The sequence below is a fragment of the Cellulomonas cellasea genome, from assembly GCF_030372105.1.
GTDB classification, from domain to species: Bacteria; Actinomycetota; Actinomycetes; order Actinomycetales; family Cellulomonadaceae; genus Cellulomonas_A; species Cellulomonas_A cellasea_A.
Map to the genome: position 1 here is coordinate 1 of NZ_JAUDBQ010000005.1, position 56041 is coordinate 56041.

A 56041-nucleotide genomic window follows, 5' to 3' on the forward strand; every position below is an offset into this window, starting at 1 on the left:
GTCGGGGGTGAGCGAGTCCTCGGGGTCCGTGCCCTCGTCGGGCGCGGGGGCGCCCAGCGGCGTGCCGCCGAACCCGTGGGCGGGGTTGTTGAGCCCGGTGACGAACTCGGCCAGGGAGTTGCGGCGCGAGTCCACCCGCCAGTCGTTGGTGATGAGCTGGCCCTCGGAGTACGTCGAGACGGCCATGTTGAACCAGGCGAAGCCGATGATGTCCGCGTTCTCCGGGCGGGCGAACGCCTGGAAGAACGAGCGCACCCACGTCGGCTTCTTGCCGCCGATCTCCGACGCGCCGACCTCGGAGAGCAGGATCGGCTTGTCCGTCAGGGACCTGACCTGGTTCAGCGTCCGGTCGTAGGTGTACTGGAACGTGTGGTTGTTCTCGACCTTGTACGGGGGCCGGTAGTAGCCCGAGATGCCGACCCAGTCGACGTACGCGTCGCCCGGGTAGAGGCCCGCGAGGTTCTCGACGCTCTGCAGCGCGGCGGGCAGGTTGTTGACGATGTTCGGCGACCACACCCAGATGACGTGCTCGTTGGCGCCCTCGGCCTCGAAGATGTCATGCACGTGGCGCCACATCGCGACGTAGTCGCCGGGACGGTTCCCGTTGATCGAGGCGCCGGATCCGGTCTGCTCGGACCACGGGTACCAGACGCCGTTCATCTCGTGGTCGAGCCGGATGGCCATCGGCAGCCCGAGGGCGGCGACGTCGCGGGCGTACTGCCGCAGGTAGTCGTCGTAGCGGCCCGGGGTCCCCGTCGCGGGGTCGCCGATGATGATCGGCAGCGTGTGGTCCGGCTCCTCGATGACGTCGTTGCCCGACGTGCTGGGCCGTGACTCCCACGTGAGCATCGGCAGCATCCCGCGCTCCCAGGCGCGGACCACGGCGTCGGAGCGGAACGGCTTGTCCCAGCCGCTGAACCAGCCGACCAGGCTCGGCGTGCGGGCCACCTTGGCCGCCGCGTCGTCGAGCGTCGACCAGCTGAACGGCGCCTGCGCGGTGTACATCCCGAAGTAGCGCTGCCCGGGGTCGAGCAGCTCGCCCTTGGACGGCGCCGACGGGCGGGTGTCGACGGGCACGGCCGGGCCGGCGGGCTGAGTCGGGTTCGACGGGTTCGCCGGGTTCGACGGGTTCGCCGAGCCGGACGACCCGGTGCGGCCGGTGGTGCGACCGCTACCGCTCGAGGTGGACTTCTTCGCGGTGGACGTGGAGCCCGAGGCGGCAGCGGCCTCCTCCGCGGCGGCGCGCTCCTGCTCGCCCTTGACCCGGGCGGCCTGCTCCTTGCCGAGCGCCTCGCGCAGCGATCCGGCCTGGGCGCGGCTGCTCTGCAGCTCGTCGCGCATCGCCGCGTTCTCCCGGGCGAGCCGCTGCTCCTCCGCCGTCGGGGCCTCGGCGGCCTCGGCGACGCCGCGCAGCGACTCCACAGCGGGGGTGCTCCACACAAGACCGGTGACCAGGGCCAGCGACCCGGCCAGGGCCACTGTGGAGAGGGTGGCGCGGCGCGTCATGCGCCCACCGCGCGGCGCCCACCAGGCGCGGCCCGTGGAGGGCGGGGGGGAAGGGCGGTCAGACATAGAGCAGTGCCTCCAGGCTGAGCACGATCACGGCGATCGCATACGGGATGGCGGCCTTGGGGTTCCGCCGTGGACGGGCGCGGCCAGCCGCGGGGAGCGCCTGCACCGGCGCGGCGGCCGGGACGTGCTGGACGGTGGTGCGGGCGACTCGGCGCTCGCGGACGGCCACCCGGGTGGGGCCGTGCAGGCCGTTGTCGTGGCCGGCCTCCAGCAGCGCGAGCTCGGCCATCAGGTCGTCGTCGTCATGCGCGGGGCGCTGGTCGGGCACCAGTGGCTCCGGCCGATCGGGGCGGGGTGCGTCGGGCGCCGGGGCCGGGTCGCCGCCGGCGTAAGCCCCGGCACGGGTGCCCCAGCCGCTCGCGTGGGCCATCCGCAGGAACCCGAGCAGGCGCACCGGCATCAGGAAGAACGTGGACACGATGATGAACATCGGCAGCCGGAAGAAGTCGGACGGCACCTCCTGCAGGTGCCGGATCTGCCGCACGGCCATCGACAGCACCGTGGACACGAGCATCAGCGCCACCACCCACAGCCAGCCGCCGCGGGCGCCGTACGTCTCGAGGATCGCCTGGTAGAGGTTGACGCCGGTGCCGCTGATGGCGCGGTAGGCCCAGCCGAGCAGCGTCCCGATGAGCAGGAACGGCAGCAGGATGTCGGCGAGGAAGAAGATCGCCAGGATGGGCGCGTGGCCCAGCATCCAGGGCAGCATGCGCAGGGTGTTGTACTGGCTGCCGCGGGCCCAGCGGAGCTGCTGCTTGAACAGCTTCTTGATCTCCAGCGGGGCGTCCGTGTAGACGAGGCTGGTGTGCTGGTAGACGGTGCGGTAGCCCTGCTTGAGGGTGAGGTTCGTCAGGGTCCGGTCGTCGGAGACCTCGAGGAACACGCCCATGAACTTCTGGTTCATGAAGTCGTCCATGGCCCGGATGAGGATCTCCCGGCGGAACGCGATGGTGCGGCCGGGCAGGCAGCCCACCTGGCCCAGCACCGACTGCGCGGGCATCGAGTACAGCGACCGGGAGTTCTCCAGCCAGTCCGCCCAGCGCGTGATCCAGGACCGGGTGGGCTCCAGGATCCGCTGCCGGGTGGTGACGCCGCCGATGCTGGAGTCGGCGAACGGCTTGACGAGCTCGCGCAGCGTCCCGTCGGTCCAGATGGTGTCGGAGTCGAGCAGCACGGTGATCTCGTGGCGCGACATCTCGGTGCCGATCTTCACCGCGTTCCGCTTTCCGGGTATGGGCGTGTGCACCCATTGGACGAGCGGCGCGAACTCCTCGCAAACAGCCACCAGGCCGGGGTTGGGGGCGCCATTGATGACGACGATCACCTCGTCGGGAGATTGCTCGGTGACGCGGCCCAGCACTTCTCGAAAGAGGTCGAGAGGCTCGTCCACGACGGGCACGATGACGCTGGTGCCCACCTGGTGCTCGGCGGTGAAGGGACGGTAGCGGCGCGAGAGCACCACCTTGAGGAGCCACAGCGCCCACACCAGGCCCGAGAACACGGCGAAGAGGTAGAGCTCAGCGTTGTCGTCGAGCATGTGGCGGACCTGGAGCAGGAAGATGAACATCGCGCTGACCTCGAGTGACGTCGTCGTTCAGGCTGGGATTGCACTCGGCGTCGTTGGCGAGGCGGGTGGACGGGGATCGTCGGACCAGGCGCACCGACGCGGGCGTCGGGCATGCTCGACCGACGCTCGGGGTGGTCTCCCCGAGCGCCTGACCGGTCGGTGCGGCTGAGGCGACGCCGACCGGTTGGTCCGATTCGGCGTGATCCACACACTGGACGCTCGCACCCGAAGAATGCAACCTCCGTCTATTCGACGTGTGCGATTCCGGGCCATTTCTGGGGGTCAGTCTGGGCCGAATGTCCACTATTGCAATGTCTTGGCGCGCGCCTCAGGGTGTCACGTATGAGAACATTCTCATTGACGGACGGATGTCCAGTACAGGCGTCCTGAACGTGCGTCCATGAATGCCGCCACGATAATTTGCGAGAATGCAATACGTGTGCTGGGGCGTCGCGGTGTACCTTCTGCCGGATGCATGGCATCGAAGGCGGCGACGACCTCGGCCTGACGTTCACGGGCCTGACGTTCACGGGTATGGCGGAGTCGCTCGCGCGCATCGACGCGGGCCTGAGGGAGCTGCGACGCGACGCGCTGCTCGAGCTGCTCATGCCGGCGGTGGAGCCGAGCAGGACCAGGGCGGTGCTCACGGCGCACGGGTTGCCGTCCCGCGCCGCAGTCGAGGCGCTGTACGGCTGGCGCGGCGGCACGGGGCCAGGCGATGCGCGCCTGGGCGACATCTCGATGCTCCCCGGCTTCTACCTGCTCACCCTGGACGACGCCCTCGCGAACTACGAGGCGTTCCTCCCGGACGCCCGGTGGGCGCCCGGTTGGCTCCCCCTGTTCGCGAACGGTGGCGGCGACTTCTACGTCGCCGACCTCGGCGGGGAGATGGCCGGCTCGGTGCGCCACTTCCGGATCGACGAGTCGGAGCATCCCGTCGATTTCCTGACGTTGGCCGACATGGCGCGCACGATGGCCGCCGCCTTCGACCGCGGCGTCTTCTTCGTCGACTCCCACGGCCACCTCGAGATGAACGACCTCGACTTCGCCGCCGTGGCCGCCGAGCTCAACCCGCGCGTCCCGTGGTGGGTGGACTGAGCGACCACTCCGCTCAGCGGGGTAGCCGGGCGTCCAGCCAGTCGAGCACCTCGCGCAGGTACTGGGCGCGTGCCGTGCCGGCCGAGAGCGCGAGGTCGTGCGTCCCTCCCGGCACCTCGACCAAGGTCACGTCCGCCCCCAGCCGCGTCGATCGCGCCGCGATCTGGGCGACGTCCAGCACCGAGTCCGTCGACAGCAGCGCGTCATGCCACCGGTCGTCGGGTCCCGAGGCGTCAGAGGCCAGCACCAGCACCGGGCACGAGATCGCCAGGCCGCGCGCGACCCGCGCATGGCCCCGCCGCACCGTCCGCAACCAGCCCGCCCGCACGGGGAACCCGCCATGCGGCTTCCACGCCAGGTTGTAGTCCCACTCGCCACCCGTGCCCACGTGCAGCGCGGGGCCGTAGAAGCCGCCGAGCCGGCCCACCTTCAACCGTGGCGCGAACCGGCCGACCACGTCGATCACCCGCGTGGCCACAACCCGCTCGAGCCACGAGCCCCGCAGGTCCAGCCACGGGCTGTTCAGCACCACGGCGTCGATGACGCCCGCGTCGCGCCGGGCTTCGACCCACAGCGCCGCGATCAACCCACCCGTCGAGTGGCCCACCAGCACGATCTCGTCATGGTCGGCCAGCAGCACCCGCGCCGCGGCGTCCAGCTCCTCGCTGTACACCGAGAGGTCCGTCACGTAGTTGGGCTCCTGCCAGGGCAGGAGCGAGCGGCCGTAGCCGCGCAGGTCCAGGGCGTAGAAGTCCTCGCCGTGCGCCGCGAACGCGTCACCGACGTGGCGTTGGAAGAAGTAGTCGACGAAGCCGTGCACGTACAGCACCGCGCGCCGTGACGGCGGGGCGCCCGGATCCGGGACGCGGCGCACCAGAGTCGCCACGGGTGTGCCGCCGGGCTCGGGGCGCAACGGCAGCGTCTGCGCGGTCCAGCCCTCGCCGAGCACATCGGGCACGGCCGCGGGGACGGCCGCGGGGGCGGTGGCGGTCGAGCCGGTGGCGGGCGCGTCGTCAGGCAGGGCGTGGTCGGGCAGGGCCTGGTCGGACATGCCGTGATCGTGTCACGGGGCTGGCGCGGCGTCTCGCCCGCGGCTGATGAGTCGCGCTGGCATTGCGGTCCGCCCTGCCCGGGCTGAGGCTGGACGGTGAGTCCGCTGAGCTCGGGGGGTGGCGTCAGGTGGCGGCAGTGTGGCCGGAACGAGAGGCGTCGCGAGGAGCTTGGCCGCCCGACGGGCCGCCGGGACGGCGGGTGCGGGCCGCGACGAGGGCCGCGAGCATCGCCAGGACGGCGACTCCGCCGGCCAGCCAGATCCACTGCGGGGTGGACTCCGGGGCGGCGGCCCCCGCGATGGCCGAGCCCTGCGCGGAGAGGGTCAGCCGGTCGCCGCGGGAGGCGTGCCAGGTGACGGTGCGCCCGTCGAGCTCGCCGTTGTGGTCGGCGACGGCGCCGGGGAACGTGATGCGCACCCGCACGTCCAGGTCGTCGAGGGCGGCGTCGTCGGCCTGCCCGGTGGACGCGCCGATCATCTCCTCGGAGACGTCGATCGCCCCCGAGACGACGAAGGAGTCGCCGTCGCGGGTGATCTCCACCGACGAGCCGTCGCTGCCGAAGGTGTCCAGCGGCGCGTTCTCGACGGTGACGCGTTTGCCCGCGTACCCGTCCTCAGTGAAGGACTCGACGGTCGCGCCGGGCAGCTCGCCGGACAGCGCGGGGAGCTGGAGTGACTCCACCAGGTCCTCGGCGGCGACGCCGGATCGCTCGGCGAAGGCCTCCGAGACGGCGAAGGTCAGCGACCCGCTCTGGGTGTCGTCGGGGTGCAGCGTGGTCGCGAGGTCGACCCGCACGCACCCGGCCAGGCCGAGTGTCACGAGGGCCACGAGCGCGACGGCAGTGGTGCGTCGAGGCATGGGGGACACCCTGGCGCCCGGACGACTCGTGCGGAAGGGGCAAAGCGGACCTCGCCCAGCCATGCAGTGTTGAGCCGAGTAGGCTCAACTCCAGTTGAAAGACCCGCGGGGAAGCCCCGTGGGCCGACCGCACCAGCTCTTGTGGCACCGGAGGAACGATGGACGCGAAGTTCACGACCAAGGCGCAGGAGGCGCTGGGCGACGCCATCCAGCAGGCGTCCGCCGCAGGCAACCCGCAGCTCGAGCCCGCCCACCTGCTCAACGCGCTGCTCACCCAGGAGGGCGGCGTCGCCAACGCGCTGCTCGACGCCGTGGGCGCCGATCGCACCGCCCTCGGCCGCGCCGTGCGGGCCACCCTCGTCGGGCTGCCCGCCGCCACCGGCTCCGCCGTCGCGCAGCCCACCGCGTCTCGCGCCACCGCCACAGCCCTCGAGGCCGCCCAGGCCGAGGCGCGCGCCCTCGGCGACGAGTACGTCTCCACCGAGCACCTGCTCATCGGCGTCGCCGCCGGCCAGAGCGGCGTCGCCGACGCCCTGCGGTCCCAGGGGGCCTCGCGTGAGGCGCTCGTCGCGACGCTGCCCACGGTGCGCGGCACCGGGCGGGTCACGAGCCCCAACCCGGAGGGCACGTTCAAGGCGCTGGAGCAGTACGGCAATGACCTCACGCAGGCGGCGCGCGACGGCAAGCTCGACCCGGTGATCGGCCGCGACTCCGAGATCCGCCGCGTCGTGCAGGTGCTGTCCCGGCGCACCAAGAACAACCCCGTGCTGATCGGGGAGCCCGGCGTCGGCAAGACGGCAGTGGTCGAGGGCCTCGCCCAGCGCATTGTCGCGGGGGACGTGCCCGAGTCGCTGCGCGGCAAGCGGCTCATCGCGCTGGACCTCGGGGCCATGGTCGCGGGCGCCAAGTACCGCGGCGAGTTCGAGGAGCGGCTCAAGGCCGTCCTGGAGGAGATCAAGAACTCCGACGGCGAGGTCATCACCTTCATCGACGAGCTGCACACCGTCGTCGGCGCGGGGGCCTCCGAGGGCTCGATGGACGCCGGCAACATGCTCAAGCCGATGCTGGCGCGCGGCGAGCTGCGCATGGTCGGCGCCACCACCCTCGACGAGTACCGCGAGCACATCGAGAAGGACCCCGCGCTGGAGCGCCGCTTCCAGCAGGTCTTCGTCGGCGAGCCCAGCGTCGAGGACGCCGTCGCGATCCTGCGCGGGCTCAAGGAGCGCTACGAGGCGCACCACAAGGTCACGATCTCCGACGCCGCCCTGGTCGCCGCCGCGACCCTCTCCGACCGGTACATCCCCGGCCGCCAGCTCCCCGACAAGGCCATCGACCTGGTCGACGAGGCCGCGAGCCGCCTGCGGATGGAGCTCGACTCGTCCCCGATCGAGATCGACGAGCTCCAGCGTGCCGTCGCGCGGCTGACCATGGAGGAGATCACCCTCGAGAACGCCGACGACGACGCGTCGCGCGAGCGCCTGGAGAAGATCCGCGCCGACCTCGCCGACCGCCGCGAGGAGCTCGCGGGGCTGACGGCGCGGTGGGAGAAGGAGAAGGCCGGCCACAACATGGTCGGCGACCTCAAGGCGCGGCTCGACGAGCTGCGCGGCGCCGCCGAGCGGGCTGAGCGCGAGGGCGACCTCGCCGCCGCCGGCCGCATCCTCTACGGCGAGATCCCGGCCGTGCAGAAGGAGATCGAGGAGGCCGAGCGCCACGAGCAGGAGGTCGGCGACGAGGACGCGGCAGGCCCGGCGCCCGCGCCGATGATCGCCGAGAAGGTCGGGCCCGACGAGGTCGCCGAGGTCGTCTCGGCCTGGACGGGCATCCCCGCCGGGCGGCTGCTCGAGGGCGAGAGCGCCAAGCTCATGCGGATGGAGGACGTGCTGGGCGGCCGGATCATCGGGCAGAAGCAGGCCGTCGCCGCGGTGTCCGACGCGGTGCGCCGCGCCCGGGCCGGCGTCTCCGACCCCGACCGGCCCACCGGCTCGTTCCTGTTCCTGGGCCCCACGGGCGTCGGCAAGACCGAGCTCGCGAAGGCGCTCGCGGACTTCCTGTTCGACGACGAGCGCGCGATGGTGCGCATCGACATGTCGGAGTACTCCGAGAAGCACTCGGTGGCCCGGCTCGTCGGGGCGCCCCCCGGCTACGTCGGCTACGAGGAGGGCGGCCAGCTCACCGAGGCGATCCGCCGCCGCCCGTACTCGGTGGTGCTGCTCGACGAGGTGGAGAAGGCCAACCCGGAGATCTTCGACATCCTGCTGCAGGTGCTCGACGACGGCCGGCTGACCGACGGCCAGGGCCGCACTGTCGACTTCCGCAACGTCATCCTCATCCTCACGTCGAACCTCGGCTCGCAGTTCCTCGCCGACCAGACCCTCGACGACGCCGCCAAGCAGGAGGCCGTGATGACGGCCGTGCGTGCCGCGTTCAAGCCCGAGTTCCTCAACCGGCTCGACGACGTGGTGCTGTTCCACACGCTGGGCCTGGAGGACATCGGGCAGATCGTGGACCTGCAGGTCGCGAACCTGGCCAAGCGGCTCTCCGACCGCCGCCTGGTGCTCGACGTGACACCCGCCGCGAAGGAGTGGCTCGCGATCGAGGGCTACGACCCGGCCTACGGCGCCCGGCCGCTGCGCCGGCTCGTGCAGAAGGAGATCGGCGACCAGCTCGCACGGCTGCTGCTGTCCGGGCAGGCCCATGACGGCGACACGATCGTCGTCGACCATCCCTCGGCCGAGGATCGAGGGTTGACGCTCACATCGCGGGGCTCCTGACCTGCGGGTAAGCCCCGGGCGCCACGCGCCCGGGGCGCCTGTCTGCCAGAGTTCCGCCATGACGACGACGACCGTCCTGCCCACGCCCCGGCACGCCGACCCGCGCGACGCGCCGCCGCTGCGCTGGGGGATCATCGCGCCTGGCTGGATCGCGGGGCAGCTCACGTCGGCGATGCATGCGCACACGGGCCAGCGGGTCGTCGCGGTCGGCTCCCGCTCGGCTGAGCGGGGCGCCGAGTTCGCGCGGCGGCACGGCGTGGACCGTGCCTACCCGGGGTATGAGCGCCTGGTCGAGGACCCGGACGTCGACGTCGTGTACGTCGCGAGCCCGCACAGCCACCACCGCGAGCAGGCGCTGGCCGCGATCGCCGCGGGCAAGCACGTCCTCGTGGAGAAGGCCTTCACCCGCAACGCGGCCGAGGCCCGCGAGGTGGTCGACGCCGCCCGCGCCGCCGGGGTGCTGTGCATGGAGGCGATGTGGAGCCGGTACCTGCCGCAGACGGATGTGGTGCGCCAGCTCCTGGACGACGGCGCGCTGGGTGACGTGCGCCTGGTGACCGGCGACTATGGCGTGCGCACCGACCCGCCGCCGGGGCACCGGCTGCTGGACCCGGCCCTCGCGGGCGGGGTGCTGCTGGACCTGGGCGTCTACCCGCTGTCCTTCGCGTCGTTCGTCGCGACGCACTCGGGCTGGGGCGCCCCGGTGGCCGTGCACGCCGCGGGCGTGCTCGCGTCCACGGGGGTGGACGCCCAGGCGACGGTGCTGCTGGACCACGCGGGCGGCGGGCAGGCGCAGGTCTTCACGTCGATGCTGGCCGCGACGGGCCGCACCGCCACGGTGACGGGCTCGCGCGGGCGGCTCGAGATGGGCGAGGACTTCTTCGCGCCGTCGAGCGTGGCCCTGTGCGTGGGCGACGAGCGGGTGGTGTGGGACGACGACCCGCTGCGCGGCCACGACGGCCTCTGCTATCAGACGGCGGCCCTCGCTCGGTACGTCGCAGAGGGGCGCACCGAGTCCCCGTGGCTGCCGCTCGAGGAGACGGTGCGGGTGCTCGAGACCGCCGATGAGGTCCGTCGGCAGCTCGGTGTCGTCTTCCCGGGCGAATGAACACGATTTCATATCCCCTCTGTCACTCGTACGAGTGACAGAGGGGATCAAACAGCCGCGAATGGGGGCGTACTCTCGATCTGCCAACGGCCGGGGGGCAACGAGGGGGCGCAGTGACCAGCCAGATCGAGCGTGGCTATGCCAAGGGACGGGCGCGGCGCCAGCAGATCCTCGACGAGGCGATGGCGCTCTTCGGCGACGTGGGCTACCGGGCGGCCTCCCTGCGTGAGATCGCAGCCCGCGCCGGCATCTCGCACCCCGGGCTACTGCACCACTTCACCAGCAAGGAGTCCCTCCTACTCGCCGTGCTGGAGCGCCGCGACGAGACGGACTCCGCGCAGTTCGACCTCACCGCGTCGACCGGCACCGAGGTGCTGCGGCACATGCTCGACCTCGCCGACTACAACGCCACCCGGCCCGGCATCGTCGAGCTGTCCTGCGTGCTCGCCGCCGAGGCGACGTCACCCGACCACCCGGCCCACGAGTTCTTCACCGACCGCTACGAGCGCGCCGTGCGGCTGTGCATCGACGCGTTCGAGGAGGCCCGCGACGCCGGGCAGCTCAACCCCGACGTGGACCCCGAGCACGCCGCCCGCAGCTTCATCGCCCTGATGGACGGGCTGCAGGTGCAGTGGCTGCTCGACCGCGAGGGCGTCGACATGGCCGGGACCCTCCGCGAGCACCTCTCCCGGCAGCTCAAGGCCGGCTTCTAGCCCTCGCCCGCCTCGCCCAGCCCGGCAGCGCCGCGACAGGCCAGCCGTGGTAGGCATGAAGTCGGACATTCCCCGACGAGCGAGGTCGACGATGACCACCACCCTGGACGACGCAGACCTCGACCGGCTCCTCGCGCGCCTGAGCCTGGCCCAGAAGGTCCGCCTGCTCACCGGCGCCGACTTCTGGTCCCTGCACGCCGAGCCGGCGATCGGGCTGCGCGCCCTCGTGATGTCGGATGGGCCCGCCGGGGTGCGCGGCGCCGTCTGGGACGAGCGCGACCCGTCGCTCAACCTGCCCAGCGGCACCGCGCTGGCCGCCTCCTGGGACCCAGGGCTCGCGTACCGGTACGGCGCCGCGATGGCGCAGGAGGCCCGCCGCAAGGGTGTGGACGTGGTGCTCGGCCCCACCATCAACCTGCACCGCAGCCCGCTGGGCGGCCGCCACTTCGAGGCGTTCTCCGAGGATCCGCTGCTCACCGGGGTGATCGCCGCCGCCGTGGTGCGCGGCCTGCAGGACAACGGCGTCGCCGCCTGCCCCAAGCACTACGTGGCCAACGACTTCGAGACCGAGCGGTTCACCGCCTCCGTCGACGTCTCCGCCAAAGCGCTGCACGAGGTGTACCTGCAACCCTTCGAGCAGATCGTCACCGGCGCCGGCTCCTGGGCGGTGATGAGCGCCTACAACGCCGTCGACGGCGTGACCATGAGCGAGCACGACCTGCTGCGCTCCCCGCTCAAGTCGGGGTGGGGGTTCGACGGGGTGGTCGTCTCCGACTGGATGGCCGTGCGCTCCCTCGACGCGGCGCGAGCAGCCCAAGACGTGGTGATGCCCGGCCCCGACGGGCCCTGGGGTGACGCGCTGGTCGACGCGGTGGAGGCGGGCGAGATCTCCGCCGATGCCGTCGACGACAAGGTGCGACGGCTGCTCCTGCTCGCCGCCCGGGTGGGCGCCCTCGAGCTCGCGCAGGGCTCGCGGGCCACCGCCGACGCCCCCCGCGACGTGCGGCCCGACGTCGACCCGGACACGGTGCTGCTGGCCCGCGAGGTGGAGGCGCGCGGCATCGTGCTGGCGAGCAACGACGGCGTGCTGCCGCTGCAGCCCCCCGACACGCCGGGCCCGCGCCGGATCGCGGTGCTGGGCCAGGCCGCCGTCCTGCCGCGCACCCAGGGCGGCGGGTCCGCCACCGTCGTCCCCTCCCGCGTCGTGACACCGGTGGACGGCCTGCGCGCCGCGCTCCCCGACGTGGAGGTCGCACACGCCACCGGGGCGCTCGTCCACCAGGGCCTGCTGCCGTTCGACCTGGACACGGTGCGCGATCCCGAGACGGGCGAGCCGGGCGTGCGCACCCGGTTCCTGGCCGCCGACGGCGCCGTGGTGCTCGACGAGGCACGCCGTGCCAGCACGCTGATGTGGCTCGGCGACGCGCCCGACGCCGACGTCTTCGAAGTCGTTGCCGACTTCACCCCACCCGCCTCCGGGCCGATCGAGCTCGGCTTCGCCGTCGTCGGCGACACGACGCTCGAGGTCGACGGGGAGCAGGTGCTGCAGGCCGCCCTCGCCTCCGAGTCGACGGACCTCGCCGCCGCGCTGATGTCCCCGCCCGCCGCCACGACACGCCTCACCGTGGAGGCGGGCCGGACGTACCGCCTGCGGTGGCGGCATCCGCTGACGGGGCTCGCGGCCATGTCCGGCGGGCCCACGACCGTCGGCGCCCTCGGATTCACCGCCGGATGGCGCCCCGTGGTCGACTCGCCGGCCGAGCTCATCGCCGAGGCCGCCGCCCTGGCCCGCGAGGCCGATGTCGCAGTGGTGGTGGTCGGCACCAACGAGGACGTCGAGTCCGAGGGGTTCGACCGCCGCGACCTGCGGCTGCCCGGCGCCCAGGACGACCTGGTGCGGGCCGTGGCGGCCGCGCAGCCCCACACCGTGGTGGTGGTGAACTCCGGGTCGCCGGTGCTCATGCCGTGGCGTGACGAGGTCGGCGCGGTGCTGCTCACCTGGTTCGGCGGGCAGGAGTACGGCAACGCGCTCGCCGAGGTGCTCGTCGGGCATCGGGAGCCCAGCGGGCGCCTGCCGACCACCTGGCCCGCCGCCGAGGAGGACGTGCCAGTGCTCGACGTGACACCGCGCGACGGGGTGCTGCGCTACGCCGAGGGCATCCACGTCGGCTACCGGGCCTGGCTCCGCTCCGGGGCCACACCCGCCTACCCGTTCGGGCATGGGCTCGGCTACACCAGCTGGTCCTACGACGCGGTGCGGCTGACGGCCGACGGGCATGACGTGGTGGCGCGCGTGACGATCACGAACACGGGCCTGCGGCGTGGGCGGGAGGTGGTGCAGGCCTACCTCGAGCGGTCCGACTCCGTGGTCGAGCGGCCCGCGCTGTGGCTCGCCGGGTGGGCGGTCGTCGAGGCGGACCCCGGCGAGCACGTCACCGCCGAGGTGCGGGTGGCCGCGCGGGCCTTCCAGCACTGGGACGTGCCGAGCGAGTCGTGGGCCGCCGAGCCGGGGGAGTTCACCCTGCGGGTGGGCCGCGATGTCACGGCCGACCGGCTGGCCGTCACCATCGTGCGCTGACCTGCCGCCCTGCGCTCAGGGCAGGATGACGCTGCCGTCGAGGAACGACCCCGTCAGGCCGCCGCCGTCGACAGTGGCCAGGCACAGCCCGGTGCGGTCGCCACGCTTCCAGGACTGCTCAGTGGGCGCCCAGGCCACCGCGCGCACCCCGGCGGCGACCTCGTCCGGCGTCAACGTGCACGCCGCCCAGACCCGTCGATCCGCCGCCTGCTGCCCGGGCCACACCGCCGCCCGGTCGAACCGGTACTCGGTGACGACCTGCGCCGCATGCGGCTGGTCGCACGGCGTCACCGTCACGTCGTCCACGTCGCCGCCTGCCGGCAGCGGGTCGACGCAGTGCCCGGTGACGAGCTGCACCGCCTGCGCGTCGCGTGGGGCGTCGACGTCGAGGGGCAGGGGGCGTGTGGCCGCCGCGGTGAGCTGCACGCCGACGGCCACGGCGGCGATCGCGAGCGACCCCACCACGCCGAGCCCGATGCCGACGAGCGCGAGCCGCCCGCCACGGCTGCCGTGCGCTCGAGTGCGCCGCAGCCCGATGACGCCGAGGGCGATCGCGACGGGGCCGGTCATCAGCGCCCCTGCGACGACCGACGCGACCGACCAGCGGTCGAGCGGCGCGCGCGGCGGGTGCCAGCCCGGCGCGTAGTACGGCTCGGGCTGCACCGGGTCGAAGGCCACGCTCAGCTCAGCACCCCGTCGCCCGCCATGAGGGTCTGCGCCACCGCGGAGCCGGTCACGCTTCCGCCGGAGATGGCCACGCAGTACCCGGTGGTCTCGCCGTCCGCCCAGTACGACGGGTGCGGGTAGTACACGTCCATTGACTCCCACTCGTCCGCGTAGGGCGACCCCAGCGCGTCGAGCTCAGCCCAGCAGTCCTCCCAGGCCACGTCGACGGCGGGGTCCACGCCCATGTCCCAGGGGGCTGCCGAGAGCTCGAAGGTGCCGATCACCTCGGCGCTGTGCGGCACAGCGCAGTCGACCAGGAGGGCGTCGCTCATGTCGTACATCTCCGGCCACGCGTCGAGGCACTGCCCGGCCCCGAACGGCCCGGCGAGCTCGTAGACCTGCACGTCCGCGCCGAAGGCGTCCTCATCCCAGGGCCACGAGTCCGAGCCGAGGCTCTCGTCGTCCCAGGTCGTCTCCCACCCCGCGCTGCTGCTCGGCTGCGAGGCGGCGTAGGCCATCAGCGCGATGAATCCCGCCAGCATCAGCGTCATGAGCCCGCCGGTGACGATCCCCCCGATGGCCAGGCCGCGACCGCGGGCGCCTGAGCGGCGGATCCGCACCAGGGCGGCGATGCCGAGCCCCAGCCCGATCGGCCCCGTGGCCCCGACGCTGAACAGGCCCACGCCGCTGGTCACGAGCGAGGCGATGGCCAGCCCGTCCACCGGTGGCTGCGGCGGGCCCCAGGCGCCGGGGGGCGGGTAGTAGCCGCCGGGCCCGTACGGCTGCCCGGGTGTCGTGGGGCCGCCGTACGGCGGCTGGGTCGGAGGCCCGCCATAGGGCGGGGCCGTGTTGTACGGGGACGCCGCGCCGTACGGAGGCGCCGCGTTGTACGGCGACGCCGGGGCCTGCGACGCCGGCCCCTGCGACGTCGGGGCCCCGAAGGTGGCGGGGGCGCCGTACGCGGGGGCGCCGTATGTGGGGGCGCCGCCGTATCCGGGCCGGTCGCCGCCGGGCGCGACGGGGTAGGGCGCGGAGGCAGGAGCTCCCGCCGGGGGGCCGTACGGCGACGACTGCTCAGCCGCCGCCGGGGGGCCGTACGGCGAGGGCTGCGAGGCCGCCGCATCCGCAGGGGCCTCGAAGGGCGCGGGCCCTGCGGTGGGCGCGGGAACCGCGAACGGGTCGGGACGGTCCTGGTCGGGGGCGGGCCAGGTCGGGGGCGTGCTCATGGGCAGGAACGTATCGGAGCGCGTGAGCCCGGCGCGGGCGCTTCCACAGATGCCGGCTCGGAAGTCGCCCGGCTGGCGGTGTGGATCAGTCCGCCAGGTCCAAGATCACGGGCACGTGGTCGGAGGGCGCCTTGCCCTTGCGCTCGTTCCGCTCGATCGTCGCGCCCGTGACCCGGGCCGCGAGGGCGGGCGAGGCGTAGGTGAAGTCGATGCGCATGCCCTCGTTGCGGGGGAAGCGGAGCTGCTGGTAGTCCCAGTAGGTGAAGGTGCGCGCGGGGATGTGCTCGCGGGAGACCTCGGTGTACCCGGCGTCGGCGAAGGCGGTGAAGGCCTCGCGCTCGGCGGGGGTGACGTGGGTGCGGCCGGCGAACTTCTCGATGTCCCACACGTCCTCGTCGAGCGGGGCGATGTTCCAGTCGCCCACCAGCGCGATCTGCGCGTTCGGGTCGCCCGTCCCGGGGCTGATCCAGGCCTCCGCCTGGGCGCGCAGGTGCTTGAGCCACTCGAGCTTGTAGGCGTAGTGCGGGTCGTCGATCTCCCGGCCGTTGGGGATGTACAGGCTCCACACCTTCACCCCGCCGCAGGTGGCGCCCAGCGCCCGCGCCTCGGTGACCGGCTCCACGCCGAACCCGGGCTGCCCGGCGAATGTCGTCTCGACGTCCTCCAGGCCCACGCGCGAGATGATCGCGACGCCGTTCCACTGGCTGAAGCCGAGCGTGGCGACCTCGTAGCCCGCGGCCTCGAAGGCCTCGCGGGGGAACTGCTCGTCCTTGCACTTCGTCTCCTGCAACGCCAGCACGTCGGTGCCGGTGCGCTCCAGGAAGGCCAGGGCCCGGTCGGTGCGGGCACGGATCGAGTTGATGTTCCAGGTGGCGAGGCGCATGAGCGCCAGGCTAGCCGCCGGCGCCCACGGGGCTGCCCTCGCATCGGGTCGATGTGACGCAGATCCGCCGCGCGAGGTTCTGAGACAACAGGCCCGACGGCTCCGTAGGGTGGCGGCATGGGAACCGCACTCATCACCGGCGCCAGCGCCGGACTCGGGCTCGAGTTCGCCTGGCAGCTCGCGACGGCCAAACATGACGTGGTGCTCGTCGCGCGCGACACCGAGCGCCTGGAACGCCTCGCCTCGCAGTTGCGCGCCGCGGCGGGCATCCACGCCGAGGTCCTCACCGCCGACCTGACCGATCGGGCCGACCTGGAGCGGGTCGCCGCGCGACTGCGCGACGAGTCCCGCCCGGTGGGCCTGCTGGTGAACAACGCCGGCATCGGGCTGCACCAGCCGTTCGTCGGCGGGGACTTCGAGCGTGAGGAGAAGGCCTTCGACCTGATGGTGCGCTCGGTCATGGTGCTGTCCCACGCGGCAGCGGAGGCCATGGTCGAGCGGGGTCGTGGGGCGATCCTCAACGTGGCGTCGGTGGCGGCGCTGCTCGCGTCGGGCACCTACTCGGCGCACAAGGCCTGGGTGCGGACGTTCACCGAGGGCCTGGCCGTGGAGCTGCGGGGCACGGGGGTGACGGCCACGGTGCTGTGCCCGGGGTTCGTGCACACCGAGTTCCACGACCGCGCGGGCATCGACAAGAACGTGCTGCCCGAGATCGCGTGGCTCAACGCCGATGACGTGGTCGCGGCCGCGCTCGCGGATGTGCGGCGCGGGGTGGTCATCTCGACGCCGAGCCTGCGCTACCGGCTGGCTGCGGGGGTGGCCCGCCTGCTGCCACGCTCGGCCATCCGGGCGTTCGGGTCCTACCGGCGGGCCGCGCCGGAGCGGGAGGCCTGGACGGCTGCGGGCTCCTCGTCGTCGGGCGACGATCGGTAGCCTGTGCACCGTGAACAACGCGCCTGACGCCTCGTCGATGTCCCTCACTCCCCGCGAGCAGCTCCTCGCCCTGATCATGGAGCTCGCGGTGGTCCGGGGGAAGGTCACGCTGTCCTCGGGGCGCGAGGCCGACTACTACGTGGACCTGCGGCGCGTCACGCTGCACCACCGCGCGGCGCCGCTGATCGGCCACCTGCTGCTGGACCGGCTCGAGGAGGTCGGGCTGGGCACCGCGGAGATCGACGCGGTGGGCGGCCTGACGCTCGGCGCGGACCCCGTCGCCACCGCGTTGCTGCACGCCGCGGCCTCGCGCGGCCAGGACCTCGACGCGTTCGTGGTCCGCAAGGAGATCAAGGCGCACGGCATGCAGCGCCGGATCGAGGGCCCCGACATCGCCGGGCGGCGCGTCGTCGTCCTGGAGGACACGTCCACCACCGGCGGCTCGCCGATCGCCGCCGTGGAGGCCGCGCGCGAGGCCGGCGCCGAGGTCATGGGCGTCGCGGTGATCGTGGACCGCGCGACGGGCGCCGCCGAGAAGATCGAGGCGATGGGCGTCCCTTACCACTACCTGTTCAGCCTGGCCGACCTCGGCCTGGCCTGACCCATGCGCCGCCGCCCGGGCATCGCGGCCGCGGTGCTCGGCGTGCTCGTGGTCGGCTCGATCGCCTGGAGCGCGCTGGCCGCGGACGGCACGCTGCTGGCCCCGGTGGTCATCGGGTGGCTGGTGGTCGGGGGCGTGGCGCTGGCGTGGTGGCTCGACGAGAAGCGGCATGAGCGCCTGGCCCAGTGGGCCGTCGCGCGCGGCTGGTCGTATCAGCGCCAGGACCAGTCGCTCGTGTCGACGTGGAGTGGCGAGCCGTTCGGCGAGGGCCACAGCCGGCGGGCAACCGAGGTGCTGCGCGGCGCCGTGGACGGCCACGGGGTCGTGTCCTTCACCTACCGCTGGACCGTCGGCTCGGGCAAGGAGAAGACGACGCACACCCGCCAGGTGGTGGCGTTGGGCCTGCCGACGGCGCTGCCCACCCTCGAGCTCACGCCCGAGTGGCTCGGCACCCGGGTGCTCCGGGCCTTCGGCGGTCAGGACATCCAGTTCGAGTCCGAGGACTTCAACCGGGCCTGGCGGGTGCGGGCGCGGAACCTGAAGTTCGCGCACGACGTGGTGAACCCCCGCCTGATGGCCCGGCTGCTGCTGCCGGACGCCCGGGGGGAGAGCCTGCGGATCGAGGGGGCGACGGTGCTGACCTGGATGCCCGGCCGCACGGACCCCGCGCGGGTCGACGCCGCACTCACGCTGCTGCGGGCGGTTTCCACCGCAGTCCCGCAGCACGTCTGGGAAGACATGGGACGCCCGACGCCCCGCTGACCTGCGGTGATGGCCGGGGTCATGTGACGGTCGCCCGCTACCATCCTGTTCCACCCCGACTCTGGAGGTCCCCCATGGAGGTCGCACTCGTCGTCCTCGCCGTGCTGGTCGTGATCGTGCTCATCTGGGCGATCGCGCAGTACAACGGCTTCATCCGGCTGCGGAACCTGGTGCAGGAGTCGTGGCGGCAGATCGACGTCGAGCTGCACCGTCGCCATGACCTGATCCCGAACCTCGTCGAGTCCGTGAAGGGCTACGCGGCCCATGAGCGGGGCGTGTTCGACGAGGTCACGCAGGCGCGCTCCGCGGCGTCGGCCGGGGGCTCCACGCCTGGAGCCCAGGCCGCCCAGGAGAACGTCCTGACGCAGGCCCTGGGCCGGCTCTTCGCCGTCGCGGAGGCCTACCCGGTGCTGCGCGCGAGCGAGAACTTCCAGCAGCTCCAGCTCGAGCTGACGTCCACCGAGGACCGCATCGCGGCTGGCCGCCGGTTCTACAACGCGAACGTGCGGACGCTGAACACGAAGGTCGAGTCGTTCCCCTCGAACGTCATCGCGAACATGTTCCACTTCACGCGCGCCGAGTACTTCGAGACGGACGACCCGGCAGTTCGCGCCGTCCCGCGGGTCGGCTTCGGCGACGCCCAGGGGTAGACGGCCCGATGACATGACGAAGGGCGCCGACCGTGACGGTCGGCGCCCTTCGTTCGTCTGTCAGACCAGGTCGACCAGGTTCGCGATGGAGTCGACGACGTGGCTGGGCCGGAACGGGAACTTCTCCACGTCGGCGGCGCTGGTGGAGCCGGTGAGCACCAGGAATGTCTGCAGCCCGGCCTCGATGCCCGCGACCACGTCGGTGTCCATCCGGTCGCCGATCATCGCCGTCGTCTCGGAGTGCGCGTCGATGCGGTTGAGCGCGGAGCGGAACATCATGGGGTTGGGTTTTCCCACAAAGTATGGCTGTCGGCCGGTGGCGGCGGTGATCATCGCGGCGACGGCGCCCGTGGCGGGCAGGTCGCCCTCGAGGCTCGGGCCGGTGACGTCCGGGTTGGTGGCGAGGAACCGGGCGCCGCCCTTGATGAGGCGGATGGCGCGGGTGATGGCCTCGAACGAGTAGGTGCGGGTCTCGCCGAGCACCACGTAGTCCGGGTCGCTCTCGGTGAGCGTGTAGCCGATCTCGTAGAGCGCCGTCGTCAGCCCGGCCTCCCCGATGGTGTACGCGCTGCCGTTGGGGGCCTGGTCGGCGAGGAACTGGGCGGTGGCGAGGGCCGACGTCCAGATCGCCTGTTCGGGCACGTCGATGCCGGTGGCGACGAGGCGGGCGCGCAGGTCGCGCGGGGTGTAGATCGAGTTGTTGGTGAGGATGAGGAACGGGCGGTCCGCGTCGCGCAGTGCCCGGACGAACTCAGCGGCGCCGGGGAGGGCGGTGCCCTCGTGGACGAGCACGCCGTCCATGTCGGTGAGCCAGCTGTGGATCTGTCGTGTGGTCATGCCGTCTTCTCGCTTCTGCTGCAGGTCACTCGGTGGGGCCGAATGCGTCCCGGGCCGTGGCGTCGCGCTCCTGCGGCTCGTCGTACCGGGGGTCGCGCTTCTTGCTGCGGGCGCGCAGCAGCTCGACGGCCACGGGGATGACGGAGACGCCGACGATGCCGACGAGGATCAGCTCGATGTTGTCCTTGATGAACGCGACGTTCCCGAGCAGGTAGCCGAGGACCGTGACTCCGACGCCCCAGACGAACGCGCCGATCACGTTGTAGGCGACGAAGTGCCGGTAGCTCATGTTGCCGACGCCCGCGGCGACGGGGGCGTAGGTGCGCACGAAGGGCACGAAGCGGGCCACGATGATCGTCCGGCCGCCGTACTTGTCGAAGTAGGCGTAGGTCTGGTCGATGTACTGCTGCTTGAAGAAGCGCGAGTCGGGCTTGTTGAAGATCTTGGGCCCGGCCTTGCGCCCGATGAGGAAGCCGACCTGGTCGCCGGCGAACGCCGCGACGAACAGCAGCAGGCACAGCGCCCACAGCGGCACGTTCATCTGGTCCTGTGCCACGAGCATGCCTGCCGTGAAGAGCAGCGAGTCGCCCGGCAGCAGCGGGAACAGCAGGCCCGTCTCGATGAACACGACGATCGCGACGCCGATCAGCGCATAGGTGCCGAACGACTCGATCAGGTGTTCCGCGTTGAGGAAGTCCGGCCCGAGTGCTGGCACGGATCCGAGAGCGGGCAGGGCTGCCGCAAGGGCGCTCATGGTGGACACCGGGCAAGCCTACGTGCCGAGTGGGAACGCGGATGGAAGACGAGGTGAAGAACTCGCGTCCACGCAGATGCTGACGATCCGGATGGATTGCGCTTTCCCGACAAAGGCGCCAGCGTGTCACCCGCAGCCCGCGCCACCGACGCCGTGGACTGCGCCGGAGGATCTGGCTATGCCGGTGGAACCTCGCCAGTGGCGCGTCGGGCACACCGAAACGGAGACCTGGCATGGCACGCATCCACGCACGCATGCTCGCCACCTGCACGGCGGCGGCGCTGCTCGTCGGCACGGTGGCCCTCCCACCCGCCACAGCCGGCCCCGGCCAGCCCGCGGGGGCAGGGCACGGATCGGGCGGCAACGGCCACGGCAGCCCCGGCAAGGGCGCCCGCGACCTCGGCCGCGAGGTGCTCCCCGCCGACGACGGCTGGGCGGCGGCCAACGGCGGCACCACCGGCGGCGCCGCGGCGGATGACGCGCACGTCTTCACCGTCCGCACCTGGGATGAGCTCCGCGCCGCGCTCGGCGGGTCCGCGGCACGCGGCGACACCACCCCGCGGGTCATCTACGTCCAGGGCGCCATCGACGCGTTCGCGGGGGCCGACGGCGCCCGCCTCACCTGCGACGACTTCGCCGGGCAGGTCGCGGTGGGCAGCGACCCCGCGGCGCCGTTCAGCATGGACGACTACATCGCCGCGTACGACCCGGCGGTCTGGGGCCGGGTCGACCCGTCGGGCCCGCTCGAGGACGCGCGCGTGGCCGCCGCCGCCGTGCAGGCCAAGCAGACGCAGCAGCACGTGGGCTCCCACGTCACGATCGTCGGGCTCGGCAAGGACGCGCGCATCGTCGGCGCGAACCTGCGCATCCGCGACTCCGCCAACGTGATCCTGCGGAACCTGACCTTCAGCGACGCGTACGACTGCTTCCCGCAGTGGGACCCGGGCGACACCGACCAGGGCAACTGGAACTCCGCCTACGACAACGTCTCGGTGTGGACCTCGACCAACGTGTGGGTGGCCAACTCCACCTTCGACGACGGCGACCACCCGGCGTCCAGCCTGCCGACTGTCTACGGGCGCCCCTACGAGGTGCACGACGGGCTGCTCGACATCACGCACAGCTCGAACTACGTGACCGTCTCCTATAACCGGTTCACCGGCCATGACAAGACGATGCTCATCGGCTCGTCGAACAACCGCCCGGCGGATGTCGGCACCCTCAAGGTGACGATCCACCACAACCTCTGGGAGGGCATCGGGCAGCGGGCCCCGCGGGTGCGTTACGGCCAGGTGCACGTCTACGACAACCTGTACGTGGTCACGGGCGACGACCTGTACCAGTACCAGTGGGGCCCGGGCACCCAGTCCCAGCTCTACCTGGAGGACAACGTGCTGCGGCTCGGACGCGGCGTGGAGCTGTCGTCAGTGCTGACCAACTGGGGCGCCACGCAGCTCACCGAGAAGGGCACCCTCGTCAACGGCCGCCCGGCCAGCGCGCTCGACGCGTTCCTCGCCGCCGGCGGCGCCCCGTTCGCCGGGCCCGCCGGGTGGGAGCCGGTCCACGTCGCCGACAAGGACCCGGTGCGCAGCGTCGAGCGGATCGTCCAGAAGGAGGCGGGCGCCGGGCGCGTCGTCTCGAAGGCGCCAGCCAGCCCGAAGCCGGGACACCCCGGGCGCGGCTGACCGCCTGGCGCGATCGCACGCCCACATCCTCGCCGCGCTCGGCGAGGATGTGGGCGTGAGCGACGACAGCGTGACCACCGGCAGCGACGACCGGGAGGCCGACCTGGGCGTCGGCGTGGGCCCCTGGCCCGGGGGCCGTGCCGCCTGGCCGCCGCTCGACGGCCCCGACGGCCGGCAGCGGTACGACCCGGAGTTGCTCGAGCACGGCGACCGCCGCAACGTCGTCGACAGGTACCGCTACTGGAAGGTCGAGGCGATCGTCGCCGACCTCGACACCCGGCGGCACCCGTTCCACGTGGCCATCGAGAACTGGGCGCATGACATGAACATCGGCTCGGTGGTGCGCACGGCCAACGCGTTCGCCGCCGCCGAGGTGCACATCGTCGGGCGGCGCCGCTGGAACCGCCGCGGCGCGATGGTCACCGACCGGTACCAGCACCTGCGCCACCATCCCGACGTCGCCGAACTGATCGCCTGGGCGCGGACCGCGGGTCCCGGCGGCGGGCCGCTGCCGGTGATCGGCGTCGACAACCTGCCCGGCTCCGTGCCCCTCGAGGGGTACCCGCTGCCGCGCGAGTGCGTGCTCCTGTTCGGGCAGGAGAGCGCCGGGCTGTCACCGGAGGCGCAGGCCGCAGCAGTGGACGTGCTGCACATCGCCCAGTTCGGATCGACGCGGTCCATCAACGCGGGCGCCGCGGCGGCCATCGCGATGCACGCGTGGATCTCGCAGCATGTGGCCCCACGGTCCGATGGGTAGGACGTCCTGATCGCGCCATGCCCAGGACGTGGAAGACTCAGGTGGAAAACCACTCCCACTAGCACCAGGAGAATCCTCGATGCCGATCGCAACCCCTGAGGTCTACAACGAGATGATCGACCGGGCGAAGGCTGGCAAGTTCGCCTACCCCGCGGTCAACGTCACCTCCTCGCAGGGCGTCACCGCTGCCCTGCAGGGCTTCGCCGAGGCGGAGAGCGACGGCATCATCCAGGTCTCCGTCGGTGGCGCCGAGTACGCGTCCGGCTCGACGGTCAAGGACCGCATCGCCGGCTCGCTCGCCCTCGCCGCCTACGCGGCCGAGGTCGCCAAGAACTACCCGATCACCGTCGCGCTGCACACGGACCACTGCACCAAGCAGAACCTCGACTCCTGGGTGCGTCCGCTGCTGGCCCTCGAGGCCGAGCAGGTCAAGGCCGGCAAGAACCCGACGTTCCAGTCGCACATGTTCGACGGCTCCAACATCCCGCTCGACGAGAACCTCGTCATCGCGGAGGAGCTCCTCGCCCTGTCGCAGGCCGCTCGCACGATCCTCGAGATCGAGGTGGGCGTCGTCGGTGGTGAGGAGGACGGCCACATGGCCGAGATCAACGACAAGCTGTACACGACGATCGAGGACGGCCTGGCAACGGTCGCCGCGCTCGGCTCCGGCGAGAAGGGCCGCTACCTGACGGCCCTGACCTTCGGCAACGTGCACGGCGTCTACAAGCCCGGCGCCGTCAAGCTGCGCCCGGCGATCCTCAAGGAGATCCAGGACGCCGTCGGCGCCTCGCTCGGCAAGGACAGCCCGTTCGACCTGGTCTTCCACGGCGGGTCGGGCTCCACCGAGGCCGAGATCAGCGAGGCCGTGGACAACGGCGTCATCAAGATGAACATCGACACCGACACCCAGTACGCGTTCACGCGCCCGGTCGCCGGCCACATGTTCGCGAACTACGACGGCGTCCTGAAGATCGACGGCGAGGTCGGCAACAAGAAGGCGTACGACCCGCGCGCCTGGGGCAAGCTGGCCGAGGCTGGCATGGCCCAGCGCCTGGTCGAGGCCGCGCAGCAGCTCCGCTCGGCCGGTCGCAAGCTCTGAGCTTGACCGTCTGATCGACTGATCGACGAAGGCCCGGCCCCGACGCTCATCGCGTCGGGGCCGGGCCTTCAACCGTCTCAGGGCGCGGAGCCGGCGCCCGGGAGGTGGCGGAGCCGCTGTCTCACGGGGCGGCTGGGTCCGTCTCGCCTGGCGCGTCGGGCGCCGCCTCGAAGTCGTGGGGCTCGTCGCCGTCGACCACGTCGAGGAGCTCGCCGATGCGGGTCACCTCGAGGAGGAACCGCACGGTGGGCGGCACCCGCAGCAGGCGCACCCGGTGCTGGCTGCGAATCGACAGCCGGGCGAGGAACGCCACGCCTGACGAGTCCATGAACGTCACGTGATGGGCGTCGACCTCGATCGGCAGGCCGGCCTGCTCGGCGTCGGCCGTCGCCTCCTGGAGGTCGGGCCCCAGGTCGGCGTCGATCTCGCCCGAGAGGACGATGCGCGTCCGATCGGAGCCGAGGATGACATGGACGGCTCCGGGCTCGCCCGCCGCGGCGCCGGGGGTGATTCCGGCCGCCACCCCGCCGCTCTGGGCGGGCTCGTCCGTCGTGGGGCTGTTACCGTCGCGCACGATGCTCCTTCCCCGGGCACGGGCGATCCCCGAGGCCCCGGTTCCTGCACAGGCTGCGTTCGGTCGCAGCACCTGTTCGGCACGCTAGACGATCGGAGGTGGTCGCGGTCAACTCCCTGGCCCCCGATCATCATGGCGAATCTCTCGCAGAACTGCGCGACAGAGCACTGCGAGTCGCTGACATCCCCTGTTTCATCATGGAATTGGGCCCCACCGGCCATCACCTCGTGTGGGTGAATGACGCTTTCACTCGCTCGACGGGCTACTCGCTCGACGAGGTGGTGGGCCGCACACCCGACGTCCTGTACGGCGAGTGGACCGATCAGGCGGAGATCTCCCTACTGCACGAACTGGCGGAGGCCGGGAGGCCGGGCAACGCGACAGTGTGCGGGCGCCGCGCCGACGGCTCGCCAATCTGGAGCCGCGTCTCGGTGTCCCCGGTGCCGAGCAAGGACGGCGGGCCTGCCCGGCACAGCGTGGTCGTGCTGGTCGACGTCACCGAGCTCGTCGAGCGGGACGCCGCGCAGGCGGCGCTGGTGGAGCAGGAGCGCACTGAGCGCACGAGCCTGGGCCTCGTGGCACAGATCTCCGACCTGCTGATGGACCTCGACGACCCGCATACCCTGCGGGAGATCGCCGGGCTCCTGGAACGCGGCGGCGTGGTGACGTGGGCCGGCTTCTACCTGAACGACGGCGGGCTGAGCGCCGCCGACGGCATCGACGTCACGGCCCCGCCATCGGGCAGCGGCCGACGCCACGGCAACGTCCCGCCCGACGACGTCCCCGCGGCGTTCCGCGACCGGCCGGACCAGGTGCAGCAGCTCCTCGACGGCGTGCTCGACGTCCCCGTGACGCTGGACCTCACGGGCTGGCACGCGACCACGAGCGCCTCCGGGTGGCTCGCGGAGCACGTCCGCCCCCTCGTCGCGCAGATCGCCCCCACGCTCACCGAGGTGCTGGTGCTGCCAGTGCCGGGCCGCCGCCGGGTGATGGGCGTGCTCGCCGTGATCCCGCGCGACGCCTCCCATGGCGTCAGCGCTGAGGCGCTCGACGAGTCGGCCCGCACCGTGCTGCAGCTCACCGTGCGCCGCGTGGGCTTGGCCGTGGACAACGTGCGCCTGTACGAGCGCGAGCACCGGCTCGCCGAGACGCTGCAACGCTCGATGCTCCCCGAGCAGGCCGAGATCGTCGGGCTGGACGTGTGGACGTACTACGCGCCGAACGCCGAGCACGCGCAGGTGGGCGGCGACTGGTACGACGTGCTGCAGATCTCCCCGGATGTCGTCGGCGTGGTCATCGGCGACGTGGTGGGGCATGACGTCGAGGCCGCCGCCGCGATGGGCCAACTGCGGTCCGTCGTGCGCTCCTACGCCTACGAGGTGACGTCCCCGGGCCCGGTGCTCGAACGCGTCGACCAGCTCGTGGCCGGGATGCGCATCCCGCGCTCGGCAGCCCTGGTGCTCACCACCCTGACCCGGGCCGGCGAGGGCTGGCACATCGAGTACTCCCGAGCCGGCCACCTGCCGGCGCTGCTGGTGCGGCGCGGCGAGGTGATCTCGCTCGGGGAGGCCTCAGGCCCCCTGATCGGGTTCGGCGGGCGTCCGCGCAGCACCGCCAGCGCCGACCTGGAGCCCGGCGACGTGCTGATCTTCTACACCGACGGCCTCATCGAGCGCCGCGACCGCGCGCTGCGCGACGGGGTGGACGCGCTCGTCGAGATCGCGTCGGGCATCACCGCCATCGACTCGGCCGGCATCGGCGAGGAGCTCCTGTCCCGGTTGGCCGACAGCCCTGAGGACGACGTCGCAGTGGTGGTGGTGCGGGTCCCCGACCCCGAGGACGACGCCGCGTTCTCCGGCAGCCCGCGCAGCCGCAGGTGGCTGCTGCCCAGTGAGCCCGCGTCGATCGGGCGGGCGCGGCACGCGGTGCTGCGCACCTGCCAGGCGTGGTCCCTGCCCGATGGGCCCAGCGCCGAGCTGGTCGTCTCCGAGCTGGTCGCCAACGCGGTGCTGCACGGCTGGGGCCACATCGCGCTGCGGCTGTTCGACACCGGCGAGGGCCTGCGGATCGAGGTCGAGGACTCCAACCCGACGCCGCCGGTGGCCACCGACGGGCACCCTGGGCGCATCGGCGGCTACGGGATGCAGATCGTCGACCGCCTGGCGGACTGGGGTTGGCGCCCGGCCCGCGACGGGAAGCTCGTGTGGGCGAAGGTGCGGGGCGACCTGCGCCCGGTGGCCCAGGACAGGTCGCAGGGCTGACGGCGCACGGCTGAGGCTCGCGCCTGCCCGAGTGGGTCAGGCGCGCGTGGGGATCAGGCGGGGGCGACCCGGCCGCCGGCAGGCCGCCGGAAGCCCGAGGAGTGGCGGTCGTGGTCGCACTCGTCGTCGACCCGGAACAGGTCGAGCGCGCCGCACACCTCGATGACGAACAGGTCGCGGGCGTCAGCGCCGCGCAACACCGTGGCGCCGCCGCGCTTGCGGCCGGAGTCGGCCAGCGAGATGAGGAACGCGGCGCCCGTCGAGTCCATGAACGTCACGCCGCACATGTCGATGACCAGGAGCTGCCGGCGCAGGCCGACAATGCGGGCGGCGATCTCGGGGAACTGGTCACGCTCCGCGAGGTCCAAGTCGCCTTCGATGACAACTGTGGTCGTCGTCGGCGACGTCGAGATCTCGATCATTGTCGTCCTCGGGGGAGAGGCGGTGGGGGCACGCGCGCTTCGACTGTAGCCATGGACTCTGGCGCCCGCACCCCGTCGGGTGTGCGCCCTGGCTGCGGGTCGTGGCATCGCTGCCAGACTGGCCTCATGAACCGGAACCTGCTCGGCCCTGAGCCCACCCTCCTGCCTGCCGACGGCGCCGACGCCCAGGCGCGACTCCTGCTCTCCGGCGGCTCGGACGCGCGCGACGCCGCGCGCGCCGTTCCCGCGTCGTCCTTCGCCTGGGCGCTGCTCGCCGAGCAGGCGCTCTCCGAGGTGGGCGACCCGGTCGCGGCGTACGCCTACGCGCGGACCGGCTACCACCGCGGGCTCGACGCGCTGCGGCGCGCGGGGTGGCGCGGCGCGGGGGAGATCCCTGCGGACCACGTGCCGAACCAGGGCTTCCTGCGGGCGCTGCTCGCGCTGGCCGACGCCGCCGACGCGATCGGCGAGGAGGACGAGGCCGCGCGGTGCACGCAGTTCCTCACGGACTCGGGCACCTCAGTGGTCGAGGTCGCGGCGCTGCGCTGACCGTGGGCCGAGCCCGGCGCCGGATTCGGCGCCGGGCTCGCTGCAGGACTGATCGCACAGGTCAATGACCATCGCTTTACCTGTCCGGTATCCTCTCGGAGGTACTGGGTCACTGCCGCCCGTGCCCCGATCCCTCGGCCGCGAGCCCCGCTCGCACCGGACGTGCCGTGAATCGGACCGCCAGGCAGGGTGGAAAAGGTGATGCCATGCCGGCCGTCGTAGTTCTCGGAGCCCAGTGGGGCGACGAAGGCAAGGGCAAGGCGACCGATCAACTCGGCTCGCGCATCGACTACGTCGTGAAGTTCAACGGCGGCAACAACGCCGGCCACACCGTCGTCATCGACGGTGAGAAGTACGCGCTGCACCTGCTGCCCTCCGGGATCCTCTCCCCGGGCGTCGTCCCCGTGATCGGCAACGGGGTCGTCATCGACCTCGAGGTGCTGTTCCAGGAGATCGACGCCCTCGAGGCCCGCGGCGTCGACACCAGCCGCCTGCTGGTCAGCTCGGCCGCGCACGTCATCGCCCCGTACAACCGCACGCTCGACAAGGTCACTGAGCGGTTCCTCGGCAGCCGCAAGATCGGCACCACCGGTCGCGGCATCGGCCCCACCTACGCCGACAAGATCAACCGCGTGGGCATCCGCATCCAGGACCTCTTCGACGAGAAGATCCTGCGGCAGAAGGTCGAGGGCGCCCTCGACCAGAAGAACCACCTGCTGGTGAAGGTCTACAACCGCCGGGCCATCACCGTCGACGAGACGGTCGAGGAGCTGCTCGGCTACGCCGAGCGCGTCCGCCCGTACGTCGCCGACACCCCGCTGGTGCTGAACAAGGGCCTGGACGAGGGCAAGACCGTCGTGTTCGAGGCCGGCCAGGCCACGATGCTCGACATCGACCACGGCACCTACCCGTTCGTCACGTCGTCCTCCGCCACAGCGGGCGGCGCGTGCACCGGATCGGGCGTCGGACCCACCCGCATCGACCGCGTCGTCGGCGTCATCAAGGCGTACACGACGCGCGTCGGCGAGGGCCCGTTCCCCACCGAGCTGCTCGACGACATGGGCGAGCACCTGCGGCAGAAGGGCGGCGAGTTCGGCACCACCACGGGCCGCCCGCGCCGCACCGGCTGGTATGACGCCGTCGTCGCGCGGTACGCCGCCCGCGTCAACGGCCTCACCGACCTGGTGCTCACCAAGCTCGACACCCTGTCGGGCCTGGAGAAGATCCCGGTCGCAGTGGCCTACGACGTCGACGGTGTGCGCCACGACGAGATGCCGCTCGACCAGAGCGACTTCCACCACGCGAAGCCGGTCTACGAGGAGTTCGCCGGCTGGAGCGAGGACATCTCCGACTGCCGGACGTTCGAGGACCTGCCCGTCAACGCGCAGCGGTACGTGCTCGCCCTGGAGGAGATCTCCGGGACGCGCATCTCCGCGATCGGCGTGGGCCCGGGTCGCGAGGCGACCATCCTGCGGCACGACCTGCTGGGCTGACATGAGACGCCGACGAGCGCACGGCCTGGCTGTCGCGCTCGTCGGCGCCCTCATCGGCGCGGCCGCCCTCAGCGGCTGCACACCCTGGGGAGCGGCGGGCGAGCCGCCGCAGGGGCCGAACCTCAGCGAAGAGGACCTCGCGCAGGCCCGCGAACGGTGGAAGGCCGCCGACATGGCCGACTACTCCTACGTGCTCGAGGGCACGTGCGGCGAGCAGCAGCTCGTGGGCCGATGGGCCGTGCGTGTGGCCGGCGGCGCCGTGGCCGAGGTCGCATCCGAGATCCCCGACGGGTGGACGCCCACCGCCGAGCAGTACGAGGGCATCCCCACCGTCCCCGACCTCTTCGACCGGCTCGAGGCCTCCCTCGCGGGCGACGGGAACACCCACGCCACCTTCAGCCCGCACTGGGGCCACCCGATGGCGCTCGTCCTCGACCCGATGCCCGCCGCCGTCGACGACGAGACGTGCCTGACGGTCACCGCCGTCACACCGCTGGAACCGTGAACCCCGGGCGGCCGCTCAGGACGTGAAAGTCCAGCCCGTGACCTCGGACAGCCGGCCACGCCACGGGCCCAGCCACGTCTCCTGACCGCCCGGGCCCACCAGGCTCGCGTTCTCCAGATGGACGAACCCCGACGGGATGGCGCCGTGATCGGGCAGGCCCCGCTTGGCGTGCTCATCGGCCTGGATCGCGGCCCGCAGCCGGAACATGCCGAGCACCGCCTCGCCGAGCATCTCTTGTCCCGAGAAGCGGCTCATCTGCGTGGCCAGCCCCTCGAAGTGCCTGGCCACGCCCACCAGCCTGCCGCCGATGAGCCCTGCGGGAACCGTGAGGACGAGGCCCACCGTGACTCCCGTGGTGTCGGCCAGGTGCACCAGGAACCCGAGCTCGGGGTCGACGTCGGACCCCTCGACCAGGCCGAGGCTCTCGTGTGTCATCGCCGTCGGTTCCTGCTCATGGGCTCACGGTAACCGTGCAGATGGGACGCACCGGACGATTCGGCCTGGGGTGGCTGTGCATCGCCCGTTCGGGCGTGTCCGATGCCCGCGCGGGTTCACCCCTCCGACGTCGGCGGCCGTTCGCGAGCGTCTGGGCGCGGAGTTAGCGTCGAACGAAGGGGGCGAGGCCATGACTCCAGTTGTCGAGGGATTCGGACGCAACATCACCCGCCGCACCTACCCCGTCCGGGGCGTGCCGCTGATGCAGACCTTCTACCTGCGCTTCTCGCATGAGGACCGGCACATCGACGCCGTGGGCGTGGAAGTGGAGGTGCCGGACACGAACACCCTGACGATCGAGTACTTCGACGAGAGCCGCAACGACGAGTACTTCTACCGGGTCCAGCACCAGGACCTCATCAACAGGCGGATCATCCCGGGACAGATCGAGAGCGTGGCCAAGGCCAAGGAGACCCGCGAGCTGGACAAGCCGTCCGGTGATTACGTCTTCGTGCTCAGTGGCTTCGTCTTCTACTTCCGCGGCTCCGACCAGCACGTCGACCAGATCAAGCTGCTGGAGTCCGACGGGCGCCTGTCGGTGGCGTTCAACGACCAGGACGACAAGGAGACGTTCCTGTGGCGCGCGCAGTACGCCTGGGTGCCGCAGGACCTCATCCTGGGCGACCACCGGGCGACAGGCACCCGCGCGCGGGGCGGGGTGCGGAGGGCCATCCCGCCGGGCGTGCCCTTCATCCAGGGGTTCCACCTCAACTTCCGGCCGTACTTCACGCCCGGCTCGGACCACCACCTGCGGGAGATCGGCGTGCTCACCCGGTGGCCCACCGAGGACTTCATGGAGATCTACTACTCCGACCGCAACGGTGACGACGGCTTCGACTGGGAGGTCCGGCTCGCGTACCTGGCTGACCAGGGCTTCACGGCGCCGGAAGCCGCGGACCTCCAACTGCGGGAGTTCACCACTGCGGAGATCGAGATCGACTAGCCGGGACCGCGAGTCGGGGCGCGGCGGTGATGGGCTCGACCGCGCGGTGAGGGGCTGTCGTCACTTCGCCTGGTCGTAGCTGTGCACGACGGCGACTTGGAGGGCGAAGTCGACGGGGGAGTCGCCGAAGAGGAGGCGGCCGGCCTCGACGGCGGCGTCGCGGATGGCGGCGGCGACCTCGTCGGCCACCGGCTCGGGGGAGTGGACCATCACCTCGTCGTGCAGGAAGAACACGAGGTGCGGACGGCCGTCGATCGCGCGGAGCCTGCGCCGCAGGGCCGCCATCCAGCACAGCGCCCACTCCGCGGCGGTGCCCTGCACCACGAAGTTGCGGGTGAACCGCCCCCAGGTCCGGGCCTGCTGTCGGGCGGCGCGGACGTCGGCGGGCTCCGCGCCCTCGGCCGACGCGGCGCGCAGCTCGGCCATGCGGGCCGCGTCGGGCGCCGGCGAGGTGCGGCCCAGCCAGGTGGAGACCGGCTCGCCGCGCTCACCCGCGCGCGCCGCCGCCTCGACCAAGCCCACGGCCCGGGGATAGGCGCGCGTCAGGCGAGGCATGAGCATCGCGCTCGCGCCGGTGGTGGCGCCGTAGATCGCGCCGAGCATCGCGTACTTGGCCTGCTCGCGGGTCTCGACGATGCCGGCGTCGACCACGCCCTGATACAGGTCCGCGTGCCGCCCGGCCGCCGCCATCGCGTCGTCTCCCGACATCGCGGCGAGCACCCGCGGCTCGAGCTGCGCGGCGTCGGCGACCACCAGCCGCCAGCCCGGATCGGCCCGCACCGCCCCACGGATGCTCGCCGGGAGCTGCAGCGCGCCGCCACCGCTCGACGCCCACCGGCCCGTCACCACGCCAGCCGGCACGTAGTCGGGCCGGAACCGGCCGTCACGCACCCACTGCTCCATCCACGCCCAGCCGTTGGCGCTGAGCAGCCGGGCCAGCTTCTTGTACTCCAGCAGCGGCGCGGCCACCGGATGGTCGAGCGCCTGGATATCCCACTTGCGGGTCGACTCCACATCCAGCCCCGCCGCCCGCATCCCGCGCAGCAGGTCCTGCTGCGAGTCGAGGTTCAGCGCGGGCTGGCTCAAAGCAGTGCGCACCTCGGCGGCCAGGGCCTCCAGGCGGCTCGGACGACCGCCGCCGGCAGGGCGCGTGCCGAGTTCGCGGGTCAGCAGCTCATGGTGGACGGCGACGTCCCACGGCAGGCCGTCGTGGCGCATCTCGGCGGCGATCAGGGCGCCTGTCGACTCGGCGGCGAGCAGCAGGCGGAGGCGGCCCGGATCGTCCGCGCCGGCGACCGCCGCGAACTGGCGTTGGAGCTCGGCGAGCGGGTCGGAGTCGTCGGGGGCGTCCTCATCGGTGGCGGCGTGGGCGGCGGCGGGCGTGGAGGCGAGCCTCGGGTCGTCGAACAGGCTCACCTCGACCGCCTTCGGCTCGCCGGGCGGCGGCTCATCCCATCGGCCCGGCGCGGACTGCGCGAGCTCCGAGTCCTGCGTCAGCACGCTGCGCCGCAAGATCGCGTGGCATAACCGCAGGTCATGGCAGCGCTCGACCCGGACCCCGGCGGCCAGCAGCGGCGGATACCAGCGGGCGGTGTCGTCCCACACCCAGCGGGGACGCTCGGCCTCGCGGGCGGCGACAGCGGCGGGGAGGCCGGCCTTCGGCACGTCTGCGCGGGCGAGTGGCTGGCCGTCGTCGGTGACGTCCTGCAGCACGACCACGTCCGACAAGGCGGGGTGGTCGAGCACGACGGTCAGGGGCACGGTCCATTGTCGGGCCACGGTCTGACATGGCCGGTCAGGCCGCGGGTCTTCTACGGTGGAGGGGTGTCCAGCCGCGACGCCGACGAGCAACGACCGCGCGACCTCGCGGTGCTGCGCGCAGTGCGGGACCGGATCGACAGGGAGTACGCCCAGCCGCTCAACGTCGACGCGCTCGCCCGCGACACGCACAGGATTTCGGCGATCGAGATCGGGCGCGCGACGGCGTACCCCGGCGGTCCGTGATGCCCCAGCAAACCAGAAGCCCTGCAACACACGTGAATGACCCGCCAATAGCGGCGCCGGGGATGGGCCGTTTGTCGTCACTTCCTAGGCGGGCCATAAATGTTGGGCTTCTTGCCTGCAATCGCTGTGCTGTGAGTCGGGCGCTCCGACGGCCCGGAGAGTTAAGCGGTCGAACTTGATCCCGCAAGTCTGTGTGCCGTCAATTTGGCGGCCAAACGCTCTGCGATATGTGTCACTTGCGGTTCGAGCAACTGAGAACGGTCGACAGTCTCACCCCCGACGTCCCTGGAAATATCGAAGGCGCCATAGTCTTGTCCCGTAAACCAGATTGGGATTACGGCCTTCTCGCCAAATCGCTTCTTGAACTGCTCGGACTCGAACTTCGTCCAGATGCGCTTCGGATAATCGGGGCCAAGGATGGCGACGACAAAACTTGCCTCGCTCTTGTAGATTGGGGCGAGGTATTCCTCTACGTTCTCTGCAAGGATGCGCGCTTGTTCCTCCTTATCGTAGAAGACCCCGTGCTCAAGTTCGCTGAGTGCATTGAATAGCAACTCGGCGATGTCCCGATCTGACCCGGCGAATGATAAGGCGAAATCGTAGCGCGTCGAGAATGATACGTCGAAGTACCCAATCCTCTCGGCGAACCGATTCCAGGCAAGGTTCTTGATGAAGTAGAAGAACTTCGGGTCCTCGACGGCGAGGACGCGTGCGTCGGCATCGTAGTGCAGTAGATCACCCAGCAGATCTGCCTGCTCATCTAGTAGGTTCTCCAGATGGCCCTTCTCCACAACCTGACTAACGCTGCCGCGAAGGGTTGGGTGCTTGGACATCTCTCTGTCGAGGTCGATCGTCCATTCGTCACTGAGGGAGAGCCATCGGAGAATCTGGAGGTACGGCGCCCTCCCTTCGCGACGCAACTTCTTCCCTTTTGCAAATACCTCGGCCCGCTTGTAGAAGGTTCCGGCGAGTCGGTCGAGAACTCGCTCTCGCACCAGTTCGTACGAGGCATTTACAACCTGATGCTCAATAGAAGTCTCGGTGACGCCTGCGGTCAGGCATGCGTCATGGCAGAGCATCTGTGCGATGTTGAAACTGCCATCAGCCGCTTGGATGATGTCGCTTGCGACCGGAAACTCGACATTTAGGGCTAACGATCCCTTGTCGATGAGCTGCTTCACTCGGTCGTCTGGATTGACTTCAAACTTGATTACCTCGATGCGCCCACTCAGGTCTGGCGCGAACGAAAGTAGTGATTCACCAGCTCGATTGATTCCGATGACAACAATTTTTGTGTCTTCACGTTCTTCGTCCGCGAGCACCTTGAGATGGTCCGCAATTGCAAGCCGAGTGGTCTGGTCGAGTCGGTGAAAGTCGTCGATAACGACGACGCCTGCACTCTCGATGTTTGGGAGTTCTGCGATCAACTCCCGGTCGTCTCGCCGGCGCGCAGACAGGCGTAGTGTCGACTTGGTGAGCTGCGGCTCCAAGCGTGCAAGCGCTTTTGTGACAGCGCTAGTCTTGCCGATACCTGATGGGCCTTCGATGACAACGCCGCGGCCCTTGGTGCGCAGGGCGACGAGAAGTCGAGAAAACTCGACTGGCTCCACGAAAGTTACTTCGGGCACGCCCGAGAGTTTGAAAACGTCTTCCAGTTGATAGTTGTCCATGTCGCCCCTCTCAGCGTTGGGAAGACTACCGGTGCAATGAGAGTGACGGTGGCGTTCGTGGTTCGGGTCAGCGAAGTGCCTGGCACACTCGCGGCGTGATCAGGTATCCGCGCCCGGTGGTCGATGGTGATGTCGTCGGTGTGGTGAGCCCGTCTGCTGGGGTCGAGGCGCAGCATCAGGCCCGGCTGGCGGTGGCGCTCGACCGTGTGCGCGACCTCGGGTTCAGGGTGCGGGCGGGCTCGCTGCTGAGTGGATCGGGCGTGGCGAGCGGTTCGGCTCAGGCCCGGGCAGACGAGTTGATGGCGATGATGACCGATCCGCAGGTGCGTGCCGTTGTCCCGCCGTGGGGCGGTGAGATCGCGATCGACCTGCTGCACCGGTTGGACTGGGACGAGTTGGCTGCCGATCCGACGTGGCTTGTGGGGTACTCCGATATCTCGACGCTGCTGCTGCCGCTGATCTTGCGGACGGGGGTGGCGACGCTGCACGGGCAGAACCTGATGGATACGCCGTACCGGGTCCCGGCGCCGATGGCCGCCTGGCATGAGGTGGTGCGCGCGGCGTCGGGGAGCGCGATCACGCAGGGCGCCGCTGAGCGGTATCGCGCCAGCGGCTTCGACGACTTCGCCGCGATGCCGAACGTCGATGAGTACACGCTGGACACGCCGGGCGGCTGGACCCGGGTCGATGCCGACGGCGATGTGGACGTGACCGGGCGGCTCATCGGCGGATGCCTGGAGACGGTCTCGCACTTGGCCGGGACGCCCTTCGGGGACGTGGACCGCTTCGTCCGCGACCACGCGCCCGAGGGGCTGATCGTCTACCTGGAATCGGCCCAGTCGGATGCCGCTGACGTGACCCGGCGCCTGTTCGGGCTGCGGTACGCCGGCTGGTTCACGCACGCCCGCGCGGTGCTGATCGGGCGGACGCGGGGCGGTGACCTCGCGGGGTGGAGCCAGCACGACGCGGCACGTCACGTCCTCGGTGACCTGGGCATCCCCGTGCTGGTCGACGTGGACTGCGGTCACGTGCCACCGCACTTGTCCCTGGTGAACGGCGCGCTCGCGACCGTCACCCACACGTCCGAGGAGTCAATCCTGCGTCAGGAGCTCCGGTAGTCCGATGCGCGGTGGTCGGCGACGAGCTCGTATGAACTGTGCACCAGGTCTTCGATGAGCCGCTTGGTGACGCCGCGGCCTGAGCCGATGGAGATCCAGTGGTTCTTGTCGAGGTAGCGGCCGCGCGTGATCGACTCGTGGTCGCGGCGGAGTGCGTCCCCGTGGTGCGGGTCGGCCTTGACGGTGATGATCTGCTGGTCCGGGTCATCGTCGGTGACGATGAGGAACACCTTGCCCCGCGCCTTCCACACATCTAGGTGCGGTGTGAAGGGCCGGCCGTTGCTGACGCCTGTGAGCGACGCGGCTGTGTCTCGTGCGATCCGCTGGAGCTGCTCTCCGGAAAGCATCACAGGTCTTTCCTGCCGAAGGTGTCGGGGTCGACGGGACGCTTCGCGCGCGGCAGATTCGCGACGACGAGCAGGTATGACTCAGTGACGAGGTCCTCGACGAGGCCCTTGCTCAGGTCACCACCGGGATGAAGCGTGATCCAGTGCCGCTTGTTCATGTGGTACCCGGGCGTGATGTCCTCGTGCTGTTCCCGGAGCGCTCTGCTGTCCTCCGGATCGGCCTTGACGATCACGATGGGCTCCCCGGTGATCTCGGTCATCAGCATGAATACCTTGCCCCACACCTTGAACACTTCCCAGTCGGGGCCGAATGGGTGCTCCAACCCGGCGCCCGGCAGCTCCTCGACACGGTCCCTGGCGCACTGCTGCAGTCGGTCGCCTTGCATCGGTCCTCCTCGGGTCGCGGCCGGCACGAGGCCGTCCCGGGGCGCATCTCAGGGTAGGCGCCTGGTCTGACTGAGCCATGGGTCGCCGTGCGCCTCACTGTCAGCGAGGTGCGGGCTAGGGCTGCGTGATGCGGAGTCGCAGGCCGCACGCGGCAACTGCGAGGGCGCAAGCGCAGGCCACGAGCCATAGTCCTTGCATCGCTGAGATGAGGAGGGTTGCCAGGGCCAGCATCAGGAGGCGCTGTGTCATCCAGCGGCGGTGGGCTCCTGCGATGCCACGAGATCCGATCCAGCACAGGCCCACCGCCATGAGCAGGCACACCATGCTGCGCGCGGCGGAGAGTCGCCCTTCGTCGAAGAACTCACCGGGCAGGGTTGTGGAGTCGTCGAGGCCCGGCCCGGACGCGGCTCGCAGAGCGACGGCAACGACGAAGAGGGCGACTCCGCCGACGAGGAGCGCAACCGAGAGTTCACGCGTTCGCCCCGAGGGATCTCCGTGAGGCGCGGGGTCATCGAGGCACCGTACTGGGAGGGCACGGTGCGGCACACGAGCATGTGCTGCTCGCATTGCGCAGTCCGCCGCATGGCGCTCGACCAGTAAGTCACTCGACCTGGGAGTACCACTCGCCTACGGTCGCCGTATGAATGGCGCGGCCAAGGACGACCGCATCGAGGTGACCAGCACCCTTGCCGCTGACGTGCTTGATGAGCGGGTCTTCCATGTGCCGTCATCGCTACGCGAGGCGTTCGACCGGCTGTTGGACGCGCCCGTCATCCCGAACCGCGGGCTGGCTGAGCTGTTCGCCAAGCCGTCGGTGTGGAACACCCGGTGACCGGTTCTCGCGCGTGAACCCGTCGAGCCCGCTGACTGCCGTCAGTCGTCTTCCCAGAGGAAGGTGAGCCGGCTTCCGGGGCGGATCCACTCCATATCGGCGACGCGGAAGACGATGCGCCGGCCGGGGATGGCCTTGTGGAAGATGAACTGGCCGTCGCCGAGCTCGTCGACCCGGTGCTGGGTGGTCGCTCGGGAGAGGGCGCCCTCGGTGTCGAGCATCGTCCAGTCGGGCAGGCGGATGCCCTTCCACCAGGAGACATCGGGGCCGAGTTGGAGGACCACCTCGATGTGGTCGGCGTCGGTGGCGTCGCGCTCGACGGTGAGGCGGACGATGTCGTGGGTGGAGAGTCGTTTAACGGTGAGCAGGGTGGCCCAGGCGGCGGCCAGGCCGTCGGCCTCGAACGTGTACCTGTCATACGGCGGTGGGCGGAGGACGGCGCGGTCGATGGGGCGCAGCTGGCGTGGCGCGCCGGGCTTGCCCTGGGCGCTGGGGCCCCAGGGGCGGGGCGCGGCGTTCGGTGAGCCGGGGCGTGGCAGGCCGTTCCAGGGAGACATCGTCGACCGGATCTCGCGCCCGGCTTTAGCTCCCTGGAGGGCTAGCGCGGCGTCGTAGCGGGCGTCGTAGGCCTCCTGCGTCTCACCCGGGAAGGGCTCGGTGCCGGTGGCGACCTCCACCTTCCCGTCGAGGAGCTGTCCGTAGGCCCAGGCGGGCTCCAGCCTCCAGGGCGGTTCGGCGCGAGCCTCGAGGCCGGCGGGGCTGAGCTGCCAGCTGGCCCAGAGCCGGTCGACGTTCGAGTGCAGCAGGAAGACAAACGGATCCTCGAATGAGGAGTGCCCCGCGTCGCTCGTCCGATCGCCGCCGATCGTCCCGCCGATGAAACGGTGGATCAGCCCGTGGTCGATGTACAGCCTGCGCCAGAACCGTTCGAACGCCACGCCGGGCCGGGGAGCCGGCGCCCCGACGCGGTCGAACAGGAAGGGGCGGAGCAGGTCCTCGTCGGTGTGGACGCGCATTGCCTCGTCGACGCCGGGCAGGATTTCAGATGACCCCGGGGGCCACAGCTCGTCGCGCTCGGCCATCGTCACCTCCCGGGGCCCGTGCCCAGACACGGGCAGTGCCCGCGTGATCCTCGGCGGCGGGAGGTCCGCCGGAAACGGCACGCTCCGGAAGTGACCGTCCTTGGTGACGTAGCGGTTGGGTGGGTCGGGACTGTAGAAGCCCCCCTCCAGGAACGGCGAACCGATCGTGCCGTTCGCGCCCATGAAGCCCTCGTCGAAGAGGTTGACGAGACCGCCCTGGCCGTCCGGCGCTCGCTCCGGGTGAGTGGTCCAGTCCCAGTAGTGCAGGGCGAGAGTCGGGTCGATCTGCTGCAGTTGCGCCTCGAACTCGTTGACCAGCGCACGGTGCCACGCGAGGAACGTGGCCTCGTCGTGGACATGGGTGGCCTGGTGGACCTCGTCCTGCTTGAACCAGATGGACACCGGGTCAGGCGTGGGCATCGGGTCAACCGTGACTTTGGGTGTCGGGTAGTGGCGGTGGTTCAGCTCGAGGATCGCGTCGCGCAGCCGTCGCCGTTCCTCGGCGCCCACGGTGGCGACGTCTCGGCGGACCGGCTGCTGGGCCAACGGCGGCAGGTCCTCGCAGCGGGGCAGCGAGTCGAGGTTGTTGGCCGGGTCCGCGTCCGGGTCAGTGCGCAGGTAGGCCCCGTCCGGGTCGTGCACCACGCGGACTTTGGCGGCACGTGAGCCGGCGTCGACCAGGTAGGTGTGCCGTCGCGCGTCGAGGTCGTCGATCACCTGGCCGACGGGGACGACCGGGGCGCCGGGCTCGCGCAGGCACAGCGCGAGCGTGACGCCGTTGCGGTCGCGGACAGCTCCACGGATGTGTCGGACGCCCATACCGCAGCCTCACCCCGCGTGGGAGGCGCGGCAACCGTGGACCGAGGAGAGGGCGCCGCAGGTGAGGTCATGGTCCCAGGAGCGCGGCAGGCACGACGGCGATCCCGTCGTCGCGGCGGTAGGCAGCCGATCCGGTGGTAATGACGACGGCGTCGAGGAGGTCGTCGCCCACCTGGTCGCGGAGCCAGTGCAGATGTCGGGTGTCGTGGTCGTCGGCCACCGGCGCCAGTTTGACCTCGATGGCGAGCATCCGCCCGTCGGGCCGCGTGACGATCAGGTCGATCTCGTGGTCGCCGCGGTGGGTGCGCAGATGGCTCACGCGCGCGCCCGCGGCTTCGGCGTAGACGCGGACAGAGAGTGTGACGAGCCCTTCTTGGAGGGCTCCGAGCAGGGTTCCATCGCGTGGGATGGCAACTGCGCCTGGGCGGGGTTGATCAAGCAGCGCGCCTGCGCCGACGCCGAGCAACCGGGCAGCGAGGGCGGGGTCGGCCAGATGGTGCTTGGGGGTCTGGCCCAGTGAGGCGAGGTGGTTGCGGGTACCCACCCAGGCTGGCAACTCGTCGAGGAGCCACAGCCGCTCGAGGGTCTCGCGATAGGCGATGGTCGTGGTCTTTGCGGGCTTGTCAGGCTGCCCCGCGGTAGCCGCATCGAGGATCTGGTTGTAGGTCGCCGTCGTCGAGGTGGCTGCGGCGAATGCGGCTAGCCACGCGCGCAACACGCCTGGGCGGCGGACCACGTGGCCTGCGTCGGCGAAGTCGCGCTGCACCACGGCGTCGAGGTATCCGTCGAGCGCATCGGGCCTCGACCTTGCCGGCAGCGATCGCAGGCCCGGCAATCCGGAGGCCACGATCTCCTCGGCGTAGTCGGCCAGAGCGACCGGGCTGTCACCACCGATATCGGCCCGGCTGTCGGCCAGGAGGTCGGCGAGCGAGACCGTGGGCGTGACGAGTTGGCGTTCGGCGAGCGACATTGGGCGCATCCGCACACGCACCAGTCGTCCGGCGCCAGTGTGCGTCGGCGCCTCGGTGGGGGTTGCGGAGCCGGTGAGCAGGAATCTGCCAGGGCTGCTGTCGGTGTCGACTGCACGGCGCACCTGGTCCCAGACGGGCGGGTGGAGCTGCCACTCGTCCACGAGCACGGGTGCCGGCAGGCGTGTGAGGCGGTCGCGGTCGGCTCGGACGAGTGCGATCTCCTCGGGGTCATCGAGAGCCACGACGGTGGCAGCGCGCCGTGTCGCCGTGGCGGTCTTGCCGACGGCCTTCGGTCCGTCGATGACCACGGCGGGCAGATCTGCGAGAAGGCGGTCGAGCTGGGTGTCAACGACCCGGTGAACGTAGGCCATAGCCGAAGGCTACCGTTCCGCGATGCCATACGCTACCGTTTCGTCGAGTCAAACGCGACCGTTTCGTCGACTCAAACGCTACCGTTCTGCGCCTTGACGGCTTCCGGACGGCGTTCAGTCCAGCGGCCGGATGGCCGTGGCCTCCGCTGCGGCGGGGGTCTCGAAGGCCAGCCGGTACGTCTCCACGACAGCCTCCTGGGCGCCGCCCAGGTCATGTTCCATGGCGTCGCGCACGATGCGCGCGTGGGCGTCGTCCAGTTCCGGGGGCGCCGACGGGTACGGCCGCACGCGCACGTCGAGCTCGAAGGCCCGGCGGATCACGGGGCCGAAGCGGCAGACCGGCGCCGGGCACCACACGTCGAGGGTGCCCGTCCCGTCGTCCACGGTGATGCGGGCGCCGTCGCCTGATCCGACCAGGCTGACGACGCGGGCCTGGATGGTGCCGGATGCCTCGGCGCCGTCACCGGCCTCGAGCAGCAGCGTGCCGACGGTGGTGGTGGCGCCCTGCGGGTAGCGGTCCTGGGCGGTGACGCCGTCGGCGGCGAGCCAGTGGGCTGGCCATAGGCGCACGTCCTCGTCCAGCACCACCCGGTCGCCGAGGCCCGGCAACGGCAGCGCCCGCGCGAGCAGGGCCTCCTGGTACTCAGGCCATCGGCCCTCGGGGTCGAACTCGTAGTGCACGCGACCCAGGACCCGGTGCTCGCGCACCTCGCCGAGCTCGATCATGGCGGCCATCAGGTCCAGGTAGGCGGCGAGGTTCGCGGCGACCACGGTGAAGGCGCAACCGGCGAACGCCCAGTCCAGCAGCGCCCCACCGGCCTGGCCGGGGGAGTCGAGCTCGACGAACAGGAAGCTGTGGCTCTCGTAGCAGACCGGGAACAGCAGTTGGGGTGTCATCCCCGGGAAGTCGTCGCGATGCGACACCCATGTGCTGAGGGCGATCTCGGGCGCGGTCAGCGCGGGATGCGGGGCAACAGTGAGGGACGTGGGGTCGACGCGCCGCCACAGCATCTCGAGCTGCTGGGGGAGTCGCAGCGGGTGGAGAGTGGCGTTGACCTGCGCGATCAGGGCGTCCATGTCAGTGCTGGGTGGGCGGATCGGGGGGATCCCCGCGGATGCGTAGGCCGCTGTCAGCCGGTCGATCGCCGTGTCGATCATGCGCCTCTCCTTGGCACTCCCGGGGCCGGCAGGCACCCAGTGGGCGGGCCAGCGCGAACAGGATGTCGGGTGGGAGCGTGGTCAAGCGGGCGAATGCGGAGAGTTACCCCGGTTGGCCGCATCGTGGCGGTGACCCGCGGCCCGAATCGCGAACCGCTGGTACCTCGCGGAGCGGTCTACGCCAGGGTTCCCGCCGAGACAGTGGTGGAGTGGCAGGGGAAGCACGACGTGCTGCACAAGGCGCATTCGACGCTGGTCTTCGCGCTCGTCGTGCTGCTGCTCGCAGGCATGTCAGCCGCTTTCGCGGTCGCCGCGCGCCGGTCGCTTCGGCGCGGCGGCTAGCTCGACGTAGTCGTCGACCCGCAGGGTCCGCAGCGCCACCCGGACCCACCAGGGCATCAGGCGGGCGCCCGCCGCGCCATGCAACAGGACCGGGGCGACGAGTGCTGTCGTCCGCCCGCCCTGCACCAGGCGCGCCCGCCCGGCGGCGAGGACGTTCCGCAGCCAGTCGACGTCGGGGCCGTAGGTGAGGGCGATGACGACGCCGCGCGCCGTGCGGAACGCCATCACGGGTGTTGCGCGCTGGCTGCCCGAGCGGCGGCCGACGTGGTGGATGACGGCGAGCGGCGGCATGCGCACCGCCAGCGGGCCGAGCACGCGGTTCGTGACTCGGCGGTTGACAGGGGTGATCCAACGGGGGATCGGCACCCTCCGACGCTAGCGGGCGGCGCCGACGGCCGCTGTCACCGGGTGTTCGAGTGCCGGTCCAGGAACGCGTACACCTCCGCGTCGTCCACCCCGGGGAACGTCCCCTGGGGCAGCGGGGCGAGCACCTGGGCGTGCATGCGGGCGCTGGGCCACGACTGGTCGGCCCAGCGGGTGGCGAGCTCCGGGTCGGGGCGGCGGCAGCACGCGGCGTCGGGGCAGCGCGATGTCGTCCGCAGCGTGGTGTCACGGCCGCGGAACCACTTGGCGTGGGCGAATGGGACGCCGACGGTGATGGAGAACTCGCCGGAGTCGGCGGTGCCCGTCTGGGCGGTGCACCAGAACGTGCCGGCGGGGGTGTCGGTGTACTGGTGGTACTCGGTGGTGCGGTCGCGGCTGGTCAGCGCGGCGCGGGCGGCCCAGTGCCGGCAGACGTGCTGGCCCTCGATGGCGCCGGTGGGGTCGGTGGCGAAGCCGACGCCGTCGTTCTCGTAGCCGCGGGTCAGGGCCCCCGCGTCGTCGACGCGCAGGAAGTGCACGGGCAGGTCGAGGCCGCTGGTCGCGAGGTTGGTGAATCGGTGCGCGGCGGCCTCGTGGGTCACGCCGAACGCGTCGCGGAAGTCCTCGATGGCCAGGTCTTTGGCGCGCTTCGCGGCGCCCAGGTGCTCCAGGGCGGCGCTGCGGGGCATGAGGCAGGCGGCGGCGAAGTAGGTGATCTCGAGTCGCTGCCGCAGGAAGTCCGCGTAGGACTCGGGCCGCACGTGGCCGAGCACCCGGTGCGCGATGGCCTGCAGCGCGAGGGACCGCAGCCCGTGGCCGCCGGGGATCGACGCGGGCGGCAGGTAGATACGGCCCGACGCCAGATCGGTGACGGTGCGGGTCGAGTGCGGCAGGTCGCTGACGTGCAGGATCTTGAAGCCGAGCTGCTCGGCCATCCGCGCGACGGCCCTGTGCGTGAGGGCGCCCACGGTGTACCCGGCGGCGCGGGCCATCCGCTCGCCGACCTCGTCGATCTCCGGCATGCAGTTGTCGCGCTCGCGCATCCACAGACGCAGCTCGGTGTTGGCGCGCCGGGCCTCCTCGGGGGTGGCGATGGACTCGTTGACGCGGCGGGCAAGCTCGTCGTGCAGGCCGACCAGGGCCTCGAGGGCCTCGGTGGGCACGGAGCGGCCGGGCCGGACGGCGGGCAGCCCGAGGCCGGTGTACAGCGAGGTGCGCTGGGCTCGGTCGAGGGCGATCTCCAGGGCGGCGCGCCGGTTGGGCGGCTCGGCTGCGAGCAGGTCGGCCAGCTCGACATCGAGTGCCGCGGCGATCTCCTGGAGCAGCGACAGGCGGGGCTCGCGGTGGCCGTTCTCGATGAGGGAGAGCTGGCTGGCGGCTGATCCGGTGGCCTGCGCGAGCTGGTCCAGGGTGAGCGACCGTGCGGTGCGGAAGTGACGGATCCGCCGGCCCAACGTGAGCAGGTCCCCGGTGCGCGGCTTGCCGGGGGCCGGTGGGTCGGAGCGTCGCGAGACCGGGGGTCGAGGGCTCATCTGTTGACAGTAGCGAAAGAACGGCATTTCTTGACCGTCTGTAGCGGTTGAAGATGGTCCAGACCTGGCGAAGTGTGGGAAAGGACGAGGCCAACGCCCCGCCCATCGCCCGCCAAGGAGGCCGATCTCCATGACCCTCACCGATCCCGTCCTCGCCAGCGCGACCCGCGTGCGGCTCAGCGCCGCGACGCCCGGCGCCACGCCAGCCTCGACACTGCGGATCGACACCGGCGCGCCCACCCGGCACGGCGCCCTGCTCGCCTGGGTGGCGCGCATCGCGGCGCTCACCGAGCCCGACGCCGTGGTGTGGGTGGACGGCTCCGCCGAGCAGCAGCAGGAGCTCATCGACGGCATGGTCGAGGGCGGCACGCTCCTCCCGCTCAACCCCGAGTTGCGCCCGAACAGCTACCTGGCGCGCTCCGACCCGCACGATGTCGCGCGCGTCGAGGACCGCACGTTCATCTGCTCCGTGGACCGCGCCGACGCCGGCCCCACCAACAACTGGCGTGAGCCGCGCGCCATGCGGGCCGAGTTGTCCGGGCTGTTCACAGGCGCCATGCGCGGGCGCGTCATGTACGTCGTCCCGTTCTCCATGGGCCCCATCGGCGGCCCCATCTCGCAGATCGGCGTCGAGCTCACCGACTCGCCGTACGTGGTCGCGAGCATGGCGGTGATGACGCGGGTGGGATCGGCAGTGCTCGACGAGCTCGGCGAGGACGGGGACTTCGTGCCCGCCGTGCACTCCGTCGGCGCGCCGCTGGTCGACCGCGACGGTGAGCCGGTCGGCGACGTGCCATGGCCGTGCAACGCCACCAAGTACATCGTGCAATTCCCGGAGACCCGCGAGATCTGGTCCTACGGCTCCGGGTACGGCGGCAACGCGCTGCTCGGCAAGAAGTGCTTCGCGCTGCGGATCGCCTCCGTGATGGCCCGCGACGAGGGCTGGCTGGCCGAGCACATGCTGGTGCTGCGCGTCACCGACCCCGCCGACCGGGTGCTCCATGTGGCGGCGGCGTTCCCGTCGGCCTGCGGCAAGACGAACCTGGCGATGCTGCGCCCGACGATCCCCGGCTGGAAGGTCGAGACGATCGGCGACGACATCGCCTGGATGCGCCCCGGCGGCCCCGGCACCGATGGTCGCTTGCGCGCCATCAACCCCGAGGCCGGGTTCTTCGGCGTGGCGCCCGGCACCGGCCCGGCGACCAACCCCACGGCCATCGAGATGCTGCGCTCCGACGTCATCTTCACCAACGTGGCGCTCACCGACGACGGCGACGTGTGGTGGGAGGGCCTCACCGAGCAGCCGCCCGCGCACCTGATCGACTGGCGCGGCCAGGACTGGACGCCCGACGCCGGCACGCCCGCCGCGCACCCCAACTCGCGGTTCACCGTCGCGGCCGACAGGTGCCCCTCGATCGCGGACGACTGGGACTCGCCCGACGGCGTCGCCATCGACGCGATCCTGTTCGGCGGCCGGCGCGCCACCAACGTGCCGCTCGTGACGCAGGCCCGCGACTGGACGCACGGCGTGTTCATGGGCGCGACGATCTCCTCGGAGAAGACCGCCGCCGCCGAGGGGACAGTCGGCGAGCTGCGCCGCGACCCCTTCGCCATGCTGCCGTTCTGCGGCTACACGATGAGCGACCACTGGGGGCACTGGCTCGACCTGGGCGCCCGGCTCAGCGCCGAGGGTGTGGAGCTGCCCGCGATCTTCCAGGTCAACTGGTTCCGCAAGGGCGACGACGGCCGGTTCCTGTGGCCCGGCTTCGGGGAGAACTCCCGAGTGCTCGCCTGGACGCTGGGCCGCGTCACGGGGGACGCCCAGGCCGTCGAGTCGCCCGTCGGCCTCGTGCCGGCCCCTGGGGCGCTCGCGCTGGACGGCCTGGACCTGCCCGCGCAGGACGTCGCCGCGCTGTTCGACATCGACCCGGCGTCGTGGCTCGACGAGTGCGACCTGACCGAGGAGTTCTTCGCCCAGTTCGAGGACCGCCTGCCGCCGGCGATGACCGCCGAGCTCGACGCGCTGCGAGGGAGGCTCCGCGACGCCTGAGCGCCGACCACGCGCGGTCCCGCTACGGTCGAGCGCATGAGCCCCGCCGCACCGGACGCCGAGCCGGACGTCCCCGCCACCGCCCCCGACGGACGCGACCTGCTAGGCCCGGTGGTGGAGTTGCGCCCGCTGTCCGCCGAGGATGCGCCCGCCCTGTTCCGGGCGCTCGACGACGCGCGGGTATGGGCGTCCGGGTATAGCGGCGGCCCGGGCAACCGGCCGCCGAACGTCGGCGGCGCGGAGCGGTGGATCTCCCGCCTGCTGGCCGTCCCCGGCCTCAAGCCGTACGCGGTGCGCACCACCGCGGAGTCCGAGCTCGGGCCCGCGGGCACCCTGGTGGGCACCAGCGCGCTGGGCGACGTGGACCTGCCCAACCGGCGCCTGCACCTGGGCTGGACGGCGTACACCCCCGACGCGTGGGCCGGCCTGGTGAACCCGGCGTCGAAGCTGCTGCTGCTGCGGCACGCGTTCGAGGACTGCCACATGCACCGCGTGAAGCTGCAGACGGACGCGATCAACCTGCGCTCGCAGGCCGCCATCGCGCGGCTCGGGGCCGTCCGGGAGGGCGTGCTGCGCGAGCATGTGCGCCGTGCGGATGGCACCTGGCGCGACACCGTCGTGTTCTCGATCCTGGCGGAGGAGTGGCCCCGCGTGCGGGCCCGGCTGGAGTCGCGCATCGCGGACTGAGCGGGCTCGATCGCGCGGCGGACGCCCCCGCGTGTGGGCGCCCGCGCCGGTTAGGCTCCAGGACCGTGAAGATCCTCGTCGTCGGCACCGGTGCTCGTGAGCACGCCCTCGTCCGCTCCCTGGCGGCAGACCCGCAGGTCACAGCCCTGCACGCCGCTCCGGGCAACCCCGGCATCGGGGCGCTCGCGCAGCTCCACCCGGTGGACGCGCTCGACGGTGAGGCCGTCGCCGCGCTCGCCGCCGAGCTGGGTGTCGACCTGGTGGTCGTGGGCCCCGAGGCGCCCCTGGTCGCCGGGGTGGCGGATGCCGTCCGCGCGGCGGGGATCCCCGTCTTCGGCCCCAGCGCCGCGGGCGCCCGGCTCGAGGGCTCGAAGGCCTTCGCCAAGGAGGTCATGGCCGCCGCGGGCGTGCCCACCGCCGAGCCGCGCGTGGTCACCAGCGCCGACCAGGTCGCCGACGCGCTCGACGCCTTCGGCGCCCCGTACGTGGTCAAGGAGGACGGGCTGGCCGCCGGCAAGGGCGTCGTGGTGACGTCCGACCGTGACGAGGCCCTGGCCCACGCGCTCGCGTGCCTGGACAAGGCCGACGGCCGAGTTGTCATCGAGGACTACCTCGACGGCCCCGAGGTCTCCCTGTTCGTGCTCTCCGACGGCTCGACGGTGGTCCCGCTGGTGCCGGCGCAGGACTTCAAGCGCGCGCTCGACGGCGACCAGGGCCCCAACACCGGCGGCATGGGCGCGTACTCGCCGTTGCCGTGGGCGCCCGAGGGCTTGGTGGAGGAGGTCGTGGCGCAGGTCGCGCAGCCGACCATCGACGAGATGCGCCGACGCGGCACGCCGTTCGTGGGCGTGCTGTACGTGGGCCTCGCGCTGACGTCGCGCGGCACCCGCGTGGTGGAGTTCAACGCCCGGTTCGGCGATCCGGAGACGCAGGTCGTGCTCGCCCGGCTCGCGACACCGCTGGCCGGCGTGCTGATGGCCGCCGCCACCGGCGCCCTCGACACCCTGCCGCCGCTCGAGTGGCGCGACGACGCCGCCGTGACCGTCGTGGTCGCGTCGCACGGCTACCCGGGCTCTGTCCGCTCCGGCGACCCGATCACCGGCATCGAGGACGCGGAGGCGATCGACGGGGTGCACGTGCTGCATGCCGGGACCGCGCTGCGCCAGGCGCCCGCCGGGGACGACGACGCGGCACTGCGCGAGGCGCAGCTCGTCGCGGCGGGGGGCCGGGTGCTCACCGTCGTGGGCGTCGGCACGGATCTGACCGCCGCTCGGGCCGCCGCCTATGCGGGCGTGGAGCGCATCGACCTGCCGGGTTCGCACCACCGCACGGACATCGCGCAGGCGGCCGCCGCGGGGGAGTGAGCCCCGCGGACCGCTAGCGCGGGGCCGGTCAGAACAGCGTCAGCACGCCCAGCAGGGTGATCGCGAGGCCGAACGCGAGCGAGACGACGATGAGCACCGCGTGCACGGTGCGGAACCGCGTGGGCCGGCCCTGCTCGTCGCGTGAGCGGGGGTCCTTGTCGATGCGCTGCCAGAACCGGGGCCAGATGACGATGTTCCAGATCCCGGCGAGGACGAGCACGAGGGACCAGGCGAGGGGCAGTTCCATGGGCAGGAGTATCGCCTGCCCGGCGGACGCCCGGCCCACGGCGCCCATCGGGCGCGGCAGACTAGCGCCGTGACCCACGCGCCCGACGCCGCCTCTGCTCAGCCGTTCGACCTGCCCGGGTGGACGCACACCTACTCCGGGAAGGTGCGCGACCTGTTCACGCCCGACGACTCGGACGCCGGGCGCGCGCTCGTGGCCGAGCACGGCGACGTGGTGCTGGTCGTCGCGAGCGACCGGGTCAGCGCCTACGACCATGTGCTGAGCCCCGGCATCCCCGACAAGGGCGTGGTGCTCACCCAGCTCAGCCTGTGGTGGTTCGAACAGCTCGCCGACCTGGTGCCGAACCACGTCGTGTCGACGGACGTGCCCGCCGCCGTGGCCGGGCGCGCGATGATTTGCCGCCGGCTGGAGATGTTCCCGGTCGAGTGCGTGGCGCGCGGCTACCTCACCGGCTCGGGGCTCGCGGAGTACCGGGTGGACGGCCACGTCACCGGCATCGCCCTGCCGGAGGGCCTGGTCGACGGCTCGCGGCTGCCCGAGCCGATCTTCACCCCCGCCACCAAGGCCGAGTTGGGCGAGCACGACGAGAACGTGCCGTTCGAGGCGGTGGCGGAGCAGATCGGCGCCGAGGCGGCGTCGACACTGCGCGACCTGACGCTGGCCGTGTACGCGCGGGCCGAGCAGGTCGCGCGGGGGCGCGGGGTGATCCTGGCGGACACGAAGCTCGAGTTCGGCACGGACCCGGTGACGGGCGCCGTGACCCTGGGCGACGAGGTGCTGACCCCGGACTCGTCACGGTTCTGGGACGCCGAGGCCTGGCAGCCGGGTCAGTCGCAGCCCAGCTTCGACAAGCAGTTCGTGCGCGACTGGCTGACGTCGGACGCCTCGGGCTGGGACCGGGCCTCCGATGGCACGCCGCCGCCGCTGCCGTCTGACGTGGTGGAACGCACGCGGGCGCGCTACTTGGAGGCCTTCGAGCGGCTGACCGGCCGCTCGTTGGCCACATTCGTCGCGATGTGACCTAGCGCACGACCTAAGTCCTAGAGCAGACTGCGGCATGAGGTTAGCCTTACCTCATCGATGCCGGGGGCGTCTGCTCTGCCCAGCGAGGTGGCGAGCTTCGCCCCGGTCCCCTGGAACGGATGGAGCCCACCCGTGCACGCACGCACGCACCTGCGCAGGAACATGGCGGTTGTCGCCGGCGCCGCAGCCCTCGCCCTCGGCCTGACCGCATGCGCAAGCGACGACGCGACGGACCCGGCGGCTGACGCCGACGCCACCGCGAGCCAGAGCGTCACGATCACCTCCGCCTATGGCGACGCCGTCATCGAGGGCACCCCCGAGCGGGTCGTGGCCCTCGGCTGGGGCGGGGCCGATGTCGTGCTCTCGCTCGGCGTGGTGCCCGTGGGCATCGAGGCCGACGCCTGGGGCGGCGACGCGGAGGGCTACGAGCCCTGGTTCCGCGAGGCCGTCGAGGAGCAGGGCGCCGAGCTGCCCGAGACGATCGACATGTACCCCGAGCTGGACGTCGAGAAGATCGTCTCCCTCGACCCCGACGTCGTCATCGCCCCGCAGTCGGGCCTGACGCAGGACGCCTTCGACCAGCTCTCCGAGTTCGTGCCCGTCGTCGCCCACCCCGGCGACGCGTGGGGCACTTCCGTCGAGGACCAGGTGAAGATCACCGCCAAGGCCCTCGGCAAGGAGGACAAGGTCCAGGAGGTCCTCGACGGGATGGCCGAGGCCACCGCGACCGCCGCCGCCGAGAACCCCGAGTTCGAGGGCGTCTCGTTCGCGTACATCTACGGCGGCACGCAGGCGGGCTCGCTCGACGTGTACCTGCCCGGCGACACCCGTGTGGAGCTGCTGACGCAGCTCGGCCTCGAGCTGGCGCCCTCCGCTGCCGGCCTGACGTCGCCCACCGGCGCGTTCACCGCGAGCCTCGGCCTGGAGAACGCCGACCAGCTCAACGACGCGGACGTCGTGTTCACCTGGTTCAACGACGAGACCGAGCAGGCCACCACCGAGGCGCAGCCGCTGTGGCAGCAGATCGCGGCAGTGCAGCGCGGCTCCTACGTGACGATGCTCGACCGCCAGCTCGGCATGGCCACCTCGGTCGCCTCGCCGCTGAGCATCCCGTGGGCGCTGGACCGCTACGTGCCGCTCATCTCTGAGGCCGTCACCCAGCTGCCCTGACCGCTCCTTCTCGACTGAGGTCGCCCCGTATGACCGTCGTCGACAGCACGACAGCGCGAGCCCCGCACGTCACCGACGTGCGGGGCTCCCGCGCGCGCTCGTGGCGGCTCGGCGCCGGCCTCGTGGCGGCGGTGGCCCTGCTGGTGCTCGTCGCCGGGCTGAGCATCGCGGTGGGCTCCAAGTCCGTCCCGCTGGGCGACGTGTGGCAGGCGCTGCGCTTCCCCGACGACTCCTACGCCTCGGCGGTCGTGGACTCGCGCATCCCGCGCACCCTGCTCGGCCTGCTCGTCGGGGCCGCGCTCGCCGTGGCGGGCGCCGTCATCCAGGGCATCACCCGCAACCCGCTGGGCGATCCGGGGCTGCTCGGCGTGAACGCGGGCGCCGCGGCGTCAGTGGTCGTCGTCACCGCGATCGCGGGCACTGGCGCCGGTGGGACGGTGTGGGCGGCGATCCCGGGCGCCGTGCTGGCGGCCATCGCGGTGTACGCCATCGGCGCCAGCGGGCGCGGGCCCACGGCGGTGCGGCTCATCCTCGCGGGCGCGGCCATCACCGCGGTGCTGGTGGCCCTCGTCGAGGCGATCTCGCTGGCCAACCCCGAAGTCTTCGACTCCTACCGGCACTGGGTGGTCGGCTCCCTCGCGGGCCGGCCGCTCTCCGCGGTGGACGAGGTGCTGCCCGTCATCCTGGTGGCCCTCGTGATCGCGCTGCTGCTGTCCCGGGCCCTGAACGCGCTCGCGCTCGGCGACGAGGCCGCCACGTCGCTGGGCCTGCGGGCGGGCCGCACGCGGCTCGTCGGCGGCGCCGTCGCGACAGTCCTCACCGCCGCCTCGGTGGCGGCCGTCGGGCCGATCGCCTTCGTCGGGCTGGCCGTGCCGCACGTCGTCCGGGGCTTCACCGGCTCCGACCACCGCTGGCTGCTGCCGTACTGCGTGGTGCTGGGGCCCGTGCTGATACTGGGCGCCGACATCCTGGGCCGGGTGGCCGCCCGCCCCGGCGAGCTGATGGTGGGCGCCGTGACCGCGTTCCTCGGCGCCCCGTTCCTCATCGCGGCCGTGCGCCGACGGGGGGCCGCGCTGTGAGCGCCCCCACGCTGACCCGGCCGGACGGCGCCGAGGCGCGCGTCCCGGTGCTGTCCCTCGGGCCGCTCGGCGCGCTGCACTGGAAGGGCCGGGCTGTGCTCGTCTGTGTGGCGATGCTGGCGCTGGCGGTGGTCGCGGCGCTGCTCACGCTGACGATCGGCGAGCTCGGCATCCCTCTGCGGGAGCTGCCGGACGTGCTCACGGGGAATGGCACGCGGGCGCAGGAGTGGGTGCTGCGCACCAACCGGCTGCCCCGCCTGCTCGTGGGCGCCCTGGCCGGGGCGGCGTTCGGGGTGGCCGGCTCGATCTTCCAGAGCGTCACCCGCAACCCGCTCGGCAGCCCCGACGTGATCGGGCTCGGCGCCGGGGCGGCCGCGGGCGCCGCCGCCGCGTCGTTGGTGTGGCCGGGCTTCGTGCCCGCGAGCGTGGGGGCGCTGGCCGGCGCCGGCATCGCGATCGGCGCGGTGTACGTCGGCTCGGGGCGCGGCTTCGCGGCGCCGTACCGGATGGTCGTCACGGGCATCGCCATCGGCGCCATGGCCCTGGCGTTCGTGCAGCTCGCGTTGGCGCGGGCCACCCGCGAGGACGCGTTCGCGATGGCCGCGTGGCTCAATGGCTCGCTGGCCTCGCGCCGGTGGAGCGACGTCACGCTCATCGCCCTGGCGCTGCTCGTGCTGATCCCCGCCGCGCTGCTGCTGACCCGGCGACTGCAGCTCGTGGAGATGGGCGACGACGCCGCCATCGGCCTGGGCGTCGACCCCACCCGGACCCGCAACCTCGCCGTGGGCGTCGCCGTGCTGCTGACCTCGGCCGCCGTCACCGTCAGCGGTCCCGTCGCGTTCGTGGCGCTGACCGCGCCGCAGATCGCCCGCCGCCTGACCCGGTCCTCCGGGCCGGGCATGGTCGCCGCGGCCTGCACCGGCGCCACCGTGCTGGTGGTCGCCGACCTGCTGGCCCAGCGCCTGCCGTTCGGCGTGCAGTACCCCGTCGGGGTGGTGACCGCCGCGCTTGGCGGCGTCTACCTGGCGATCCTGTTGATCCGCGAGTGGAGAAGGGGTGCGGTGTGACCTCCGTGACCAGCTCGACCTCAGTCCCGACGCACACCACGGGCGGCGCCCACCCGGCCGCCGCGTTCGCCGAGCCGCCGCTGCGCGCCGAGGGGCTGACCCTCGCGTACGACAAGACCGTCGTGGTCGAGGATCTGTCGGTGTCGGTGCCGCGCGAGTCGTTCACCGTGATCATCGGCCCCAACGGCTGCGGCAAGTCCACCCTGCTGCGCGCCCTGGCCCGCACGCTCGTCCCGCGCTCCGGCCGGGTGCTGCTCGATGGCGCCCCCATCTCCGGGCTGCGCACCAAGCAGGTGGCCAAGCGCATCGCGTTGCTGCCGCAGAGCCCGCTCGCCCCCGAGGCCATCACCGTGGGCGACCTCGTGGCCCGCGGCCGCTACCCGCACCAGGGCCTGCTGCGGCAGTGGTCCGCCGCCGACGAGGTCGCCGTCCGGGATGCCCTGGAGGCCACCGAGGTCACCAACCTGCGTGAGCGGCTGGTCAGCGAGCTCTCCGGCGGGCAGCGCCAGCGGGTGTGGCTCGCGATGGCCCTGGCCCAGCAGACCGACCTGCTGCTGCTCGACGAGCCCACCACGTTCCTCGACATCGCCCACCAGCTCGAGGTGATGGACCTGTGCGCGCACCTGCACGAGCAGGGCCGCACCCTCGTGGCGGTGTTGCACGACATCAACCAGGCGGCCCGCTACGCCACGCACCTCATCGCGATGAAGGGCGGCGCCGTGGTCGCGCAGGGCGACCCGCAGGAGGTCATCACCGCCGAGCGCATGGCCGACGTCTTCGGGCTCGCGTGCCGCGTGGTGCCCGACCCGGAGACGGGCACGCCGATGGTGGTGCCGGCCCGGCGCGGCGGGCACATCCGCCACGCCTGACGCCGACGCGCTCCGCCTGGGCCGGCCAGTCCCGGTCGGCGCCAGCCCGGCTCAGCGCGTGTCGTTGTCGACCAGGCAGCGGGCCATCGCCAGGGTGGCGCCGAGCTGCACGCCGACCAGCCGGGCGATGTCGAGCGTCGCCAGGCCCTCGACCCGGTCGGCCTCCGCGGCCCACCCGTCCACGATGCGCGCCAGCCGCTGGCGCAGGCGCCGCACCCGCACCGTCGCCACCCCCGCGGTGACCTCGGCGTCGAGGGCGCGGAGCAGCACGCAGCCGTTGCGGAGCCGGAAGCTGTGCACCACGTCGGCGTTGCTGAACACCTCGGCGGCCGTCGCGGGCCTGTCCGCCTCCGGTCGCGCCGCCCGGTCGCGCTCGTGCTCGCCCATGGACGCGATGAGCGGGATGAACGCCTCGCTGGCCCGCAGGAACGGGCTGCGGATCGTGAGGTCGTCGGCGGCCTCGGCGAGGATGCCGCCGAGCGCCTCCCCGAGGTCGAGCAGGCCTGCGGCCTTGGCGGCGACGGCGTCGCGGTAGGACGTCGCGGTGGGGGTGGTGTCGCCGGCGGCGGGGTGGGACCAGTAGGGCAGCTCGGCGACGAGCGTGAGCGTGCCGTGCCGGGCCGCGTAGGCGGCCGAGGAGTCGCCCCCCACGAACGCCGCAGCGTCCAGGCCCAGGCTCTCCAGGTAGTCGTACTGGTCCGCCATCGCCATGGAGCGGTACACCCCGGGGGCATGGGGGCGCACCGACGGGGACTCGGCCTCGCCTGTGTCGAGCGGCAGCCCCAGCGCGGCCGGCACGGCGTGCAGGGCCTCGACGGCGCCGGGGATCGCCTCCGTGAGGTAGTAGTAGACGCCGCCCATCTCGGAGTTGTGCAGGGAGACCATGAGGTCCGGGCGCAGCTCGTCGATGACGCGCATCAGCGCCTGCGTCTCGGGGAGCACCGCGTCGAACCAGGCGTCCTTGTGGGCGAAGGGGAAGGTCCACTCGACCTGCTCGTCGGGCGCGGGGCGGTAGAACCTGCGGGCGTACTCGGTGCGGCTCGTGGGCTCCGCGAACCAGCCCTCGTTGAGCCGGGTCCCGTCGGGGTCGATGCAGGGCACCAGGTGCCAGGTCGCGTCGAGCCGCTCGCGGAGCGCGTCGTCCTCACACAGCAGCCGCGCCAGGTGCTCCAGGGTGCGGAAGCCCACCGGCTCATTGGGGTGCACGCCGGCGAACATCAGGTGCTGGCGGCGGCCGTGCCCGATGCTCACCATCGGGATGGGCTCGCCGAGCCGTGAGGTGCCGATGCGGCGCGACGACGCCAGGCCGGGATGGCGGGCCACCAGGGCGTCGAAGGACGCGAGGAGCGCGTCGACGGCGGGGAAGTCGCGGATCGGCGGCACCTGGCGGGCGAGCCGCACAGCGTCGGCCCAGGGCTGGGCGGATGCGTCGGTGGGGGTCATGAGGCGGAGCCGGTCATGGGTCGATCATCGGCCATGGCGTATGAGGCCAGGGCCCGCGACAGGCTCGCGGCCCGAGGGGCGGCAGCACATGACGCCACTTCCCCCTTGTTGTGACACCATAATGGTGTCACCATGGCGTCATGGACCTCACGCACTACGTCGACGACCTCCAGCACCGACTCGTCACAGCGGCCGACGCCGCAGGCGACGATGCCCGGCAGCTCGCCCAGCGGCTGACCGCGCCGCTCGACGCCGCCGTGCGCCTCGTCCTGCTCGACGCGCTCTCGGCAGCGGCCGGCGAGATCTCCGCCGAGCTGGCGCCCGGCTCGGTCGATGTGCGCTTGCGCGGCGGCGATCCCGAGTTCGTCGTCGCGGCGCCTCCGGTCGTCCCCGAGCCCGCCGGGTCGGCGGCGCCCGCGCTGCCCCCGGTCGCGCTGCCCCTGCCGGATGCCGACGCCGACGCGGGCGCCACCAGCCGCACCACCCTGCGCCTGCCCGACCACCTCAAGGCGCAGGTCGAGGTCGCCGCCGCCCGCGAGGGCCTGTCGGTCAACACCTGGCTCGTGCGGGCGGTCGCCGCCGCGCTCGAGCAGCCCGCAGGCCGCCCGTTGCCACCGGCCGGCCCGCAGCA

52 protein-coding genes (1 of these 52 cut by a window edge) are annotated in these 56041 nt (G+C 71.9%); 29 read left to right on the forward strand and 23 right to left on the reverse strand.

Features of this window, described 5'->3' with window-relative positions; genetic code table 11:
- The coding region (locus QUV83_RS06085; protein WP_289563309.1) for a glycoside hydrolase family 26 protein at positions 1–1506 on the reverse strand (1506 nt) is incomplete at its 3' end.
- Between the two features lie 58 nt (positions 1507–1564).
- On the reverse strand, positions 1565–3139 hold the full coding sequence (locus QUV83_RS06090) for a glycosyltransferase family 2 protein (protein WP_289563310.1): 1575 nt from the start codon (positions 3137–3139) through the stop codon (positions 1565–1567).
- 471 nt (positions 3140–3610) lie between these two features.
- On the opposite strand from QUV83_RS06090, the gene QUV83_RS06095 reads away from it, so the two are divergent.
- Positions 3611–4237 carry a hypothetical protein gene (locus QUV83_RS06095; RefSeq protein ID WP_289563311.1) on the forward strand — a complete coding sequence of 209 codons (627 nt, stop codon included), beginning with the start codon at positions 3611–3613 and terminating at the stop codon, positions 4235–4237.
- A 13-nt stretch (positions 4238–4250) separates the two neighbouring features.
- On the opposite strand, the gene QUV83_RS06100 is transcribed toward QUV83_RS06095, so the two are convergent.
- Positions 4251–5288, reverse strand: a complete 1038-nt coding sequence (locus QUV83_RS06100) for an alpha/beta hydrolase (protein WP_289563312.1) — start codon at positions 5286–5288, stop codon at positions 4251–4253.
- A 124-nt stretch (positions 5289–5412) separates the two neighbouring features.
- Positions 5413–6147: an LppM family (lipo)protein gene (locus QUV83_RS06105; RefSeq protein WP_289563313.1), complete on the reverse strand. Its 735-nt coding sequence runs from the start codon at positions 6145–6147 to the stop codon at positions 5413–5415.
- 158 nt (positions 6148–6305) lie between these two features.
- On the opposite strand from QUV83_RS06105, the gene clpB reads away from it, so the two are divergent.
- From clpB to QUV83_RS06125, 4 genes are all read left to right on the forward strand, one after another.
- Positions 6306–8921, forward strand: a complete 2616-nt coding sequence (gene clpB / locus QUV83_RS06110) for an ATP-dependent chaperone ClpB (protein WP_289563314.1) — start codon at positions 6306–6308, stop codon at positions 8919–8921.
- Between the two features lie 58 nt (positions 8922–8979).
- The gene (locus QUV83_RS06115; protein WP_289563315.1) at positions 8980–10029 is read left to right on the forward strand and encodes a Gfo/Idh/MocA family protein; all 1050 of its coding nucleotides are present in this window, start codon (positions 8980–8982) and stop codon (positions 10027–10029) included.
- Positions 10030–10142: 113 nt separating this feature from the next.
- Entirely contained in the window at positions 10143–10742 is a 600-nt protein-coding gene (locus tag QUV83_RS06120) for a TetR/AcrR family transcriptional regulator (RefSeq protein ID WP_289563316.1), read from the forward strand.
- Between the two features lie 91 nt (positions 10743–10833).
- The gene (locus QUV83_RS06125) at positions 10834–13320 is read left to right on the forward strand and encodes a beta-glucosidase family protein (RefSeq protein ID WP_289563317.1); all 2487 of its coding nucleotides are present in this window, start codon (positions 10834–10836) and stop codon (positions 13318–13320) included.
- A 15-nt stretch (positions 13321–13335) separates the two neighbouring features.
- On the opposite strand, the gene QUV83_RS06130 is transcribed toward QUV83_RS06125, so the two are convergent.
- From QUV83_RS06130 to QUV83_RS06140, 3 genes are all read right to left on the reverse strand, one after another.
- Positions 13336–13998, reverse strand: coding sequence for a DUF4190 domain-containing protein (locus QUV83_RS06130; RefSeq protein ID WP_289563318.1), 663 nt, complete (start codon positions 13996–13998; stop codon positions 13336–13338).
- Positions 13999–14000: 2 nt separating this feature from the next.
- Positions 14001–15212 (reverse strand): DUF4190 domain-containing protein, encoded by a 1212-nt coding sequence (locus tag QUV83_RS06135; RefSeq protein WP_289563319.1) that lies wholly within the window; start codon positions 15210–15212, stop codon positions 14001–14003.
- 85 nt (positions 15213–15297) lie between these two features.
- Positions 15298–16095 (reverse strand): exodeoxyribonuclease III, encoded by a 798-nt coding sequence (locus QUV83_RS06140; protein ID WP_289563320.1) that lies wholly within the window; start codon positions 16093–16095, stop codon positions 15298–15300.
- A gap of 117 nt (positions 16096–16212) precedes the next feature.
- On the opposite strand from QUV83_RS06140, the gene QUV83_RS06145 reads away from it, so the two are divergent.
- The 4 genes from QUV83_RS06145 to QUV83_RS06160 all read left to right on the forward strand — a co-directional run bounded on the left by QUV83_RS06145 (position 16213) and on the right by QUV83_RS06160 (position 19041).
- Complete coding sequence (locus tag QUV83_RS06145; protein WP_289563321.1) at positions 16213–17028, forward strand: SDR family NAD(P)-dependent oxidoreductase; 816 nt, start codon at positions 16213–16215, stop codon at positions 17026–17028.
- 37 nt (positions 17029–17065) lie between these two features.
- Positions 17066–17629, forward strand: coding sequence for an orotate phosphoribosyltransferase (gene pyrE, locus QUV83_RS06150; protein WP_289563500.1), 564 nt, complete (start codon positions 17066–17068; stop codon positions 17627–17629).
- 3 nt (positions 17630–17632) lie between these two features.
- Positions 17633–18391, forward strand: coding sequence for a hypothetical protein (locus QUV83_RS06155; RefSeq protein ID WP_289563322.1), 759 nt, complete (start codon positions 17633–17635; stop codon positions 18389–18391).
- Positions 18392–18465: 74 nt separating this feature from the next.
- Positions 18466–19041, forward strand: a complete 576-nt coding sequence (locus QUV83_RS06160) for a LemA family protein (RefSeq protein ID WP_289563323.1) — start codon at positions 18466–18468, stop codon at positions 19039–19041.
- A gap of 60 nt (positions 19042–19101) precedes the next feature.
- Here the strand turns inward: QUV83_RS06160 and QUV83_RS06165 are convergent, their stop codons facing one another.
- On the reverse strand, positions 19102–19878 hold the full coding sequence (locus QUV83_RS06165; RefSeq protein WP_289563324.1) for an HAD-IIA family hydrolase: 777 nt from the start codon (positions 19876–19878) through the stop codon (positions 19102–19104).
- Positions 19879–19903: 25 nt separating this feature from the next.
- Complete coding sequence (locus QUV83_RS06170; protein WP_289563501.1) at positions 19904–20632, reverse strand: DedA family protein; 729 nt, start codon at positions 20630–20632, stop codon at positions 19904–19906.
- Between the two features lie 233 nt (positions 20633–20865).
- Here QUV83_RS06170 and QUV83_RS06175 point away from each other — a divergent pair, with 233 nt between their 5' ends.
- The 3 genes from QUV83_RS06175 (at position 20866) to fbaA (ending at position 24173) form a co-directional block, all read left to right on the forward strand.
- Complete coding sequence (locus tag QUV83_RS06175) at positions 20866–22317, forward strand: pectate lyase family protein (RefSeq protein ID WP_289563325.1); 1452 nt, start codon at positions 20866–20868, stop codon at positions 22315–22317.
- Between the two features lie 55 nt (positions 22318–22372).
- Entirely contained in the window at positions 22373–23074 is a 702-nt protein-coding gene (locus QUV83_RS06180; protein ID WP_289563326.1) for a TrmH family RNA methyltransferase, read from the forward strand.
- Positions 23075–23153: 79 nt separating this feature from the next.
- Positions 23154–24173, forward strand: coding sequence for a class II fructose-bisphosphate aldolase (gene fbaA, locus QUV83_RS06185; RefSeq protein WP_289563327.1), 1020 nt, complete (start codon positions 23154–23156; stop codon positions 24171–24173).
- Between the two features lie 121 nt (positions 24174–24294).
- Here fbaA and QUV83_RS06190 read toward each other — a convergent pair whose 3' ends face one another.
- Positions 24295–24747: an STAS domain-containing protein gene (locus tag QUV83_RS06190; RefSeq protein WP_289563328.1), complete on the reverse strand. Its 453-nt coding sequence runs from the start codon at positions 24745–24747 to the stop codon at positions 24295–24297.
- A 98-nt stretch (positions 24748–24845) separates the two neighbouring features.
- Here QUV83_RS06190 and QUV83_RS06195 point away from each other — a divergent pair, with 98 nt between their 5' ends.
- Positions 24846–27008, forward strand: coding sequence for a SpoIIE family protein phosphatase (locus QUV83_RS06195; RefSeq protein ID WP_436231888.1), 2163 nt, complete (start codon positions 24846–24848; stop codon positions 27006–27008).
- A gap of 53 nt (positions 27009–27061) precedes the next feature.
- On the opposite strand, the gene QUV83_RS06200 is transcribed toward QUV83_RS06195, so the two are convergent.
- On the reverse strand, positions 27062–27430 hold the full coding sequence (locus tag QUV83_RS06200) for an STAS domain-containing protein (protein ID WP_289563330.1): 369 nt from the start codon (positions 27428–27430) through the stop codon (positions 27062–27064).
- 126 nt (positions 27431–27556) lie between these two features.
- Here QUV83_RS06200 and QUV83_RS06205 point away from each other — a divergent pair, with 126 nt between their 5' ends.
- The 3 genes from QUV83_RS06205 to QUV83_RS06215 all read left to right on the forward strand — a co-directional run bounded on the left by QUV83_RS06205 (position 27557) and on the right by QUV83_RS06215 (position 29977).
- Entirely contained in the window at positions 27557–27979 is a 423-nt protein-coding gene (locus QUV83_RS06205; RefSeq protein ID WP_289563331.1) for a DUF3151 domain-containing protein, read from the forward strand.
- A 206-nt stretch (positions 27980–28185) separates the two neighbouring features.
- Positions 28186–29472: an adenylosuccinate synthase gene (locus QUV83_RS06210; RefSeq protein ID WP_289563332.1), complete on the forward strand. Its 1287-nt coding sequence runs from the start codon at positions 28186–28188 to the stop codon at positions 29470–29472.
- A gap of 1 nt (position 29473) precedes the next feature.
- Positions 29474–29977 (forward strand): DUF6174 domain-containing protein, encoded by a 504-nt coding sequence (locus QUV83_RS06215; RefSeq protein ID WP_289563333.1) that lies wholly within the window; start codon positions 29474–29476, stop codon positions 29975–29977.
- Positions 29978–29992: 15 nt separating this feature from the next.
- Here the strand turns inward: QUV83_RS06215 and QUV83_RS06220 are convergent, their stop codons facing one another.
- On the reverse strand, positions 29993–30412 hold the full coding sequence (locus tag QUV83_RS06220) for a hypothetical protein (RefSeq protein ID WP_066586697.1): 420 nt from the start codon (positions 30410–30412) through the stop codon (positions 29993–29995).
- A gap of 190 nt (positions 30413–30602) precedes the next feature.
- On the opposite strand from QUV83_RS06220, the gene QUV83_RS06225 reads away from it, so the two are divergent.
- Positions 30603–31415 (forward strand): hypothetical protein, encoded by an 813-nt coding sequence (locus QUV83_RS06225; protein ID WP_289563334.1) that lies wholly within the window; start codon positions 30603–30605, stop codon positions 31413–31415.
- 60 nt (positions 31416–31475) lie between these two features.
- On the opposite strand, the gene QUV83_RS06230 is transcribed toward QUV83_RS06225, so the two are convergent.
- Positions 31476–33176 (reverse strand): bifunctional 3'-5' exonuclease/DNA polymerase, encoded by a 1701-nt coding sequence (locus QUV83_RS06230; RefSeq protein ID WP_289563335.1) that lies wholly within the window; start codon positions 33174–33176, stop codon positions 31476–31478.
- Positions 33177–33239: 63 nt separating this feature from the next.
- On the opposite strand from QUV83_RS06230, the gene QUV83_RS06235 reads away from it, so the two are divergent.
- Positions 33240–33419, forward strand: coding sequence for a hypothetical protein (locus QUV83_RS06235; RefSeq protein WP_436231889.1), 180 nt, complete (start codon positions 33240–33242; stop codon positions 33417–33419).
- A gap of 161 nt (positions 33420–33580) precedes the next feature.
- Here QUV83_RS06235 and QUV83_RS06240 read toward each other — a convergent pair whose 3' ends face one another.
- Positions 33581–35089 carry a TIR domain-containing protein gene (locus QUV83_RS06240; RefSeq protein ID WP_289563336.1) on the reverse strand — a complete coding sequence of 503 codons (1509 nt, stop codon included), beginning with the start codon at positions 35087–35089 and terminating at the stop codon, positions 33581–33583.
- 95 nt (positions 35090–35184) lie between these two features.
- Here QUV83_RS06240 and QUV83_RS06245 point away from each other — a divergent pair, with 95 nt between their 5' ends.
- Positions 35185–36207 carry a S66 family peptidase gene (locus QUV83_RS06245; RefSeq protein WP_289563337.1) on the forward strand — a complete coding sequence of 341 codons (1023 nt, stop codon included), beginning with the start codon at positions 35185–35187 and terminating at the stop codon, positions 36205–36207.
- Here the strand turns inward: QUV83_RS06245 and QUV83_RS06250 are convergent.
- Positions 36192–36554, reverse strand: a complete 363-nt coding sequence (locus QUV83_RS06250) for an MmcQ/YjbR family DNA-binding protein (RefSeq protein ID WP_289563502.1) — start codon at positions 36552–36554, stop codon at positions 36192–36194. The genes QUV83_RS06245 and QUV83_RS06250 overlap by 16 nt on opposite strands.
- On the reverse strand, positions 36554–36940 hold the full coding sequence (locus tag QUV83_RS06255; RefSeq protein WP_289563338.1) for an MmcQ/YjbR family DNA-binding protein: 387 nt from the start codon (positions 36938–36940) through the stop codon (positions 36554–36556). The genes QUV83_RS06250 and QUV83_RS06255 overlap by 1 nt, the downstream gene beginning before the upstream one ends.
- Before the next feature lie 641 nt (positions 36941–37581).
- Between QUV83_RS06255 and QUV83_RS06260 the strand changes: the two genes are divergently transcribed.
- Positions 37582–37773 carry a hypothetical protein gene (locus QUV83_RS06260; RefSeq protein ID WP_289563339.1) on the forward strand — a complete coding sequence of 64 codons (192 nt, stop codon included), beginning with the start codon at positions 37582–37584 and terminating at the stop codon, positions 37771–37773.
- Positions 37774–37814: 41 nt separating this feature from the next.
- On the opposite strand, the gene QUV83_RS06265 is transcribed toward QUV83_RS06260, so the two are convergent.
- The 5 genes from QUV83_RS06265 to QUV83_RS06285 form a co-directional block, all read right to left on the reverse strand.
- Positions 37815–39674 carry a tyrosinase family protein gene (locus QUV83_RS06265; protein ID WP_289563340.1) on the reverse strand — a complete coding sequence of 620 codons (1860 nt, stop codon included), beginning with the start codon at positions 39672–39674 and terminating at the stop codon, positions 37815–37817.
- Between the two features lie 67 nt (positions 39675–39741).
- A complete protein-coding gene (locus QUV83_RS06270; protein ID WP_289563341.1) occupies positions 39742–41016 on the reverse strand; it encodes an ATP-binding protein in 1275 nt (424 codons plus the stop codon).
- Positions 41017–41130: 114 nt separating this feature from the next.
- Entirely contained in the window at positions 41131–42174 is a 1044-nt protein-coding gene (locus QUV83_RS06275) for a hypothetical protein (RefSeq protein ID WP_289563342.1), read from the reverse strand.
- Positions 42175–42465: 291 nt separating this feature from the next.
- Positions 42466–42882 (reverse strand): nitroreductase family deazaflavin-dependent oxidoreductase, encoded by a 417-nt coding sequence (locus QUV83_RS06280; RefSeq protein ID WP_289563343.1) that lies wholly within the window; start codon positions 42880–42882, stop codon positions 42466–42468.
- 35 nt (positions 42883–42917) lie between these two features.
- Positions 42918–44411: a helix-turn-helix transcriptional regulator gene (locus QUV83_RS06285; protein WP_289563344.1), complete on the reverse strand. Its 1494-nt coding sequence runs from the start codon at positions 44409–44411 to the stop codon at positions 42918–42920.
- Between the two features lie 130 nt (positions 44412–44541).
- Here QUV83_RS06285 and QUV83_RS06290 point away from each other — a divergent pair, with 130 nt between their 5' ends.
- From QUV83_RS06290 to purD, 3 genes are all read left to right on the forward strand, one after another.
- Complete coding sequence (locus tag QUV83_RS06290; protein ID WP_289563345.1) at positions 44542–46461, forward strand: phosphoenolpyruvate carboxykinase (GTP); 1920 nt, start codon at positions 44542–44544, stop codon at positions 46459–46461.
- 36 nt (positions 46462–46497) lie between these two features.
- On the forward strand, positions 46498–47148 hold the full coding sequence (locus QUV83_RS06295; RefSeq protein WP_289563346.1) for a GNAT family N-acetyltransferase: 651 nt from the start codon (positions 46498–46500) through the stop codon (positions 47146–47148).
- Positions 47149–47213: 65 nt separating this feature from the next.
- Positions 47214–48512 carry a phosphoribosylamine--glycine ligase gene (gene purD / locus QUV83_RS06300; protein ID WP_289563347.1) on the forward strand — a complete coding sequence of 433 codons (1299 nt, stop codon included), beginning with the start codon at positions 47214–47216 and terminating at the stop codon, positions 48510–48512.
- Between the two features lie 28 nt (positions 48513–48540).
- Here the strand turns inward: purD and QUV83_RS06305 are convergent, their stop codons facing one another.
- Positions 48541–48759 (reverse strand): SCO4848 family membrane protein, encoded by a 219-nt coding sequence (locus tag QUV83_RS06305; protein WP_066586647.1) that lies wholly within the window; start codon positions 48757–48759, stop codon positions 48541–48543.
- A gap of 69 nt (positions 48760–48828) precedes the next feature.
- On the opposite strand from QUV83_RS06305, the gene QUV83_RS06310 reads away from it, so the two are divergent.
- The 5 genes from QUV83_RS06310 to QUV83_RS06330 all read left to right on the forward strand — a co-directional run bounded on the left by QUV83_RS06310 (position 48829) and on the right by QUV83_RS06330 (position 53967).
- Positions 48829–49779, forward strand: a complete 951-nt coding sequence (locus QUV83_RS06310) for a phosphoribosylaminoimidazolesuccinocarboxamide synthase (RefSeq protein WP_289563348.1) — start codon at positions 48829–48831, stop codon at positions 49777–49779.
- 135 nt (positions 49780–49914) lie between these two features.
- On the forward strand, positions 49915–50952 hold the full coding sequence (locus QUV83_RS06315; protein ID WP_289563349.1) for an iron-siderophore ABC transporter substrate-binding protein: 1038 nt from the start codon (positions 49915–49917) through the stop codon (positions 50950–50952).
- Positions 50953–50981: 29 nt separating this feature from the next.
- Positions 50982–52031, forward strand: coding sequence for a FecCD family ABC transporter permease (locus QUV83_RS06320; protein WP_289563350.1), 1050 nt, complete (start codon positions 50982–50984; stop codon positions 52029–52031).
- Positions 52028–53098 carry a FecCD family ABC transporter permease gene (locus QUV83_RS06325; RefSeq protein ID WP_289563351.1) on the forward strand — a complete coding sequence of 357 codons (1071 nt, stop codon included), beginning with the start codon at positions 52028–52030 and terminating at the stop codon, positions 53096–53098. Before QUV83_RS06320 ends, QUV83_RS06325 begins: the two co-directional genes overlap by 4 nt.
- Positions 53095–53967, forward strand: a complete 873-nt coding sequence (locus QUV83_RS06330; protein ID WP_436231890.1) for an ABC transporter ATP-binding protein — start codon at positions 53095–53097, stop codon at positions 53965–53967. Before QUV83_RS06325 ends, QUV83_RS06330 begins: the two co-directional genes overlap by 4 nt.
- Before the next feature lie 51 nt (positions 53968–54018).
- On the opposite strand, the gene QUV83_RS06335 is transcribed toward QUV83_RS06330, so the two are convergent.
- Complete coding sequence (locus QUV83_RS06335; RefSeq protein ID WP_289563352.1) at positions 54019–55410, reverse strand: M14 family zinc carboxypeptidase; 1392 nt, start codon at positions 55408–55410, stop codon at positions 54019–54021.
- Positions 55411–55550: 140 nt separating this feature from the next.
- Here QUV83_RS06335 and QUV83_RS06340 point away from each other — a divergent pair, with 140 nt between their 5' ends.
- Positions 55551–56041: the 5' portion of a toxin-antitoxin system HicB family antitoxin gene (locus QUV83_RS06340; protein WP_289563353.1), read on the forward strand. It continues 40 nt past the right edge of the window; only the first 491 of its 531 coding nucleotides appear in the window; it begins with the start codon at positions 55551–55553; the stop codon falls past the right edge of the window.

Bases quoted from the DNA above. Each gene is read 5' to 3' on its own strand.
- QUV83_RS06215 (WP_289563333.1), top strand. From the start codon at position 29,474: ATGAGACGCCGACGAGCGCACGGCCTGGCTGTCGCGCTCGTCGGCGCC.
- QUV83_RS06145 (WP_289563321.1), top strand. From the start codon at position 16,213: ATGGGAACCGCACTCATCACCGGCGCCAGCGCCGGACTCGGGCTCGAG.
- QUV83_RS06240 (WP_289563336.1), bottom strand. From the start codon at position 35,089: ATGGACAACTATCAACTGGAAGACGTTTTCAAACTCTCGGGCGTGCCC.
- QUV83_RS06160 (WP_289563323.1), top strand. From the start codon at position 18,466: ATGGAGGTCGCACTCGTCGTCCTCGCCGTGCTGGTCGTGATCGTGCTC.
- QUV83_RS06260 (WP_289563339.1), top strand. From the start codon at position 37,582: ATGAATGGCGCGGCCAAGGACGACCGCATCGAGGTGACCAGCACCCTT.
- QUV83_RS06225 (WP_289563334.1), top strand. From the start codon at position 30,603: ATGACTCCAGTTGTCGAGGGATTCGGACGCAACATCACCCGCCGCACC.
- QUV83_RS06210 (WP_289563332.1), top strand. From the start codon at position 28,186: ATGCCGGCCGTCGTAGTTCTCGGAGCCCAGTGGGGCGACGAAGGCAAG.
- QUV83_RS06115 (WP_289563315.1), top strand. From the start codon at position 8,980: ATGACGACGACGACCGTCCTGCCCACGCCCCGGCACGCCGACCCGCGC.
- QUV83_RS06265 (WP_289563340.1), bottom strand. From the start codon at position 39,674: ATGGGCGTCCGACACATCCGTGGAGCTGTCCGCGACCGCAACGGCGTC.
- QUV83_RS06320 (WP_289563350.1), top strand. From the start codon at position 50,982: ATGACCGTCGTCGACAGCACGACAGCGCGAGCCCCGCACGTCACCGAC.
- QUV83_RS06275 (WP_289563342.1), bottom strand. From the start codon at position 42,174: ATGATCGACACGGCGATCGACCGGCTGACAGCGGCCTACGCATCCGCG.
- QUV83_RS06220 (WP_066586697.1), bottom strand. From the start codon at position 30,412: ATGACACACGAGAGCCTCGGCCTGGTCGAGGGGTCCGACGTCGACCCC.
- QUV83_RS06200 (WP_289563330.1), bottom strand. From the start codon at position 27,430: ATGATCGAGATCTCGACGTCGCCGACGACGACCACAGTTGTCATCGAA.
- QUV83_RS06255 (WP_289563338.1), bottom strand. From the start codon at position 36,940: ATGCAAGGCGACCGACTGCAGCAGTGCGCCAGGGACCGTGTCGAGGAG.
- QUV83_RS06090 (WP_289563310.1), bottom strand. From the start codon at position 3,139: ATGTTCATCTTCCTGCTCCAGGTCCGCCACATGCTCGACGACAACGCT.
- QUV83_RS06165 (WP_289563324.1), bottom strand. From the start codon at position 19,878: ATGACCACACGACAGATCCACAGCTGGCTCACCGACATGGACGGCGTG.
- fbaA (WP_289563327.1), top strand. From the start codon at position 23,154: ATGCCGATCGCAACCCCTGAGGTCTACAACGAGATGATCGACCGGGCG.
- QUV83_RS06105 (WP_289563313.1), bottom strand. From the start codon at position 6,147: ATGCCTCGACGCACCACTGCCGTCGCGCTCGTGGCCCTCGTGACACTC.
- QUV83_RS06335 (WP_289563352.1), bottom strand. From the start codon at position 55,410: ATGACCCCCACCGACGCATCCGCCCAGCCCTGGGCCGACGCTGTGCGG.
- QUV83_RS06135 (WP_289563319.1), bottom strand. From the start codon at position 15,212: ATGAGCACGCCCCCGACCTGGCCCGCCCCCGACCAGGACCGTCCCGAC.
- QUV83_RS06100 (WP_289563312.1), bottom strand. From the start codon at position 5,288: ATGTCCGACCAGGCCCTGCCCGACCACGCCCTGCCTGACGACGCGCCC.
- clpB (WP_289563314.1), top strand. From the start codon at position 6,306: ATGGACGCGAAGTTCACGACCAAGGCGCAGGAGGCGCTGGGCGACGCC.
- QUV83_RS06270 (WP_289563341.1), bottom strand. From the start codon at position 41,016: ATGGCCTACGTTCACCGGGTCGTTGACACCCAGCTCGACCGCCTTCTC.
- pyrE (WP_289563500.1), top strand. From the start codon at position 17,066: ATGTCCCTCACTCCCCGCGAGCAGCTCCTCGCCCTGATCATGGAGCTC.
- QUV83_RS06155 (WP_289563322.1), top strand. From the start codon at position 17,633: ATGCGCCGCCGCCCGGGCATCGCGGCCGCGGTGCTCGGCGTGCTCGTG.
- QUV83_RS06285 (WP_289563344.1), bottom strand. From the start codon at position 44,411: ATGAGCCCTCGACCCCCGGTCTCGCGACGCTCCGACCCACCGGCCCCC.
- QUV83_RS06175 (WP_289563325.1), top strand. From the start codon at position 20,866: ATGGCACGCATCCACGCACGCATGCTCGCCACCTGCACGGCGGCGGCG.
- QUV83_RS06250 (WP_289563502.1), bottom strand. From the start codon at position 36,554: ATGCTTTCCGGAGAGCAGCTCCAGCGGATCGCACGAGACACAGCCGCG.
- QUV83_RS06205 (WP_289563331.1), top strand. From the start codon at position 27,557: ATGAACCGGAACCTGCTCGGCCCTGAGCCCACCCTCCTGCCTGCCGAC.
- QUV83_RS06295 (WP_289563346.1), top strand. From the start codon at position 46,498: ATGAGCCCCGCCGCACCGGACGCCGAGCCGGACGTCCCCGCCACCGCC.
- QUV83_RS06140 (WP_289563320.1), bottom strand. From the start codon at position 16,095: ATGCGCCTCGCCACCTGGAACATCAACTCGATCCGTGCCCGCACCGAC.
- QUV83_RS06305 (WP_066586647.1), bottom strand. From the start codon at position 48,759: ATGGAACTGCCCCTCGCCTGGTCCCTCGTGCTCGTCCTCGCCGGGATC.
- QUV83_RS06290 (WP_289563345.1), top strand. From the start codon at position 44,542: ATGACCCTCACCGATCCCGTCCTCGCCAGCGCGACCCGCGTGCGGCTC.
- QUV83_RS06170 (WP_289563501.1), bottom strand. From the start codon at position 20,632: ATGAGCGCCCTTGCGGCAGCCCTGCCCGCTCTCGGATCCGTGCCAGCA.
- QUV83_RS06095 (WP_289563311.1), top strand. From the start codon at position 3,611: ATGCATGGCATCGAAGGCGGCGACGACCTCGGCCTGACGTTCACGGGC.
- QUV83_RS06125 (WP_289563317.1), top strand. From the start codon at position 10,834: ATGACCACCACCCTGGACGACGCAGACCTCGACCGGCTCCTCGCGCGC.